Origin of the sequence: Dawidia cretensis (assembly GCF_018598175.1) — a bacterium.
Taxonomy (GTDB): Bacteria; Bacteroidota; Bacteroidia; order Cytophagales; family Cyclobacteriaceae; genus Ohtaekwangia; species Ohtaekwangia cretensis.
The window spans coordinates 115,343-173,013 of sequence record NZ_JAHESE010000002.1; the positions used below are offsets into that span (position 1 = coordinate 115,343).

Here is a 57,671-nt window from a genome sequence, read left to right on the forward strand (position 1 = left end):
GGGGCAGTGTGCTCGAAATGGAAGCGCGTAAAGTTATCGACGGCTTCGCAGTAGAGAATGTTTGGTACAGGGACGATCTCGAACCCTTCCATAGTGGGCAACATAATCTTTTGGGGACCGGTGGCGCGGATGTTGTCCACGAGCACTTTAGCGTGGCGAACCTGGTTATCGGCGTGCTCGGCTTTGATCTTTTCTACGGCTTTGATGAGCTCATCGATATCGATAGGCTTGAGCAGATAGTAGGCGGCGCTTTGATTGAGGGCCTGGATGGCATAATTGTCGAAGGCGGTGACGAAGACAGTTTCGAAGGAGATGTCGCCGGCCTTGTCGAGCAGGTCGAAGCCGTTGCCATAGGGCATCTCGATGTCAAGGAAGACGATGTCGGGGGTATGCTGGCGGATAGCATCGAGGCCCGTGGCGACGGATTCGCCGAAACCGCATACAGTCACGTCGGAGCAATATTTTTTGAGATAGCTGGCCAGAATTAGGCGGCTGTCTTTTTCATCATCTACGATCACGGCTTTCATGGCAGTATCCTATCTGTTTTATGAAGAGGCAGCGCTAGGTGCACAAGCGTGCCTGGGCCGGGCTGCAGGTCCTCGATGGTAACCCGATAGTCGGCTTTATATACTTTGTTGATAATATCGAGGCGCTCCTGAATGTTCTTCAGCCCGGTGGAGTTGTGTTTCTTCTGATTGGAAGTCTTCAACGCTGCCGAGCGCTTGCGTCCAATGCCGTTGTCGCTGATCTCGACCATCAGCGTTGTGTCTTGCTGATAGAAACGCAGGGTGAGCATGCCCCTCTCTTCTTTGTAACGCAATCCGTGCCACACGGCGTTTTCGATATAGGGTTGGATGAGCATGGGGGGAACTTCAATCGCTTCGGCGTTGATGCTCTCGTCGATATCGATGCGATAGTCGAACTTATCGCGGAAGCGGTAGTGTTCCAGTTTGAGGTAGAGCGCCAGGATCTCCTGTTCTTTGAAGAGCGGGATGAAGTCCTCCTGCGAGTTCTCCAGCACGAGGCGCATGAGCTGGGAGAACTCAGAGAGAAATTTATTAGCGGTTCGCTCGTCCTGTTCAGCGATGAAATGATTCACGGAGTTGAGGGCGTTGAAGATGAAATGGGGGTTCATCTGGCTGCGCAGCGACTTGAGGGCCAGGAGCTGGTTGGCCACTTTGCTGGCCTGTGCGTTCTTGTAGATATAGTATGACGTGATAGTCGTGATGAGCAGGATGACCAGCAGGCCATAAATGACGAGTTTCTGGCGCGATACGGTAGCCTGTTCAATCGTTTCTTCACGTTTACCGACAGATACGTTTTTGCTGAGCTCTTCGATGTCGCGTTGCTGGCCGAGGAGCGAAGAGTTAGTAATCTGTCGTTCTTCCTGAATGCGTTGCGACCGGGTCACGGCGTCGCTGTACTTGCGGTAGGCACCGAGGGCCTGGGTGGTCCTGCCGTTCTTTTCATAGATGTCGGCCAGGGTGAGGTAAGCCTTGGCCTGTGCCTTGGGGTTTGCGAGCGTATCGGCGATGCGGGCGGCTTCTTCGATCTCCCGGAGGGCTGCTGCGTCTTCTCCCTTCGCTACGAGGGTTTTGCTGATCTCCACTTTATCGTTGGTAACCTCGTCAAGGTTCCTGCTCTCCAGGTTGAATTCGATGGACTTGTTACGCAGCTCGATCTCGTCGTCGTAGAGGTTCTGCCCGCGAAGCACATCGGCTATCTCTTCCTTGGTCTCCTGCAGCGACTTCACGCCTTCGGCGTCGTTCTTGTTGACGCGCAGCTGGGCGAGAGAATTGTCGTAGAGGTTCTTGGTTTGTGGAATGTCGTTCAACCGCGCGTATATCTTGGCCTTTTGATTTTGAACGCGCATATCCAGGGTATTGCTGCTGATTGCCTTACCACCCTGCGGGGGAAGATTGTCCAATACCCTGAGCGCTTCGGTATAGTTGCTCATCTGATAATAGGTCTCAGAGAGATCGAGGGTACGGTCTATGCGCTGGTTCCGGTCGAGTCTGAGGTCGAGCGCCTGCTGAAAATATTGGAGCGCCACGTTGAAGTCGCCAAGCTTGAGGCTGGTGTTGCCCAGACCACGCAGCGTACGCTGATAATCCATAGTAGTGGTGGGGACGTCTTTGGGATTTTTATGGGCATTTAATATCTGATGGGCTTGCAGGTAGTTTTCGCGGGAGAGCTTCCATTCCTGGATGCCTTCGTTGATCTCGCCGATCAACATATGACTACGGGCTTCGTTGAGCACGTCGCCCGAGGCCAGGCTCAAGCCCAGCGCCTCGCGCACCTTGGTCAGCGCCTCGCCTGGGTTGCTGTCTTTCAACGAAGCCGCTTCTTCCAGCAAATCCGCGGGGTTGGTGCGGCGGGATAATTTCTTAAAGGTTTTATACGACCCCCGGTCCTCAAGTACTTTCTCATCCTTTTCAGCCGCCTTTTGCGATGGCGCCTTCTTGCTGTCCTGCGCGACGGCACTACTGATGCAGAAGAATGCAATGAGGCTCAATGTGAGGGTATGCCGGATCATGGTTGTCAATCGCAGGAAAGTTAGCACTTTAATTCTTACCCGTTTCCGGGCCCGCCTGTCCGTGAGCCGGGGTTCACTCAGCCAGTGGGACGTTTCACCCAGCGGCACGGCACGATCACGAAGTGTAGGTATCCCCGTCACGCTTTTAGCGTAAAATTTACCAAAAACATCCAAGATCATGAAGACGATATACACTTCCATCCAATTTCTGCCGCGTCTGGCCACCGTACTCCTTTTGTTGCTGGTGACAGTACATTGCCAGCCGGTACACTCTGAAAACCGGCGCGGAGACACACCCGCCGCCGAAAAAGACCAGGAGATTATGCTGGCACTTTTGCTCGACACCAGCAACAGCATGGACGGCTTGATCGAGCAGGCCAAATCGCAACTTTGGAAAGTGGTAAACGAGCTGGCCGCCGCGAAGTGCGCCGATGGAGCAAAGCCGAGTATCAAGATTGCGCTCTATGAATATGGCAATGACAATCTTTCTCCCCAGGAGGGCTATGTGCGCCAGGTAAGCGGCTTAACGGACGACCTGGACCTGATCTCTGAAAAGCTCTTTGCGCTGACGACCAATGGTGGCGAAGAATATTGCGGCAAGGTGATCCAGACCTCGTTGCACCAGCTGGTGTGGTCGAAGTCGGCGGCCGACCTGAAGCTCATCTTCATCGCAGGCAATGAACCCTTCACGCAGGGGCCAGTATCTTTCCGGCAGTCCTGTACGCTGGCCAAAGAGAAAGGCGTAGTGATCAACACGATCTTTTGCGGCAGCTTCGACGAAGGCACGAATACCAGCTGGCAAAGTGGCGCGACGATCACCGGCGGTACGTATATAAGCATTGAGCAAAACCAGAAAACGGTATACATTCCTTCGCCGTATGACGAAAAGATCGATGCGCTGAACGATCAGTTGAACGATACCTATATTTATTATGGTTCTTCGGGCAAGACGAAGAAGGCGGCACAGATCGCACAAGACAATAACGCCGAAAGCTACGGACAGTCCAATAAGGCGGAGCGGGCAATCTCGAAAAGTACGCACGTCTACAAAAACTCGACCTGGGATCTGGTGGATGCAACCAAAGACGATTCGAAAGCGATCGAGAAAGCGAAGACCGAAGAGCTCCCCGACGAGATGAAGAGCATGAGCGTGGAGCAACGCAAGAGCTACATCAAAGAGAAATCCACCGAGCGTCAGCAGATTCAAACGGAGATCCAGGAATTGAGCAAAAAGCGTCAGGAGTATATCACCACGCAAGCAAAACAAAACGGCGAGGCGGGCATGCTCGACGCCTCCATGATCCAGGCAATCAAAAAACAAGCGACTGCAAAGAAATTACGTTGGCAGTAAGTGTATTTGGATGAAGAGGGTGTCTCGAAATGGCACCCTTTTTTGATTTATACTTGTTCATCGCTTGCCTTCGTCTCCCCCGATCGGCTTTGGTTTCCGGGGTTCTTAACGGCGTATGTTCTCATAATTTTATTCAGGTCGTGGTTATGGCGTATAACGTCCGAGCGTAACCCACCGCCAGAAAAGACAATATCCAATCGTCAGACATGGCGGTATGAAGACTGACTTATAGCTGACGAAGTACTCTGTGCCGGTAATTCCCGGAGAGACAAATGTAGGGCAGCTCAGATTGCGGTGGCAGAAGAGATCTTTGCAAAATTCAGACATCGGTTACCCGGCTTCGGAACATCGGATTCAGATGGTTAGTATATAATCGGCTCAAATGAAAATCGACGTTAAGACATCTCCCTTTTTCGCGTGGACAATAAATATCATGGGCATCGCGCTGGCGCTTTCGGCTGGGATAGTGATTTTTTTTCATTTTCTGATCGGTCTCGCCTTGTTGATCGTTAGTGCACTGATTTTTACCACACACTACCGACTAATGATCGACCTCGATCAACGGGTCTACCACGACTATGTTTGGATAATGGGAATTAAGCATGGTAAGGCAGCCTCGTTCGAGAAAATCGATTACCTGTTCATTAAAAAGAGCCGGACCGTTCAAAATATGTATGCGCGGGTTTACACAACATCCCTAAGGAAAGACGTGTACGACGCGTATTTGCGTTTTTCGGAAACCAAAAAAATACACCTTGTTACACGGGAGAGCAAACGCCTGCTTGTGAAACAAGTAAAAGCCTGGCCGCGCAGCTGGGGGTAGAGGTTATCGACTACACGAGCGGAGAAGGAAAGACGCTCTGATAGTGAGAAGCTCGTCGTCAACATTCGGTCATGTGAACCTATTTCAACCCCGCCCGCACCGCGCGCACCTCTTCGGCCTTGATGGCAGAGCCTCCATGGGTCATCCGGGTACGCACGTAGCTGAGAATATCGGCCACCTGCTCATCGGAAAGGAAAGCATGTGCAGGCATCACACCATCATACGTCTTGCCCCGTACCTCTATCGGTCCTGTAAGTCCTTTCAGCACAACTTCGATTAGCGTCTTGTTCGGGCCGCTTACCCATTTCGAACCGAACAGCGGCGGATACCGGTTGCCGTCGCCCTGGCCGCCGGGAAGGTGACAGGAAGCACAGTATTGGGTGTAGGCGATAGAGCCCGGCGTATCCTTGAACAGGTTGTCTTTCTTCTCATCGGGTTGCTTAATGTTGGTAGCTGTTTGTTTCCGGTTTGCCATTCCGGCAAGCTGCTGCTCGCCAAACGCTGCCTTGTCGCCTTTAAACATGATCCTCCAGATCTTGCCCTTTACGCTTTCAGTCACATAGAGCGAGCCGTCGGGTCCTTCGGAAAGTCCCATGGGCCGCGCCTTGGCATCGGAAGTATTGACGATCGTATCCCGTTGCGCAAATCCATCGGCAAACACTTCCCACGGGCCGGAGGGTTTCCCGCCTTTCATAGGCACAAACGCTACGAAATATCCGCCTTGCGGATAGGGTGCCCGTATAGTGGAGCCGTGAAAGGCGATGAAGGCGCCATTCTTGTAGCGTGCAGGAAATTGATCGCCACGGTAGAAAAGCAGGTCATTGGGTGAGAAGTGTCCGGGAAAGCCGATGAGCGGCAGGGCTACCGTGTCGGCGCCGTCGGCCTTCTTGCCGTCGCCGCCGTATTCCGGGTTCAGTACTTTCTTGTCCTGCATGTCGTCGAAATAATAATAAGGCCAGCCGCCGTTGGTACCTTCGGTGATCCTGAAGAACTCTTCCGAGGGAAGCAGCGCGCTCTGCCAGGGAGAGTAGAGACCCGGCCATGTCCTGGAAAAATCATCGCGTCCGTGCTGCACGGCGAACAGATTGCCATCTTCGAAATTCCAGGCCATCGCCACCAGGCTTCGCATGCCGGTAGCGTATTTTTTTCCATCACCCTGGATCTGTCCGGGCTTGTTGGCATCGAATTGCCAGACACCGCCGTGAATGTCGAGCTGCGGGCAAGGAAGCATACCGGGAGCGCCGGGCCTTCTGTTCTCCGCCTGGCACACGTCGCCGGGAGCGCCAAAGGGAACATAGATGTGCCCCTTGTCGTCAAAGGTGATCGGCTTTGTAATGTGCTCCGTTCCACGGGGATTGGCCCGGTAAGCATCATCGATTACCATGGGCTCCGCCGTGGTATCGGGCAGGAGCTGACCGGGAATGAGCTTGCTCCGGTATACCACGCCGGTGGACGCATAATAGATATAGCCATTGTATATACGCATACCCGTGCCGTATGAGCTCGGGTCTTTGTACGTACCGAAATATTTCACAATATCGGCTTTGCCGTCGCCTGTCGTATCACGCAGGGCTACCGTCCCACCCGCGGGGGGCACGTTGCGGAGCTTCACATAGATATCGCCGTTGTCGTTCACGGCCAGGTGTCTCGCCCGCCCCACGCTGTCTACCACCACCAAAGCCTCAAAGCCATCAGCCAACGCAAGCTTTCCATTGTCAGGGTCACCCTTGGGAAGCGAGGCTTTTGTATCGCCGGGTGAACACTGGCTGCACAGTAATATCAATAAGCCTAATGGCAAGCCAGCTAAACCCCGAAAGATCAGCTTCTCTCGGGTTCTTGGGGACAGTCGTGGTTCCTTCATATCTTCCAGTAAAAATATTCCATGTGTTGACCGCGACCTCTACACGCACAAATTCTTGTTGGTCCGGTTGTTCCTTCGGTTAATAAATAGTAATATAATATTTTCTAAACATCCGGGGAAGTACAGTTGCCAGGGCCGGTAGCAGGAGGAGATCAACGGGAATTTCTTCTGCATGAGTATTCGGATGACAAATAACACGCTTATGCGATATATTTCTGACGATATCCATCTGGTTGCAACAGATTTGTCCAATCACCTGAGTTGCGAGCATTTGACCCAACTGAACCGACGGGTGGCCGCCAGGGAAATACCGAGGCCTTCCTGGCATGACCCTTCTCTTGAAGTGCTCATAAAACGCGGTGAGGAACATGAAGCGGCATACGTTGAATATTTAAAAACGAAAGGTCTTTCGTGGATATACTTGAAGGGACAACCGTTGGAGGCTACGCTCCAGGCGATGAAGGACGGAAAGGATGTGATTGTTCAGGCTTTTCTGGAGGCAGGAAAGTGGTCGGGGTATTCGGATGTCCTTCTGAAAGTGCCGGGGAGAAGTAAATTCGGGGACTGGTCGTACGAAGTGCAGGATACTAAATTGTCACAAAACACAAGGGCTTCGGCAATTTTGCAATTGTGTTTGTACTCCGATTTGTTATCGCAGCTTCAGGATTACGTCCCCGAGAAGATGCACATTGTAAAACCAGGTGTGCAATTTCCCGCCGAATCCTATCGTTTTGCTGAGTTCCGGGCCCACTATAATTTGATTCGGAAAAATCTTGAATACACGATGACCCGACCGGCGTTGCCAACATACCCCGACATTTCGGAGCATTGTTCGATCTGCAGCTGGTGGCGCACATGCGACCAAAAGCGCCATGATGACGATCATCTTTCACTCGTAGCCGGCATAAGATCGCTTCAGATCGTCGAGCTCGAAAGACAGAAGATCGCTACGTTGGAACAGTTCGCAACGACAGACAAGCTTGCACGTCCGGAACGTGGTAATAAAGAAGCGCTCGATAAAAAGCAGCGTCAGGCCGGTATACAGTTAGACGGCAGAAATCAGGCAAGGCTGCTATATAATATTCAGCCGATAGAGTCGGGACGCGGGTTAAATCGGTTGCCGGAACCTGACGAAGGAGATGTTTACTTTGATATCGAAGGAGATGCTTTTTATGAGGACGGAGGACTTGAATACATTCTTGGATATGTTTATAAGGAGAATGGGGAGCTGGTATATCGGCGAATATGGTCGACGAATCGGAAGGAAGAGGGGCTTGCCTTTGAGCAACTCATGAAGTTTATAATGGCCAGATGGAAGCGCTATCCAAAGATGTATATTTATCACTTTGCACCGTATGAGCCTTCCGCGGTTAAGCGATTGGCACGGGTACATGCGCGGTTCGAGCAGGAGGTAGATAGGCTACTCCGCGCGGAGCGGTTTGTTGACTTGCACGCCGTCTTTAAAGAGTCATTGCTGGCGAGTGTCGAAGTTTATTCGCTGAAAGAGCTCGAGAAGTTCACACCGTATACCCGGAAGGTGGCGCTGCACGATGCCAGCCTAGCAAGAAAGTCGGTCGAGATTGCGTTGGAGCTTCATGATTTTAAATCACTGCCGGATGAAACTGCCCGAACGGTCGAGGCATACAACGAAGATGACTGCTTTGCTACCGAAGCACTACATCAATGGTTGGAGCGTTTACGTTCTGAAAGTGCGCTGGCCGGAACAAAATTTGACCGGCCTGAATTGAAAACAGGCGAGGCCGGTGAGGAAATACAGCAGTTGGATATTCGTTCGCAGGCAATTTATAAAGCATTGGTGGAAAAGTTGCCGGATGACAGGACCACGTGGACCAGCGAGCATCGTGCTAAGTGGCTTTTGGCACACCAGGTTGAATATTTCAGACGGGAGCTGAAAAGCGCATATTGGGAATTCTTTCGTGTTCATGAGTTGGAATATGAGGATCTGTTGGATGAACGGCATGCTATAACGGGTTTGAAACTTGTCGGGGAGCTTCCCAAAGGAAAGAGCGAACGGAGCGTAACACATCGCTATTCCTTCCCACCCCAGGAACTAAGTATTGCGGAGGGTGACAGCCTGGTAGAGGTGAAGGGTGACGACGTCGGCTCCGTTAGAGCTGTTTCGTTGGAGAACTATACCGTTGACATAAAGAAATCCGGTAAAACGGTAGAGGTCCACCCGGTCTCCGTGCATGTTCGGGACATTATCACGCCGCGGTCACTTGAAGTATCATTACTCAACCTGGCGAATGACGTTGTTGAATACGGGCTGGCGCATACATGGCCGGATCATGCGGCAAAGGATATATTGATGAGGCGGGACCCCAAGCTGTTAGATGGAACAACAGGAGCATTTGTGCGGGCAGGCGAAAACACCGTGGATGCTGCTATCCGGATCGCGCTTGGTCTTGACAAGAGCTACCTGGCGATTCAGGGACCGCCGGGATCGGGTAAAACCTATACGGGCGCCAGGACGATTGCTGAATTGGTGAGCTCGGGTAAGAAGGTCGGGATTACCGCCGTCAGCCATAAGGTTATCCGGAATCTTTCACTTGCAACGCTCAAAGAAGTATCAAAAGCTGGTCGTAGTATCAGTTTTGTTCATAAAGTTAGCGGGAAAGGGGCGGCATGCCCAGATGGGATTGTGGAAGTGACAAAAGCCGATGAAGTGATTGCTGCGTTGAACAAAGGCAGTGTCGGATGTGGCACAGCCTGGCTTTGGGCAGAAGAAACTTCACGAGAGACATTAGATTATCTATTTGTCGATGAGGCTGGGCAGATGTCTCTGTCTCACGTACTGGCGGCATCGCGCGCTGCCAGGAACCTCGTTTTACTTGGTGATCCACAACAGCTCGAGCAACCACAGAAAGGGGCCCATCCCGAAGGGAGTGATGTTGCAGCGCTTGCGTATCTGCTGGAGGGGCACTTCACGGTACCCGAGGGGAGGGGGTTATTCCTGGATATCACACGGCGGCTTCATCCCGACATCTGCCGGTTTACATCTGAAATATTCTATGAAAACAAACTGCAATCCCTGCCCGGACTGGAGAAGCAGGTGATCTCCGGAAGTACCCCCTTTGACGGAGCGGGGCTAAATTATGTCCCCGTGCCACACAAAGGAAACCAGAGTAAATCAAAAGAAGAGGTGGATGCCATAACTGCGATTGTGGGTAAGCTTTTGGCAGGCGGGCGTTGGACAAATGAAGAAGGAACGGAGCAGCAGATCACGCGAAAAGATATTCTCATCGTCGCGCCCTTTAATGCACAGGTAAGCGCGCTTCGCGAACGGCTACCCGAAATTGAAATCGGTACAGTGGACAAGTTTCAGGGCCAGGAGGGGGCCGTGGTTATCTACTCCATGACGTCGTCCACGGTTGAAGATGCACCCCGCGGAATGAGTTTTCTTTTTAGTCCGACCGATTGAATGTTGCCACCAGTCGCGCAAGGTGTATTTGTATCCTGGTAGCCAATCCCGGGTTGCTTCAGCCGGATTGTCGGACGATAGATCAGATGCGATGGGCGAATGCCTTGTGCAGATATGTAGAAATGGCTCGGGAGGTTTCAGCTATCGAATTGTCAAAATAGGTATATAATTGACATCGGGCTACTCCTTTTGTAAGATGCAATCTACTGAGCAATTTTATGTATTTTTAGGTCATGCGTCAACTGGCAGCCATTCTATTTGCAGACATTACCGGGTACACAGCCATCATGCAGGAAAACGAACAGCTTGCCCGGTTGAAGCGGAAACGATTTAAAGACATATTGACAGGCGCCGTTCAAACCTTCGAAGGAAAAATACTCCAGAATTATGGCGATGGCTCACTGGTTATTTTCAACAGCGCCCGTCAGGCTGTATCCTGTGGCATAAAAATACAAACGCAATTACAAGAAGAACCTCGTGTTGATGTCCGCATCGGCATACACATCGGCGATGTGAGCGTGGAAGACGAATCCATCTATGGCGATGGCGTGAATATAGCGTCACGCATCGAATCGGCCGCTATACCGGGCAGCGTTCTTATTTCCGGCAAGGTGTATGAGGAAATTAAAAATCAGGACGATATCACTACGTTGGAATTGGGGTTCTTCGAATTCAAAAACGTAAAAGAAGCGATTTGCGTTTTTGCCATTACGAATGATGGGATTGTCGTTCCATCGCGGGCAGCATTAAAAGGAAAAATCAAGACGCCCGTAAACCGTGTTGCCGTTCTTCCTTTTGTCAATATGAGCGCTGACCCCGACAATGAATATTTCAGCGATGGAATTACAGAAGAAATACTGAACACGCTTACGAAAATAGACAATATCCAGGTGACCTCACGGACTTCTGTTTTCGCTTTCAAAGGAAAAAGCATCGACGTGCGGGATATCGGCGTTCAATTGAATGTTGACAAAATACTGGAAGGAAGTGTTCGGAAATCGGGAAATCGCCTGCGTATAACGGCGCAGTTAATTAATGCTGCCGATGGCTATCATATTTGGAGTGAGAACTATGATCGCAATCTCACAGATGTTTTTGAAATACAGGATGAGATCAGCAGCATCATTGCCAACAGGCTCAGGGAGAATTTATCACCGGATCACGCTGAAAGCCCGTCCAGGACCGGCATTAAAAATATTGAAGCGTATACCCTCTATCTTAAAGGTCTTCATGCTTTCAATAAACTAACTCCGGCGGATACCCGCCAGGCCATTGTATATTTTGAAAATGCCATAACGCTTGAGCCTTCTTATGCGCAAGCACACGCGATGATTGCCCGTGCCTATACCCACTTGGGTTCTACGGGACAGATGTTGCCCCAAAAGGCATTTGAGCTTGTTCATAAACATGCAGATATGGCCTTGCACCTGGACGCTACTATTGCCGAGGGTTACATTGCGAAGGCTGCAGCGTATTTGTATTATGAATGGAGATGGGAAAAAGCACACGATGCCTTGCAAAAAGCCATACACCTTAATCCTACGGCTACAAACGCGTATCAATCGCTGGCTTACTACTATGTTATTGTAGGCAAGAAAGAGAAAGCCATCGTAGTGATGGAAGAAGCCACCAAGCTTGATCCACTCTCACCGTTTATTACGCACCACCTGGGAAATATCTACGTTATGAATGAACGATATGATGATGCGATTCATCAGGCCGATAAACTCCTGACCATGGACCCTGCCATGCGCATCAGTATCGAATTAAAAGCATGGAGCACCGGCCTGAAAGGCGAATGGGCAAAAGCGCTACCGCTGTTTTTAGAAACACATCGTCTCACAAACCACCCATTAAAAGGATTGATGGGTGTAGGTTACGCATACGGGAAATTGGGGGAACGTGAAAAAGCATTGGAATGCATTCGCAAAATAGAACAACGTCAACGGGAAGAACCCGGCGTAGTGTTAGATAACGATCTTGCAGGAATTTGGTACGGCCTGGGTGACTTTGATAAGACCTTTTACTATATCGAGGAAAGTTTAAAGAAAAGAACCTCGACACCAGCGTTATACCTGGAGTACCCCGCTTTCAAGGAATTGAGAGTCGATCCACGGTATGAAGCATTGATGAAGAGGGTACGTGGGTGAAGCCTGCCCAGGCACCTAAAGGAGAACTTCGGTCGGTTCGCGGGCAGTGTTAGGCCACAATGAAGGCATTTAGCGTTTGCGGGCTTCGGGTCTTAACATCTTTTCAGCGCGGCCTGAATGGGTACTGCTTTACGAGGACAAGGTAATTGATTTCGCCTTTGGCGTCGCAGATCTTTACCTCTTACCTTGCTCAATGAACGGCTGTAATACGGCCCGAATCAACGGCTCTGCCGCCGCAAGACCATACGGTTTAATCAGGTAGTTTTCCGCTCCCAGCTGCAGGCATTGCTCTCTATCCCTTTCGTTTGAAGAAGTTGTGTAGATAATAACCGGAATTGATTTAAGCCGAGGATCAGTCTTAATTGATTTTAAACACGACTTCCCATCCATCGTTGGCATGTTGATGTCCAGAAAAATGAGATCTGGGAGGATCGCAGACGCATCCAGAATATCTAATACCTCACGCCCATTTCGAGCATTCATGCACGTGGCAACGGGATACACCCGTGCAAGTGTTTCTTCGAAGAAGCCATAGTCGTCTACGTCGTCTTCTGCGTATAATATTAACATACCAGCATTTTCGCTCTAAACATAGCAAATAGAAGGAAGAAATAGTAGCCGGCCGGCGTCAGTTTGCGTGTGAATTTCAAGGAAAAGAGATAAAAAGCCATCAGGCAATGAAAAGATTATCGACCAAGCCCAGGGTCAGGCGTTTCATCATGGCTGCGCACATTGGTGATTTCTAACGATATTGCTGTAGTGTTCAGGATTACCACTTCAAAATAATAGAACATTAAACCTTAGCATTGATGTATAGAAGAATACTACTGTTGTTGTCTTTGTGCTTTTCCGTGTTGGCTCAGGCACAGCAAGCTGTCCGGCTGGAAAGCCCTGACAAGTTGCTGCAGTTGAAATTATCGCTTTCGGAGTCGGGCGAAATACAGTATAACCTGATGAAATCGGGGGTAAGGGTGCTTGAACCATCCACGCTGGGGATTGTGATGAAAGGGCATAATTTCTCGCAAGGGATGAAATTGCTCTCCGCATCGGAGCCCATGCTCGTAATGGACGACTATCGAATGGCAAATGCAAAAAAAAGCAACATTCACTATGAGGCGAAGCAGTTGACAGCTTCATTTGCCAATACGGAGGGGAAACAGATGGATATTATCTTCCGGCTGTCGGACGACGGTCTTGCCTTCAGATATTATTTCCCCTGGGTCAATCAGGAACAGGTCATCGAGCGCGAAGCCACATCCTTTCACTTCAGCACAGCGGCCAGGGCATGGCTGCAGCCCATGAGCAAGGCCAAGGAGGGATGGAATCACACCTATCCGAGTTACGAGGAGCATTACAAACAAGATATACCGGCAGGCACCATGCCTTCTTTTCATTCCGGATGGGTCTTCCCGGCGCTTTTCAAAACAAACACCATCTGGGCATTGATAACCGAAGCCGGTGTAGATGAACACTACTGCGGTAGCAGGTTGCTGAACGACTCCCTGAGCACTATCTATCGCATCGGCATGCCCGATCCCAAAGAGGTGTATACGGGCGGCGGTTATCTGCCGGTGAACGATCAGCCCTGGTATACGCCCTGGAGAATTATTGCGGTGGGTAGTCTTAAAACTATCATGGAATCTACTCTCGGTACAGACCTCGCACCGGCAAACGTGCTAAAAGATATATCGTTTGTAAAACCAGGGAAAGCCAGCTGGAGCTGGATCAACAGCAAGGATGAAAATATTACTTTTCAGGAACAAAGAAAATATATCGATTATGCCGCGGAGATGTATTGGCAGTATTGCCTGATCGACGTCGACTGGGATACAAAGATCGGATATGATAGCATAAAAGTTTTAAGCGATTACGCCGCAAGAAAGAATGTTGGGCTTATACTGTGGTATAACTCTGCCGGAGACTGGAATACAGTGGAGTATCATCCCAAAAACCTTCTCCTGTCTCATGAGGACCGGGTAAAGGAGTTTTCGCGGATTCATGGTATGGGTATCAAAGGTATAAAAGTGGACTTCTTCGGTGGCGATGGGCAAAGTGTGATGAAGTATTATTTGGATATTTTAAAAGATGCGGCGGCGTATCATTTAATGGTGAATTTTCACGGCGCTACGCTTCCAAGAGGCTGGCATCGCACCTATCCTAATTTGGTCTCGGCAGAAGCAGTATTGGGCATGGAGATGGTCACGTTCAGCCAGCATCACGCCGACTTGCAAGCGAATCATTGCGCCATGCTACCGTTCACACGCAATGTCTATGATCCCATGGACTTCACGCCCATGAACTTGTATAAGCTCACCCATAGTCAATGTACAAGAAAAACTTCGGCAGCATTCGAGCTCGCATTGTCGGTTTTATTTTTGTCTGGAATTCAACACTATGCGGAGTCGCCGGAGGGTATGGCAAAAGTACCGGATGATGTAAAGAATTTCCTGCGAACCCTGCCTGACCATTGGGATGACGTAACGTTCATGGACGGCTATCCCGGAAAGTATGTCGTGGCTGCCAGAAGAAGCGGTAATCGCTGGTACATTGCGGGCATTAATGGAGATACCACCGGGCAGAAGATAAATCTCGAACTGGGTTCATTCAAAAAAAGCAAGGCCACACTTTACACCGAGGGGCGAAATGGCGCCCTGTTTTCAAAGGAAGAATTTAAAGTTTCGAAGGAGACAAAGCGTGCTCTTGCGCTTCCGGTAAATGGCGGGTTTGTCATAGTTCTCGAATGATCGTAAACGAGGCATAGCCGGTCCTGCCCGTCGTCTTTATTGCGGTGCCGTGTTATTGCAAGTGTTGTGACTGCTGCGCGTACTACGTGGTTCTATTTGTTCCGGAAAAAATATCCTCCATGCAAAATTGTGGCTCGGAGCGGGGTGATTTTACTAGATCTTTGATTTACGACCTTTCCACGTTTGTCGCTCATTATCTGACGTTACAGATGCTATTATTGGTTGGTGCCTTTTCGTCTCCATCCAGTGCATTTGGTGATTATTTTTGCAATCTTCTTTATACTTATATTAGCTACTTAAAACAAAATCAAATTGCTAAGAAAGTTGCTGATAAGATTTGCATACGTAATGGGTGGACTGCTTGTCCTTTTTATGATTTTACTCGCCTTCAACTACTACCGAGTAGATAACCGTGTGGCGCTGGAACCCATAACGGAATTCGAAAACCGACGTGCGATTTTGCGTCTTGATTCTGTTTTGATTCAACCTGATTCCATCACGCAACTGGTTAATGCCTTGATGCAACATGCCCACGTTCACGGTCTTGCCGTTTCAGTGGTGAACAACCATCACCTCGTATACCAGCAATATTTTGGCTGGAGAAACAAGAAAGAGAACCAGCGATTCACACGGGGCACCATTATGTATGGTGCTTCACTGAGCAAGACAATCTTTGCAGACATCGTCTTGCAACTGGTCGAAGAGAAAGTACTTACCCTTGACACCCCTCTGTATCGCTATCTCAGACATCCTTTGCCAGACTACACGACAAATACCTTTCAACAATTATTGGGCGATCATTTTATCGACTATACGGATCTAAAGGGTGACGACCGCTACAAGAAGATTACGGCAAGAATGTGCCTCTCTCACACGAGCGGCTTACCCAACTGGCGATGGCTCGAGCCCGATGAAAAGCTGACAATCAAATTTGACCCCGGGACGAGGTATAGCTATTCGGGCGAAGGCATGTTTCTTCTGCAAATGGTCATCGAGCAACTGACCGGGAAAGGTTTTGAGACGCTCGCGGTAGAAAAGATTTTCGATCCGCTCGATATGCGGCGAAGCAGCTACGTATGGCAACGGGCCTATGAAGGAAACTATGCCGGGGGACACGACAGTAACGCGAATGATTTGAATATTCCGAAACGTCATGTTCCCAATGCCGCCGGGTCATTATCAACCACCCTGGAAGATTACACACGCTATTTCACGCACGTATTGGAACAGAAAGATCCGAGGTATGCCCGGCTGGTGGCCCCCCAGATCCGAATAAAATCGAGACAGCAATTTGGGCCGAGTGCTTTGATCGATACCGACGAAAATGACGACATCCACCTTAGCTACGGTATGGGCTTTGGCGTTTATGAGACGCCTTTTGGCAAAGCCTTCTTTAAGGAGGGGCACCTTGACGGATGGCAACACTATGCCGTTGGCTTCCCGGAAAGAGGGACTGCACTCATTCTGATGTCGAATAGTGAAAATGCGGAATCTATCTTCAAGTCACTTATCGAAGAACTTACCGGCAACACGTATACACCGTCGTTTTGGGAAGGGTATATTCCCTATGATTCAAATATGTAGCAGGCCACAAGTGCGGTCGTCTTAGTGTTTGGGAAAATGATCGGGCTGATGTCGATCCGGGAATCCTTTCAGTCATGTCGTTTTTTGCAGCGGATTCGGTAGAGCGTCGGGGAACAATTCATTGACGCGTTTCTCCGTGGCACTTGTTTCAAGAACTTCATCTGAATGGCCCGCTTTGGCCAAGAAAACAGGTGTTCCGTGGCTTATTTATCCGAGAATACAGACGCCTGGCAGTTTGGCTTGGTATGGGTACCAATGCAACCGATTACAGCTTCTTAATTGAAAAAAAGATTTTCTCCAGGTATTCTTCCTTGTTACGCGTGATGCGTATCTGTGTTCCATCCGTCATTTCTACAGTGCCGCCATCGGCCTTTAGTATTTTTGTAACAAAACGTGGGTGTATGACGTGGGAATGATGGACGCGTAGAAAATCGTGATCAATCAGGACACTCTCCACTTCTTTCAGCGTCCTACATACGGTGTGTGACTGCCGGTTTTGCATGACAATATGCGTATAGTTCCGGTCGGCGGCACAGCGGACAATCTCTTCAAATAAAACGATCTCATAACCCTCCAGCGTTGGAATTGCCATGCGATCGGGCACTGTTTCCGCCCGGTTGAGGTAGTGGCTTAACTGTCCCCATTGTACGGGATGGAGCTGTTTGTGTTTTTTCTGCATCCACCGGTTTACAGTATTGCGCAGCTCATCTTCCAGCAGGGGTTTTAAGAGATAGTCCAACGCATTATAACGGAACGCCTTTATGGCATATTGATCATAGGCAGTAAGAAAGATCACATCAAACGGCAACGGCGTGACAGATCGCTCCTGGAGGATCTCAAGTAAACGGAAACCCGAATAAGGCGACATTTCCACATCGAGGAATAAGAGATCCGGCAGCGATCCTTCGTGCAAATGTTTGAGCATCGCTTCGGGTCTTGTATAGGCAGCTATTACTTGCAGGTCAGGGTGCGCCATACCGGCAATTTTTATGAAGCTGTCGATGGCATGCTGCTCGTCATCAACAATAATAGCGTTTATGCTCATTGTTTTATATTTGTTTCACCGCTTGTCGACATTCCGTTACGATATGTCCTTCTTTACGTCATGTTCCTCTAGGATGTATATGGATACACAGGTGCCTTCGACCAGCTGCTCCGCAGTGAGTATTTCTTTAATGTCCATAGTGATATGCGTACCGTGCTGCTGATTAAAAACGTCCAGGCGTTCTTTCATGAGCTTTAGGCCAAGGTGTGTTCCTTCCAGCGCGTTGCGGGCGTTGATGATCTGCGAGGCCCGTAGCCCAATGCCATTATCTTCAACCCGTACTAAAATACGTTTCGCGTCGGTGGATATAATGATGGTTATACGTTTTTCATTTTTTAAACTATGACGCAAACCATGCTTCACCGCGTTTTCGGCAACCGGCTGCAGCAACTTGGGAGGAACTTCAATGTCTGTGAGATCGAGCTGCCCCTCGATTTTGATCGCATACCTAAAATCATCGCCAAAACGCAACTTTTCTATCTGAAGATAGTGAGTGGTTGCTTCAAGCTCTTCCTGCAAGGTAATACTCGGTTTCCGGTTATTGATCAGGCTTGTTCGCAGCAGCAAGGCAAATGTATTGATATATTGCATCGCTTCATCGTTCTTGTTTTTTAATACCAGATCGCGTACCGCACTTAATCCGTTGAACAGGAAGTGGGGATTCATTTGTGCCTCCAGCGATTGTAGGGTAAGTTCCTGAATACGCCCGTCAAATTCAGCTTGCAGCTGCTTCACCTTGCGGGCTTCTATTTGTTGTTGCTGCGCTAGGATCTCCTGGCGCGCAGTGGCCACCCGCTGTGCGAGCACTTGCCGCTCATTTTCGATGAGCCGGTTATTTTCCTGTAGTTGTTCGATATACTGTTTGCGGTGCTCATCACGTTGCCGGTGAATGAGGATATTATTATATCCCAGTGCCAGCGAAAATAATATCGTTTCTCCGATGATGCCTGCCTGAAGCAGCGCGCCAGGGTGGACATCACTTCCACGCACATGCCAAACGCCATCCTGGTAATCGATTATGATGGAGGAAACTACACCGGCCAGTAAAAAGATATTAGCGATGAGAAAAAAGATTTTTAAAGGACTACGGATACGGAATAGGATGAAAAGAATGATAAAGATATAGAAGGGCATGAAGATCACCCGAAAGTAGAAATAGCTTTGCATTATAAAGAATGCGCCGTGCGCACCGGCCGCCTTCACAACCAGGTGTATAACGCCATATACAAACAGGAGGACTACTTCTGTTTGTAGGAAATATCCGAACCAACGACTTTGGGATGACATATTCAGCAACTTGTCGGCGAAAAGGATATACACGGCAAACATCCACGCTACGGCGGTTTCATTGAGAAGATATCGCAATCCGAAAATCGAATACATAAAAGCCTGAGCATGATAGGGAAGCTCGTTCCACATTGTGAGGCAGAACGCCAGCGCCATCAGCAAATAAAGTGAGTATAACGTGTATAAGGTTTGTTTAACGGCGATGGCGTAAAAGAGAAAGAACAAAAACATGAATGCCAAAAAACCAAGTGAAAGCGTATTGATCAACGTCTGGATGCCTCGCCGGAACTGATATTGATAGAAGTATTGATAGATAGAAGCTTTATCATACAACCGGATTTGCAGACGGGGTGATGAGGGTACCATCGGCTCATTTTGAATATACACTAGTACGTCACTGTTTGCCGGTAGTGGCAGAATACCGACGGTAGGATCGTCGCTGAAAAATGGTTGGCTAGGTTCTGGCCAGATACCGATGGTATCTGCAAATAGTAAAGTTCCGTCCCGGGTGAACACATAAAAGCCTGTATGAAGGTCGGCGGTAGCTTCTATGAACAATGTGTCCGGGTAGGGTCGTGTATTCTTCAGGGGAAATCTGAGCCACACCCGTTCCCTGGAAGAAAGATTGGTAAAAATCGGGTGAGAAGAAGCCGGATGTTCCCATAGCTCCGCGGGATGCTTACAGATACACTGCTGAAGCGCAGGGATACTGTCGGCCAGGATATGCGTCGCACGGTCGGAGGAAAGAGTGTCGGGCGCCGAGGCGAAGCTTTGATAAGGCCCTGAGAATAGCCAAATCAGACAGACTATCCACCAAAGGGCAGGTTTAACGATTTTCGGCATCGCCACAAGTTACATATTATGATGTCCCTGGAAAAGGCATGTGCTAAGTCAGGTAGGTAGTCCGCACAGTGAAGTGACTGAACGGCACAGTTTGAAAAGTAGGTGAATTGAAAATTGATAATTTGCCTTCCTATCGCTGGCGTTGGCTTATTGTCAGGATGCCACGATTACATTCAACGATGTTTCACTTAAACGTTATTTTCATGCGTCATCTTATCATAGTACTCCTGTTATGCGGTATATGGTCTGTCTCTCTGGCACAGGCTTTAAAAGATTTTGATAAACGTTTTTCCAATAAGGTAAACCGTAAGATTGATCAGAAAGTAGACCGGAATATTGATAAAGTATTAAACAAGGCCGACCAGAGAACGGACAAGCCCATCGACGACGTCTTAACCCCTAAACCCGATGGGAAGAAGGCAGTAGAAAAGAAAGAATCTGCCGAAGGTACACAGCAGGAGAATAATGAGGACATCAAACTGCATGCCGCGGGCGATTTTGATTTCGTGCCGGGCAGCGAACTAATTTTTGCAGATAATTTTGAAAAAGACGCAGTTGGTGATTTCCCGGCTTCGTGGAACACCTCTGGCTCGGGTGAAGTCCTTATCCTAAGTGGAATGCCCGGCAAATGGTTATCCATACCCCACAATACGCTCACTCTTCCCGAAAAACTTCCGGCGTTGCCGGAAAATTTCACGGTGGAGTTTAATCTTATCTATCCGGGTGATAACCGCCCGCCGATTACGTTCGGATTCACGGATAGTAAAAACCCCGTGAAAGAAAACATTCAATATAAAAAACTGTTTTACTTTCGCATTCAGCACACACAGGATCTTATTGGCAGCACAGACCGGTTTTACTCCGGCGGCGAGAACAATCAATCCTACGCTTTCAAAAGTTTGGCTGGTAAGGTAATGCGTGTCAGTATCAGCGTGAACAAAACGCGTATCCGGCTTTATCTAAACCGGGATAAGGTTTTTGATCTGCCCCGCGCCTTTGAGCCTTTTACACTTCGTAACAATTTTTTCCTGAAGTCTGCGGCGGTCACAAGCAAACCCCAGCCGTTTTATATTGCTGACGTACGCATCGCGGCAGCCGGTACAGATGCGCGAAGCGGTATTTTGAAAGAATTTATGGACAAGGGTAGCGTATCGACGAACGCGATTCAATTCGACTTTAACAGCGATAAAATAACCCCGTCTTCGTATCAGATCATCGACGAGTTCGGCGAAGCGCTGAAGCGAAGTGACGATTGGCGTATCAACATTATTGGGCACACGGATAACATTGGCAAAGATTCGTATAATCAACAGCTGTCCGCAAAACGTGCTGCCGCTGTAAAAGCGTATCTGGTGAGCAAATATGACATCGACACGGATCGAATACAAACGGAAGGAAAAGGTGCGGCCATATCCCTGAAGCCCAATGATACAGCCGAAGGACGCGCCGCGAACAGACGCGTAGAATTTGTGAGACTTACTATTCAGAAATAAACAATTACTATGTTAACTTCTTATTATTCGGGTATTCTTTTTATTATTTGTCTTTTTACCGTCTCCTGTAAAGACGATAATGATGCGCCTCCTGTGCCTGTGCCTGAGCTTAGGAATAAAATTGTTTTTGCAAGCGATAGGGACGGCTCCGTCATGCTGTATAGCATGAACCTGAACGGTTCTGATCCCGACGATCTGACCGAAGGATCCAACGGCTCGATATCACCCGACGGCAGAGCGCTTGCATACGTTAAAGAAAATAACATCTATACAGCAAAGGCAGATGGGTCCGATGTTTTACAGTTAACTATCACCGGAACAGACAAGCAACCCCGGTGGTCGCCCGACGGATCAAGGACCGCCTTTTATAGTTTCCGGCAAGGGGGTAAGGCGCAGCTCCATACCATGAAGAAGGATGGAAGCGACGTGATGCAGATGACTGACATTAGCGGCCGGGGATTTATTGACGCGGTATGGTCACCCGACGGGTCCAGGGTAGTATGTATTGGTAGTGTCGATATTTCTAACACCGATGTTTACCTGGCTGACGGGAACCAAACTTTAAACCTAACCAATGATAGCTTTGAGGATATGCACGCCGGCTGGTCGCCGGATGGAAGTAAAATTCTCTTTGTCAGCAACCGCGGTGGTGAATACAATATTTATAGCATGAATGCCAATGGTACAGCTGTAATTCGCCTCACAAGCCATGTGGGTGTACACTTAAACCCGCGGTGGTCGCCAGACGGCAGCGAAATATTATTTTTGGGCGACTACAGCATATATAAGATGAACGTTGATGGAACCGGTCTTATGCAGCTTACTTTTCAGACGGAAGCGCATTTTGACGAATCTCCCCAATGGTCGTCTGATAGCAAAAAAATCATCTTCACCCGTAATACCAAAATCGGAGCAGCCTACCAGTCGGATATATTTTCGGTCAACCGGGATGGTTCGGGCCTGGTAAATCTCACCGCAAATCCGGCAGACGATTTCCAACCCATCTGGGGCCCTGCGGGAAATTAGCGCATGATGTGTAAGCGGAAGTCAGCTTGCTGCTAAATAAGATGCCTTGGAGTAAGCAGCTCGGCCTCGATGGTGATACGCCGCTTTAAAAAACAGAGAACGCTCTTCACGTCTGGCTAGCATTCACCATCATGCCACTATTTGCACTGCCAAATGCTCGTCTTCACCTAGATGCAGGCATCTTCGATGCCGTCAAGACGCCGGTCAATACAGGCGTTTTGTCAGGACTTGTACCGGGTAAGTGCGTTGGCTTTTTTGGCTTCACCAGGATGGTGATTCGGCTTGGGATAGCCACGCTTCCGGTTGGGGGACGGGAAGTTTATATTTTTGGGGTTGCGTTACTGGCGGGTATTGGGTTACAATGTCTTTGTTCAATACAGCGCTAGCGTTTTCGACTCCAGAGCTAATTTCGCAGTCCAATACGGTATCTTGTTAGCTTCCCCGGTGTCCGATGTTTTTTGGGTGTTTCTTTTAAAAACTTTCGTAAGCCCACCGGAGCACTTGTAAGCGGTTCGATGGCAGTCAGTAAATGATCGCTGCTCCAGTATTCGATACAAATTAATTTTTCAATACATCTACATATTTGGCCATAAAAATTCTATTTAAACAGTAAATGCATAGTACGATCACCCCAACTGATCCAACCGTAATTATTGCGAGGTTTATGAGCCCACCATACATATCCAGTAAGGAGTAATTTATTATTGATTTGTGGTCAGCGAATGTTCGAATGAGATAGCCACACAAGTTAGTTGTTGAGTGAATCACTATAGGGTACACCATATTCCTCGTTTTATAGAATACCCATCCCGCGAACAGGCCTACTAAAAAGGCGGCCACAAATTGCCATGGATTTAAATGAACAATTCCGAACAGGAAGCTGGAAATTATTATCGCTTTGGATGGAGAATATGCTTGTTTCAGTAGGCCATCTAAAATAACTCCTCTAAAGATCAATTCTTCTAATACCGGCGCGGCAATCACCATCAAAACAAAAGTAAATAGACTCGTTTGGTTGACCATTTCGATCAGTGACGCTCGAACACTTTCCGGCATGGGTATCAACATTGATACCGGCGATATAATCCCGAAGAGAAGGGAAATTGAAATTGCAATAACCAAGTAAATAACGTGGGAATTGTCGAATTTGAACGTGTAAGTAGCGGTTTTGACTTTTATTTTTCTGATTTTTTGTACTACTAAAAATGAAACGCCCATTGCGCACAAATAATACAAAAGATTAGAAGCTTCTCTGCTAATGATGGTAATTGGCAAGGTTGTCAAAGGCGCAAATATCAACAGCGCCAGGATTATGATGCCAGCAATCGAAAAACTTTGCATTATATTCGGATAGATAACTGATTGTTGCGTTTTCATCGTTTTATCGCTGTTTAAATAGTGTATATTATTTTATTACTTCGCGAAGAAGTTCATCAATTTGATTGATTTGTTTATTGTAATATTTTACATGCACTAATGTCAGAATGGTATAAAAAAAACCTCCGGCGCCAATGTAAAGTAAAATCGTCGCTAGTGGAACCGCTGTGAAAACATCTGTATTATTGGTTAGTTTAAATACGACCGGGCAAACAGATGCCAATAGGGCGAATCCTAATGGTAGATAGAACTTCTTGTTTATATGGTATGCCTTCTGGCATGCCGCAAAGTCAAGAATTGTTTGTTTGTAGCTTTTTCGGACAATATCTATTGTGCTGGCTTTTATAATAAAATTGGCCGACATCACTATTGCAATGAGAGAAATTATCATACTTAAGATACCGCTAAACAGCAGTGGAGTTGTATCCAGAGTTTCAAGCTTAAATAGGATATAGCAAATGAAGGCGAACAGCCATGTGTTGCCGCCTATTTCAAGCATGAATACTTTGCTTAGTCTATTTTTTGATCTCGTTTGGGCCATCCGTAGAATAACCTCATTGGTTAATTTTTCCTGCTTTTCAACGCGGTCACTGATTTGGCGCCACAGTTCTTTCGTTTCGTCAATATCCATATCTTAGATTGGTGTAATTTGGGATTTTAGCTTTTGCTTAATGCGCGATAGTCTTGTAGCAACATTCGTTAGGGTAAGGCCGGTAACACGTGCTATCTCCTCATATGGCTTATCTTCGAGATAAAGAAAAATGATGCCCTTGTCAAGATCATTGAGGCTCTGAATTTCTTTATACAACACTTTCACTCTTTCTTCCCAATAGAGATCAGTGTGCTCGGCATAATTCAAAACGACGTCATCGATCGGTATCTGCGGTATTTGTTTTTTGTTTTTTCGAAACTGTGTAATGGCTGTATTTAACGCAATGCGGTAGATCCACGTTGATATTTTTGAATCACTTCTGAATGCGTCAATGGACTTCCATAATTGTATCACGATTTCCTGAAACAAGTCCTTTCGGTCATCCTCGCTCTTCGTGTATAAGATTGATACCCTGAAAATCATGGACTGATTCTCCTTTATGATTTTTGTAAAATCTTCGTCCCGGTTCAACTATTTTGCGGTTTTACTATTTGTCGTCAAATCTTCAAAAAAGTCACAGTTTGATCTGGGACTCGATAGGCAATGCATGCTTAATTAAAAGCTGTCGGTCTGTAGGGCAGAACGGCCGGCAAATGGTGGCGGGATATCGCCGGTGGCCGATTGGTCGACAATGGATAATGCAATCTGAAGGGGCTCGACCTTCGGGCTCGCTGGGGCCTCGATGGCTAATTGATGCATTTTTGGGTCTTTTGATGTGGCCAGTCCTATTCCCATCCCTTTCTTGTGAAGAATGGTTAACGGTTAGGAACAGCGCAGAAAACGTAAGCAATGGCCCGCCTCTATCATTGTAAGAATTAATGGTTAATGTGGTAGTGCTTTTAGGCATTGTTTTTTCATGCTGGTTATTGGTGAATAATTACATTGTTATTCTTGCTATAGTTGGTACCGCGGCGCTTGCTATGGCCTGGATGCCCGCAATAACTCAAAAATTAAAGATTTCGTATGCCGTGCTGTACGTTATCGTGGGCTTTACGCTTTACGCTTTTGTCCGAACGCTGCCTGAGCCAAATCCTACCAAGCAGGTTGACATCACTTTGAGACTCACTGAACTGGTTGTGCTAGTTTCGCTGATGGGGACCGGCTTGAAGATTGATGAACGATTTTCCATTAAGGAATGGTCTATTCCGCTACGTCTGGTCAGCATAACGATGTTGTTGAGTATTGCCATTACTGCCTTGCTCGGCTACTTTTGGTTGGGGTTCAGCATTCCGTCGGCGATACTTCTTGGAGCTGCTTTGGCCCCGACAGACCCCGTGCTTGCCTCGGATGTTCAAGTTGGCCCGCCATTAGAAAAAACGAGAAGTAATGTTCGCTTTGCGCTGACTGCTGAAGGCGGCCTAAACGATAGCATGGCGTTTCCATTCACCTGGCTGGCGATAGGATTGTCCGCTTCTACCTTTGATGCTGGAAAAATCGCTAATTGGGTCATTGATGATGTAGTTTTTAAAATTGGCATCGGTCTGGTAACCGGTTTTCTGATCGGGAAAGCGCTGGCGTATTTACTATTCCATTTGCCGAAGAAAACAACACTTGATACGCCAGCCGATGGATTTGTCGCCCTATCTGCGACGTTACTTGTATACGGGGTTACGGAGCTGATCCATGGCTATGGATTTTTAGCGGTCTTCGTTTGCGCAGTGACGCTTCGGAACTCTGAAATGGATCATGAATATCATAAGAAGCTTCATGCTTTTTCGGATCAGATCGAGAGGATACTGGTGGCAATCGTTTTGATTTTATTTGGAGGCAGCATTTCGTATGGTATTTTATCCATTCTTAATTGGCCGTTAGTGTTATTTGGGCTAGTGTCCATCGTTGTAGTAAGACCATTGTGCGCGTATTTCGCTGTTATGCGTGCCAGGCTGCCTGGGAGGGAGAAGGCGATAATAAGCTTCTTTGGAATTAAGGGTGTTGGCTCATTGTTTTATCTTGCATTTGCATTAAACGAAGCGCCTTTTGAAAATGCCGCGGAACTGTGGTGTGTCGTGTCATTTATAGTGCTCTGCTCTATTGTAATACACGGATTTTCAGCTGCGAAAACCATAGCTAGTGTTGAGAAACATCCCTGACATCACCTATTTATATGTATAGTCAGAGCCAAGTCGGATAATGCTTCGATGTTTGCCGCGGGCGTCCCGGCGTGCGGCGTTATGATTACGGGGGCCGCCGGGCGTGACTCCAAAAGAGAAGTTTACGAAATGATCAACGGAAAAGATGCGGAAGAAAAGACTTGGTGCTGTTAGCGGTAGTAGCTCTTAAAAATCGCCATTGATTTACTGCCGGGATTGGGCGCCTTGTGACACATTGGCCCAATGTTTTCCAGCGTTTTCCTGCTGGTATAGTTGGGCCAACCGAATACGCTGACGATTTGAACGTTATCAGCAGTATTGGGTTTCGGCTTGTGATCCGACAGGGACTCGAACCCCGAACCGTCAGCTTAGAAGGCTGATGCTCTATCCAGTTGAGCTATCGGACCTGGATATACCTTGTTGTCTTACTCGGTGTGACTTCTGTACATGCCGAGCAGCATCTTGGAGACTTTCTCGTAGCGCTCGTACAAGTCTTGCGCTTGTGCCAGGGGAATCATCCCCAGTTCGCCCAGTACTTGCAGAATGGCCACGCATTCAAAAACGGCACTGCGGGATATGGTGATATAATGCTTTTTGTCGGCCGTTGTCATCCGGCCGGTGCCTTCGGCCAGGTTGAGAAGAATATCCATGCAGGCTTTTCTCCACTGATCCTTGATGTAAGGATCCATCTTCTCACTTGAGAAAACGATCTTTAGTGAATCCGTCACCAGTGTTTTGGCGATTTGGTAGACCTCTAATTTCTCAAAATCAAACATGGCGCTGGCTTAATCATTATCCCAACCACGAGCGGAGAGGGGGGGATTCGAACCCCCGGTACCGGTTGCCCAGTACGACAGTTTAGCAAACTGTTGGTTTCAGCCACTCACCCACCTCTCCGTGTTATGTGTCCTCTTTGCGCTTACAGGGCCTGCAGTCTTTTAAGATTGCCTTTTGGCCTCAAAAACGGGCTTTTTCAAAAAGGAAGTGCAAATATAGAAGTTGCCCGTAAACTATCGCAAGCGGATGCCAAATAGTTTATCGTTTCTCATACCATTTCTTCTTGGCCGGTCGCAACAACGCGCCCGACAAGGCGGCAAATCCACCCACCAGTCCACCCACCAATGCCGTGATGACAAACAGCAATGTGTTGTCTTGCAGGGTAAAGATACGCGCCACGCGTGTGCTCAAATCCGTCGATGCTTCACCGTCGATCATCCAGGCCTTCCACACCCACAGTCCGGCAATGGCCAGGAACCCGGCGAGGAAATTTGCCCGCGAGCGCACAACATACCCGGCAAAGAAAGCGGCCACGACGATGACGTACCACGGGAAGAATAACTCGAGTACGTAGGCCAGTACAAAAATGACAATCAGCTGCAGCAGGAATTTCATTGTTCAGAAGGTGTTAGCACAATAGAGGAAAACTTGTCGGCCGACTGGCCGGCAGTTTGTAAGAAATGTAGCGCGGGATATTTCCCATTGGTCCACGTGTCGATCATGTCGGCGTAGTGCGGACTGCCCGGGTTGCCCGATTGGCCACCGGGGTATACACCCCAGGCTTTGACGCCGCTTTTCTCCAGGCTCACGATCATTCTCCACGAAGGACCATGCGTTTTGGAAAATGCATTGACGATGTCGTGATTACCACCGGCGTTGACGGCCACGCTAAGCGGCTCCAGGCGCAGCAAGTGATTGATGCGGCTGTCCTTGTAGGCGCCCCACGGCACCTTGGTGCTGCCGGCATGTTCTTTTTTCCACTGCTCGACACTTTGCACGCTTTTGGCAAACGCCAGGCGAATGATGTCGGTGACGGTTTCTTTTTGCGGTGTCTGCTGAATATCAAAGAAAGCCAGGTCCGGCTTTTCCCGCATCAGCTTGAGGGTGGTATAGGTAGTCGGATACTCCAGCAAGGTATCGCCTTTGCTCAGCTCGTCCCAGATCAGGCTGGGATACATGCTGTCCCACCAGGCTTCGTAATACGCGGCGCCTTCGGCGTCGGCCGTGTTGGTATAGTTCCAGGCTTTTAGAATATCGAAGGCCGTCATCTCGGCAGGGGAGAGGCGGGTGGAGTCCAGTTGTTTGAGCCAGGTCGGCAGGCTTTCGGCGGCTTTGAGATTGTAGTTGTCGGTCTGCAGGGCCATCATGTCGGACACGGTAATGCTCGTGTCCTGGGTCAATACGCTGTTGATGCGGCGATTGCGATACGCTTCCCAGGAAGGCGCGGTAATGTAATACGGGTAAGTGTTGTCAACCGGATATTGGTTGGCCGAGCTTACAAAGCCACGCGGTGGATTGCGATAAGCTATGTTTTGCTCCACGGGTATAAAGGCTTGCCAGCCGTTGGTGTGGAGGCTGCCGTCGAGTACAAAGCGACCTTCGTTCTTACGGCGCGCCGGGAATTTACCCTGTATGCGCATGGCCACATCGCCCTGCACGGAGGCGAAGACAAAGTTCTGGGCCGGCGCCTGGTAGGTGTTGAGTGCTTTTTTATAATCGTCGAAGCTGCGCGCGCGGTTTAGCTTGTAAAAGGTCAACAGCTCCAGCGACGGATCGTGGGCAATCCAACGGAAGGCATAGTCGGCGTGGTCGTTGTTGGCCTTGAACGTGTGGTCGTAGGTGATGGGGCCCCAGTGGGTATAATACACAGTGTCGGATACCGGGTCTTCACCGCGGACGTGGATGGTCTCCACAACGGCACGGGTATCGGCCCAACGTTCGTCGAGGCGGTATTTCTGGCGGCTGCTGTCTTTATAGGTAATGCGGAACCAATCGATGAGGTCGCGCTGTGCATTGGTCACGCCCCACGCCACGGAGTCGGTAAAGCCGATGATGATGCCCGGGGTACCGGGCAGCGAAGCACCCATGCAGTTGGTGCCCGGGCCATGAAGCTGTACAACGTACCACAGTGACGGCAGCGACAGGTTCAGGTGCGGGTCGTTGCAAAGCATGGGCGAACCGGTGGCCGTCTTGCTGCCGTGCACGGCCCAGTTGTTGCTGCCCGTCGTCGGGTCGGCGCCGGGTTTCTTTTTTACCTGGATCAGTTCCTTTGGCAAGGCCAGGGGGATCGAGTCGGACAGTACGTTGGTAAATTTCCAACTGCCGGGCTGGTCGACGATGGGCTCGCCTGCGGCTTCCTGGTCGGGATATAGCAGGTCCACTACCTCGGGGCCGAAGAGCTGTAGGGCATTGGTCATTTCGAGATCCTTGTCACGCATGCAGAGGCTATAGGCCATGTTCTTGAGCAGCAGCGCTGACTTCAGGGGTGTCCACGGTTCCGGCCGATAGTCCAGGAGTTTGTATTCGAAGGCCAGGTCGCTGTAGTGCAGCGATTGGATATAGGCGTTGATGCCTTCGGCATATTTTTCGATCATCCTCCGGGTCGTGTCATTCTTCATCATCGTTTCGTAGGCATGCTGCGCGCCAAAGGTCATGCCGAGGCGGCGCATGTAGCGATCATTTTCAAGGGCTACCGGGCCGGCGATCTCGGACACGCGGCCCGCGGCGGCATGCGTCTGAATTTCCATTTGCCAAAGGCGGTGCATGGCGGTGACATAGCCCTGCGCCAGGTACAGGTCGGCCTCGTTCGAGGCGAAGATGTGGGGTATGGCCAGGCTGTCGAAGACGAGGGTGACTTTGTCCTGTAAGCCGGGTATATGCAACTCGGTGGGCGGCTTGGCGCCCGTGGGCTCGATGTTTTGCCAGAAGCCGTGGAAGGGGTCGAGTAGCTTCCCCAGCGGTGGGAGGGGAGCTTTGCCAATCACCCAGCGGTTGTCCAGGAAATACACGAGTGCCAGGGTAATGGCAAAGGAGACGGAGAACTTAATTAAGCGCATGTAAGGGCGGTTCCGGAATAATAATGTCGCGTTTAAAGCCGTGAGCGGGGCCGGCTCAAACTTTTCCGTTCAAAATAGAAAGCTTTTCCTAATTTTCGGGTGAATTTTCCACGAAAAAATTTAGCTAAATCGTTTGAAACAGATTTTATCCAAATACACCAAGGAACAGGTCCACCGGGCGGGCCTGATCAAGGCGATCTTCTTTGATGTGGACGGCGTACTGACCGACAGTAAGATCATTTACGACGAGAACGGCCGGGAGATCAAAAACTTCAATGTCAAGGACGGGCAGATCATTTCACATCTGAAGCGGGCGGGTATCCTGACCGGGGCAATCTCCGGCCGCGATTCGGGCGCTACGGCCAGGCGTTGTGCCGAGCTCAAGGTAGATTTCTGCCACCAGGGTATTATGGATAAGGCCTCTACGTTTGAGAAGCTCGCCAAGCACTATAAGTTGAAGTTAAAGGAAATTGCATTTATCGGCGACGATATCAACGACCTGACCACACTCAGCCGGGCAGGCTTGAGCGTATGTCCGGCGGATACGTTCGACTATATCAAAGACCGTGTGCACCTGGTAACGTTCGCCAAAGGCGGCCGCGGCGTGCTGCGCGAAGTAGGCGACCTGGTGCTGTCGGCACGCGGGGAGTTTGATAAGATCCTGGAAGTGTAGACTAACGAAGAAAATAACCTATGGATAAGTTTAAAGATACTGTACAGATCGCTGACCGGATCACTCTGGGGGGCGAACGCATGGTGCTGTTCGGCGGCCCGTGCGCGGCCGAGAGCTACGACATTTGTATGGAGACCGGCACACAGGTAAAAGCCTTGTGCGAGAAGCTCGACATTTCATATGTATTCAAGTCGTCGTTTGACAAAGCCAACCGCACCTCGTCGGGTTCCTACCGTGGACCGAGTGTAGAGGGTGGGTTGGATATTCTGCGTCGCGTGAAGAAAGACCTGCAAGTGCCGATCGTCACAGACGTGCACGAGTCGTACCAGTGCGCGGAAGCTGCCGAGGTAGCCGACGTGCTGCAGATCCCGGCGTTCCTGTGCCGGCAGACGGACCTGCTGAAAGCTGCCGCCCGTACCGGCAAAGCTGTGAAGATCAAGAAGGGCCAGTTCATGGCGCCCGAAGACATGAAATACGCCGTGGACAAAGTGCGCGGCGAAGGCAACAACAATGTATTCTTAACGGAACGTGGTGCCAGCTTTGGCTACCACACGCTGGTGGTGGATATGCGCTCGCTGCCGATCATGCGCCAGTACACCCCGGTGATTTTTGACGTCACCCACTCCGTGCAACAGCCGGGAGGCATGGGAGGCTCATCCGGTGGCCAACGTGAGTTTGCGCCGTTCCTGGCCCGCGCCGCGGCCGCTGCAGGCGTCGACGGTTTCTTCATTGAAACACACCCGAATCCTGAAAAGGCCTTGAGCGATGGCCCCAACATGATCCCGCTGCACCAGATGGAGGACTTCCTGGTGATGCTGAAACGGTATTGGGAGTTGCATACGCTGCATCACTAAGCCACTCCCAGGCCTGTTGATCAGGGCCTAGGTTCTAGCCTTAGAGGAAGAGCGAGAAAGCCAGACAGTTATGTTGTCTGGTTTTTCTTTTTGTAGCCATTTATGGCTTGGGTATTATGGAAGCAGCGGGCAGAGCTATGCTGTTTTAGTGCAGCGATTTTTCAACCTTGCCGTTAAAGCCAACTTCTTGCCGTGGGACAAAATAGCCCTTGATACAATTCGGATTCCGGATGCAGATTTGAATGTGATTTTTGTCCTTGAAGCCCGCCTCCGGATAAACATGATCTCCTTCCCAAAACACGGAACGTACCGAGTCGAAAGGGCGCATGCCACCTTCCCTGTTGATGTCATGAACCGCTTCAAGAACGGCGCAGTCAAGCGCCCGATAGATAAAATCATCAGGATTTGAATTCGGAGCGGACTTATTTGTTGGTATTCCAGCTTTGGAGTGGGTACCGAGCACCGTTTTGTAGGCTTCTCGCAGAAAGGAGAAATTGTTATAGTCGAGTAAGTCTAAGCAATGGCTCAAGTCAATGACAGCGCCAATAACCGCCGGCTTCTGAATTTTCGACTTAGGATTGACCAATTTTGCATTTTTTGCAAATTCCAGGGCGCGCTCCTGACTGTGTTCCCAAAAGTAAATGCCGTAACCTAGCCAATCCCATTTATTAACACTGGGTTTTAGGCCTTCCTTACCTGCGGCTACTTTGTCTACGATTGATTGATCCGTGCCGTGAAATCCAAGTACTAAGCCTGGACGACTGTTGTACATGAGTTAGGCTGACTGCCTGGCCCGTTTGCGGATATTACCTGCAGGTGTCAACACACCGATGGTAATTAGAAATTTCTTTGAAGAAGCAGCTGTGGCTGTAACCTTTTTCCTGTGTGCAACCGCCTTTTTGGCAAACTCTTCTCTTTCTTTCTGGCTCATTGGGCTATCATTTATTGTAACGAATAGATCAAAAATAGGCATTTTGCGTCCAAGTGCCAGTAAAAAATACACTTTTGCCAAATTTCTAGATTACCTCCGTTTTTCATAAAAGGGGAAATTCAGTACTACCGAGTGTTTGTACGATTGAATTTCCCCTAACCTTTCCATTTTTTTCCTTGCAGACTAAGGCATTCGTTTTACCTTTGTAATATCTACCAGATTAGTGGTTTTTATGAAAGAGGTGCATATTCATTGTTGTTGTTATCTGTGTTGAGCCTCCCGGCTCATCCCCGCACCGTATTTGTCCACCACCAACTTTCTGCATCATCGTGAATCATATTTATCCCATACAAACTAAGGTCAGCCCTGTTCAGCGTGAGGCATTGCTGCAGCAGCGCCCGGTTGTCCTTTGGTTCACCGGCCTCTCCGGGTCGGGCAAGTCCACGCTGGCCGTGCAGCTCGAAGCGCACCTGCACCAGCAGGGCTTTAAAACGTATTTGCTGGACGGCGACAACATCCGGAATGGTTTGAACAAAGACCTGTCGTTTACAGACGAAGGCCGCGTGGAGAACATCCGCCGCATTGGCGAAGTGTCGCGGTTGTTTGTGGACGCAGGCATTATCGTACTGTCGGCTTTTATCTCGCCGTTTGCCGCAGACCGCGAGCAAGTACGGTCGATTGTGGGAGCAGAGAATTTCGTAGAAGTGTTTGTCGATGCGCCGCTGGAGGTATGCGAGCAGCGCGACGTGAAGGGGCTGTATAAAAAGGCACGTGCCGGCGAAGTCAAAAACTTTACCGGTATCGACTCACCCTATGAGCCGCCCGTGCAGCCTGATGTACATATTCCCACGCATTTGCAGAATGTGGAAGAATCAATGGAAATGTTGCTTTCGTTTATCCGCAGCCGGATCAGCCTGAAGGCGATTGTGTAGATGTTATAGATGTGAATGACCTGAATTTTAGAACATGAGTAATCCATATTACCTGAGTCACTTAAAAGAGCTGGAAGCTGAAGCGATCTTTGTGATCCGTGAAGTTGTCGCCCAGTTTGAAAAACCTGCACTGCTGTTTTCGGGCGGAAAGGATTCTATAGTCTTAGCCTATTTATCACGCAAGGCGTTCGCGCCGGCACGTATTCCATTTCCGCTGGTGCACATCGATACCGGGCATAACTTTCCCGAGACGATGGAGTACCGCGACTGGCTGGTAAATGAGCTCGGGGTAAAGCTTATCGTAGGCTCCGTGCAAGAAAGCATTGACAAGGGCCGCGCACGCGAAGAGACCGGTATCAACGCCAGTCGCAATGCCCTGCAAACCGTCACACTGCTCGATACCATCGAGCAACATAAATTCGATGCGGCCATGGGTGGCGCCCGCCGTGACGAAGAGAAGGCCCGTGCCAAAGAACGTTTCTTCTCACACCGCGATGAGTTCGGTCAGTGGGATCCTAAGAACCAGCGCCCCGAGCTGTGGAACCTGTTTAATGGCCGCAAACACATTGGCGAGCACTTCCGTGTGTTCCCGATCTCGAACTGGACGGAGATGGACGTGTGGCAATACATCTATAGCGAGAACATTCCGATCCCAACGCTTTACCTGTCGCACGAGCGCGAGGTGATCGAACGCGACGGCGCCTTACTGTCGACGTCGCCGTGGCTGAAGCTGAAGCCAGGGGAAATTCCGGTGAAGCGTATCGTGCGCTTCCGTACGTGCGGTGACATGCCGATCACGGGCGCAGTAGAATCGTATGCCGACACGGTCGAAAAAATTATTGAAGAAGTAGCCTCTTCGCGGAAGACGGAGCGGGGCACGCGCGCCGATGACAAGCGCTCGGAGACCGCCATGGAAGACCGGAAAAAATCAGGATACTTCTAAACCACACACTACTACCACCACCATGAGCAATATCAATAATCAGCTTCTGCGTTTTACAACAGCCGGCAGTGTAGACGACGGCAAGAGCACCCTGATCGGTCGCCTGTTGTACGACAGCAAGTCCATTTTTGAAGACCAGCTTGCCGCCGTGGAAGCTTCCAGCGCCAGGAAAGGATTCGACTATGTAGACTTGTCGCTGCTGACCGATGGCTTGAAGTCCGAGCGTGAGCAGGGCATCACCATCGATGTGGCCTATCGCTACTTTGCCACCCCCAAACGTAAATTCATCATTGCCGATACACCGGGTCATATTCAATATACCCGCAACATGGTGACGGGGGCTTCTACCGCCAACCTCGCGTTGATCCTGATCGATGCGCGTAAAGGGTTGGTCGAGCAGACCTATCGCCACTCGTTTATCGCTTCGCTGCTGAAGATCCCGCACATCATTGTATGCGTGAATAAAATGGACCTGGTGGAATACGACCAGTCTGTATATGATCGTATCGTGGCGGAGTACAAAGCTTTCTCCGCGAAGCTCGAGGTATCCGACATACAGTTTGTGCCCATCAGCGCGCTGGCGGGCGACAACGTCGTAAACCGCTCGGAGGCCATGAGCTGGTACCAGGGTGCGACGCTGCTGCACATGCTTGAATCCGTACATATTGAAAGCGATCATAACCATATCGACAGCCGCTTCCCCGTGCAATACGTGGTACGTCCGCAGTCGAAAGAGCATCACGACTTTCGTGGCTATGCAGGCCGCGTAGCCGGCGGTATCTTCCGTCCCGGCGACGATGTAACGGTGCTGCCTTCGGGTTTTCAATCCAGGGTAAAGGCGATCCATTTGGGCAACGAGTTGCTCGAAGAGGCCTTTGCGCCGATGTCGGTTACGCTGACGCTGGAAGACGAGATCGACATCAGCCGTGGCGATATCATTGCCAAGCCCAACAACCAACCGCAAGCCGAGCAAGATGTTGACCTGATGTTGTGCTGGATGAACCAGCGACCCGTCAACCTGAATGCCAAGCTTTATATACGCCACACCTCGCGGGAAGTCCGCGGTGTGCTGAAAGAGATTCAATACAAGCTCGACATCAACTCGCTGCACCGCCTGGAGAACATCGAACAACTGGTGATGAACGATATTGCCCGCGTAAAAATCCGCACGGCGCAGCCGCTGCTGATCGACAGCTATCGCAAGAACCGCATTACGGGCAGTGTGATCCTGGTAGACGAAAGTACCAACGAAACCGTCGCGGCGGGCATGATCGTTTGATGGATCTGCACGCATTGTTGCCCATTGCACTTCGCGCCGCCCGCGAAGCCTGCCAGGTAATTCTGGACGTATATACCTCCGGCGATTTTCAGGCAGAAGCCAAAGGCGACCAATCGCCCGTCACCCGTGCGGACAAGCTGGCGCACGCGGTCATTGCGGAGCATCTGGCGCCCGCCGGCCTTTTTGTGTTGAGCGAAGAAGGCAAAGAGATGCCCTATGATACGCGCAAAGACCTGCCATACTTCTGGATGGTCGACCCCCTGGATGGCACAAAAGAGTTTTTAAAACGCAATGGTGAGTTTACGGTAAACATCGCCATTATCCATCAGCAACGCCCCGTGCTGGGCGTGGTGGCTGTGCCCGTTTCAGGAGATGTATATTACGCCGTGGAGGGTCACGGCGCGTTTCGCATGCGCGCAGAGAAGGTGGAGGCGCTGACGCGTCGCACGTCGGTTACATTGGATCAACCGCGCTTGCGCGTAGTGGCCTCGCGTTCGTACATGAATGCCGAAACGAAAGACTTTGTGGATGCGCTGGAGGCGCCGTCGCTGTTGTCCAAAGGCAGTAGCTTGAAATTTTTGCTGTTGGCGGAGGGTGCCGCGGATGTGTACCCCCGTTATGCGCCCACGATGGAGTGGGACACTGCGGCTCCGCATGTCATTTTGCATGAGACCGGTCTGCGCATCCTGGAGGCAGGACTGGAGGAGGAGCTGGTGTATAACAAACCTTCCTTATTAAATCCTTCGTTTTTAGTGATATAGCTTTAGTATGTATCAGGAAAAAAACGCACAGGCACTCCCTGTGCGTTTTTTTTGTTGGTGAATTGAGGGTGTAGAAATTTAGCTACAGCTTTTTTTGTAATGTTATTGAAATATTTAGTTGAGTTCAAGATGCCTGATTCTGTGTTGTACAAACGATATAAGCGGGTATATACCCGACGCGCGGTAGAATCTTTTGTTTAAGTGTACGCTAAACTATTTATCTTCGTCAATGCCCGTCAATCAATGATTTATACAGTAATCGTTTGTATGCGCAATGTTATCGCAATGTCAATAAATCATGGAAAGATTTAAACGTCGAGTAAACTTATTCTCTGACGGGTCGGGTATTTTTACGCCTGCAACTTAAACTTAACCTAAATAAAAGTTATGGGGAAAATTTTACGTTTCGCCTGTGTGAGCATCGGCCTGATGCTGCTTACGGCGACTGTATCACTCGCACAAAGCGGTTCCGTTCGAGGAGCCGTGGTCGACAATGAGACGGATGAAACCGTTGTTGGTGCCAGCGTTTTGCTGAAGGGGACGTCGACTGGTGTTACCACGGATGCCGATGGTAAATTCACACTCGAAGGCGTTCCTGTCGGATCGGCAACCATTACGATTTCATTTATTGGCTATACCTCGAAAGAAGTAACCGTAACGGTTACAGCGGACAAGGCAGTCAATGCCGGAACGATCCGACTGGCGAGCGAAGCGATCGGTCTGGACGAGATCAGCATCGTAGCCTCGATCGGTATCGACCGGAAAACCCCGGTGGCGCTGTCGACTGTACGCGCGGAAGCGATTGAAACCAAACTGGGCAACCAGGAATTTCCGGAAATCTTACAGACCACACCCGGTGTGTATGTAAACAAAGCGGGGGGTGGTTATGGCGACTCGCAAATCACCATTCGTGGTTTTGAAAGCACAAACGTCGGTGTACTGATCAACGGTATCCCGGTAAACGATATGGAGAACGGTACGGTGTATTGGTCTAACTGGGTAGGTCTGGCCAATGCGGCGGGTACTGTACAGGTGCAACGCGGTTTGGGTGCCTCGAAAGTGGCCATCCCTTCAGTAGGTGGTACCATCAACGTAATCTCGAAGGCTTCCGCTGCGCAGCGCGGTGGTAGCATTTTCTATGGCGTAGGGAACAACAACTATCAGAAACAAACGCTGGCCCTAAATACAGGCTTGTCGGAAAAAGGCTTTGCGTTGTCGCTGTCCTTGGGTCAGACAAAAGGCGATGGCTATGCGGACGGCACACAATTCAGCGGCTACGAATACTATGTGAACATCGCGAAGAAATTCAACACGCAGCACGAGATCACGTTCACGGCACTGGGTGCGCAGCAGCGTCACGGTCAGCGTCAGAACCGCTCGTTGATCTCGACAATTCAAGATAACAAGCGTGGTATCCGCTACAACCCGGACTGGGGCTATAAGAATGGCGAAGTGGTATGGGCAGAAGATAACTTCTATACCAAGCCGTTGTTCTCGCTGAACCATTACTGGACAATCAACGAAACGACAGAATTGTCCACGGTAGCGTACGCATCATTCGGCACAGGTGGTGGTGGTGGTACCACAGGCGAGACGGCCTTGTTCAACTCGCAACGCACGGATGGCGCGATCGACTTCGACGCCATCATGGACCTGAACGAAGCTGCCGGTGCTGCCGGTTCACGCGCCATTCTGCGTGCTTCGCGTAACGACCACAAATGGTATGGTGTACTCTCGACGCTGAATAAACAAGTAAGCTCTAATTTAAACGTCCTCGGGGGGCTTGATTTTCGCTACTACTACGGCGAGCATTTTACGGAGCTGACCGACCTGCTTAATGGCCAGCATTACCTGGATAAAACGAACAAGAACAATCCGATGAGCTATGCCAAAGAAGGCGACAAGATCCTGTACAACAACGATAACGTTGTACTGTGGGAAGGTGCCTTCATTCAAGGTGAATATTCCATGGACAAGCTGACGACCTTCGTTACGCTGCAAGGTTCGAACACCAGCTACAAGCGCAAAGATTACTTCAACTACCTGGACACTGATCCGAACCAGGAAACTCCGTACTACAACTTCTTTGGCTGGGGTGCAAAAGGTGGTGCTAACTACAACCTGACCGACAACCACAACGTGTTTGCCAACATCGGCTACTTCGAGCGCGCTCCTTTTGTGGATGCTGTATTCCGTAACTTCAGGAACGACGTGAATAAAGATGCAGAACCCGAAAAGATCACCAGCTTCGAGCTCGGCTACGGCTATCGCAGTGGCATCCTGACGGCAAATGCCAACGTATACTACACCCGCTGGGCGGACAAGTTCTTTGCGCAGAACGTTGCACCGGCCGTGCCGGGAAGCCCGGCCCTAACGGCAAACATCCTGGGCGTAAACGCCGTTCACAAAGGCGTGGAGATCGACCTGAAGGCAACGCCTACCAGCAATCTGACCCTGAACGGTATGCTGTCGATAGGTGACTGGAGATGGCAGAACAACCTGACGGACGTGCCGGTATTCAACGACCAACAGGTACAGGTTGCTACCGTAAACCTCTACATTAAAGATACCCACGTGGGCGGATCGGCGCAGACCACCGCTGCGCTGGGTGCGCGCTATGAGCTTTTCAACGACTTCAACCTGGCCTTTGACTATACGTATTTTGCAAATAACTACGCATACTACGACGCGTTGACGCGCAGCAACGAAAGCTACAGCGGCAAAGACCCCTGGAAGATGCCTGACTTCGGCCTGGTGGACCTGAACGCTACGTACAAGTTTGCGATCTCGGAAGGCGTTAACGGTACGCTGTCGGGCAACGTGTATAACCTGTTCGATACCGACAACATCAAGAACGCCAACGACGGTTCTAACAGCGACTGGAATACGGCACTGGTGTACTACGGCTTTGGCCGTACCTGGAGCCTGGGCTTGAAAATTAATTTCTAATCCGAAAACACTGTTGACATGAAGAATTATTTCAAATATATGGCGGGCATTGCCTCGCTGCTGGCTGTCTTCGCGTGCGATCCTTATGAAGACTATTATGACGAGCTGGATGCCGAAAAAGCAGGAGAGGTTCCGTTCGATACAAAGGAGTTTGACTATACGCTGGCCGACGCCGACTACGAGCTGCTGGCGACGGTAGACGGCGGTGCGGACATCGCGGAAAACAAAGACTTCAGCTCGCCTGAAGAGGCCGGCCGGTTTATTCCGCAAATCCTGTCTACGCGGTTTCCGTTGTTGGGTGATGGCTCGCAGGCGTTGGTGACATACAAGCTGTATGCACCGGTTCGGATTCAAAAGAAAAAGAACTATACGATGAGCATCGCGGGCTATGACTCCATCAGGGAGTCCGCGCACACCCTGCAAAACGAAGCCGATGTTCTGAAGGCGGCCGCATACGCATGGCCGACCGCCACTGATCTGGATATGCTGTTGCTGAAGTATAATGCCCCAACTAAAGTCGACTCGGTCAGCAAGGTGGTTAACTACAACAAAGCCTGGTACCTGCCGTACATCGTTACGAAAGCAGACTACCGCTTTATGGGACAGTCGTTCGACAATTTCGACAACCGCACCACGGCGATCACACGCATCGCAGTGATGTTTAACCAGAAATATCCGTTTGCCGCTGTGGGTGATGCCCGCATGGGGTTGTATCAGTATACCTATGTGCCCGAAGGTGGCACGCGCGTGACAGAAGACGCCATAGCCCTGACTATTTACGACGGCACGAAATGGGTAGGTCAAACAGATGTGATCCCGGTGACTCTGCAATTCGGTCATGACGGTACCGCCTGGGCTCCGGACAATACCAAGACCTATACGCTCGCTGTTGCTGACTACAAGTCAATTGCCGCCAACAAAGGCCTCGACAACTCCGATGCTCAGAACGCCAACCAATATGGTAACTTCGACCGCCGCAGGGGCGCTGCCAACGAGTGGACTGACGCCGAGGTAGAGGCAGGGTTGGATTTCTTGCTAAACAGCCTTTTCCCGGATGCTGACGAAGGACAGAAGTATGCTGTGACCTTCGCGGTGTATACCGGCACTGCAGGGACGGAGACGTTTGTGATGATTAAGAAAGATGGTAAATACATTCGCTTTGTGAAGTAATTACCAATCGTATTAGGATAATAAAGAGGGTACCTGTCGGGTGCCCTCTTTTGCTTTATATGGGCCGGCCCGACAATCAAGAGGTCAGCAACAAGGGTAGTCGCAAGTTCACCGGGCAAGTCGGGATTAAACTTGCCCCTGCTACGTACCACAGGCCGCGGCATAACAGCGGTATTTGTGCTCGTATCTGCCGTACAGTCTACATCTTCAGTTGATATAGTATAACGATAAACCCTGCTCTCCGATATTTCCGCCACAGGGGCCTTCATCGCATATACATATCCTTCCGGCCCCTGCTCGACTTCCACTACCGGCACATCCCCAATCACCACCTCACTCACCGACTGCACCGCTTCCTTCCCAATCCCATCACCCCCAACTCCACCACCAGACGCAGTATCTTTCCCGCGCAATGCCAGGATCTTCGCCGCACCAACCCTTGCCACTGCTTTGATCTCCCCATATTCCCGGAATGCACCATATTCAATGCCAATCGACAACATCAACGTCCACCGGTCATCGGGCGGAAGCGCATCCATAGCCACGTCCAGTATTGTACTTTCCATTCCTTCCAACGAAGGGTTCCACATTGTCGAAATACTTTTGGAATAATAGGCTCTGTCGTACCAGGTAGGGGGCAGATACTCTTTGGCGGAGACATCAAACGCCACATCCGGTACAATGCCAAGCGTAACCGTCAGGCGAAACATCGCGTGGTTATTCTGTGGGAAATAGTTGATGTCGCGCATCAGCTCGGGAATTTCAATACGGGCGGAACGATTGGTGCGATCCATGGTATAGTATACCGGCGTGCGCACAATGGAGTCGAAGCTGGGCGCCTTTCGCATCGTTGAAAATCCTTCGAGCATGCGTGTGTGTTCGGAGAGCGTGATCCGGCGGCGACCCCATTCGCCGGTGCCGTCACGCAATTGTACCTGGCGCAGGATGCTGTTGATGTCACTGCCAAAATTATAGTCCGACAGGTGGCGGATCTGCAGCATTGCCATCCGCACATAGCTGCCGTGGCGCGAGCACCCGCCGAACTCCGACATGGTGTGACGGGTATTTTTAAAGCTGGGGCTCGTTTTTACTTTTTCGGCACTGGGCCCGCCCTTGCGCCGAACGACAATCTTGTCGACGCCGCGCATGCGGTAAGCGCTGAACTGGTCTAACGTGCCGGTAAAGGCAAAGGGTCCTTCGAGAAAAGGCATAGTCGATTGGTTTTAGGGTAACGAGAGGGATTTTCGACAACATTCAAACTTTTAACGGTGTCTGAATCGAATGTACGGAATGATAGGCAATTGTCGATATACTATATAAATTAAATTTTAAAAAAAAGTAGTTGAAAAGGGGATGTTCAATAGCTATATAATACTTGAATATCTGTTAAATAATACTTAATAATATATTGGATATCTATTCTATATCCTGGCTATTAGTGAGCTTTATACCGGATTTTTCAGGGCTTCTTACGTAGCGAACAACGAATCCTTTAAAAAATGTCCTATGAAGGGACGCCAGGTCTCGGGAAAATCACCCCGGCATCGTAAAAAATACCACAAAATAATAGCGACTTCTGTGTCGGGGAAAAGGATCGATCGATTTGGCGAGCGCTATGTCGCCCCAGATGCTTGGGAGCATAAAAGAGGACGCCCGTGTGGAGCGCCCTCAGATGATTGATCGTGATATCGTTTCCCCGGCGGTTTACAGACCCAGCGACTGGTTCTCGATCGAGGCGAGCTCCAGTACCTTCTCGTATTCAGCGGCCGTGAGGTCGTTGTAAAAATAGTGTACCGGGTCTACGTGGTCGCCATTGATCAGCACTTCGTAGTGCAGGTGGGGGGCGGTGGAGAGGCCGGTGTTGCCGACGTAACCAATGAGGTCGCCGCGTTTTATGGTTTGGCCGGAGCGCACGGCAAACTCGTGCATGTGCGCGTAGCGCGTGCGGTAGCCGAAGCCGTGGTTGACTTCTACCATTTTGCCATAGCCACTAAACTTGACGCTGACTTCGGCTACAGTGCCGTCGGCGGTGGCGTAAATCGGCGTGCCGATGGAGGCGGCGAAGTCGATGCCGGTGTGGAGCTTTTTCACTTTGTAAATGGGGTGTGTACGCCAGCCAAAGCCAGAGGCCAGGGCCACCAGCTGTTTGTTGGAGATGGGCTGTATGGCGGGGATGGCCGCGTAGAGCTTCTCTTTCTTTTCAGCCATCTTCACCACTTCGTCCTGTGACTTAGACTCGATGTAGATCTTACGGCGAAGCAGGTCGACCTTCTCGTTGAGGTCCAGGACAACTTCTTCGTGATCGATGTTTTTTTCGCGGATGTCTTTATAACGGTCTACGCCACCCACGCCGGCATCGCGGATGGATTTGTCGATGGGCTCGGCGCCCAATACCACGCGGTAAATGTTGTCGTCGCGGTGCTCGATGGCGCCCAGGATGTTGTTCATATTCTGAACGTCCTGGCTGAGGTTGTCGTAATAATATTCCAGCTCTTTGATCTCGTTTTTGAGAATGAGCTCTTTGGGCGATTCGAAATAATTGGTAAACAGGATCATCAGGCCGACGGCCATGATCATGGTGAGGGAAAGGATGCCCAGCGCATTCATGACCACATCGCTGGTCTTCGTTTTTACACGTTCGTACTTACAGGTTTCTGTATCGTAGTAATACTTGATTCTGGCCATGGTAACTACAAGTAGGTCTGCAAATTAACTAGATTGCGGCCGGAAAACCGGCATAATAGCGCTGTTACACTCGATAAACGGTCCTTCCAGCAGGTCAATGCAATATGGTATCGCTGGGAAGACGGCATCCAGGCACTGCCGGATGGCCTTTGGTTTCCCAGGTAAATTTACGATTAATGTCTGGTTTCTGATACCGGCAGTCTGGCGCGAAAGAATGGCTGTGGGTACGTATGTAAGACTTTTTGCCCGCATCAACTCTCCGAAGCCCGGCAGCATCTTTTGGCAAACCGCTTCGGTGGCCTCCGGCGTAACATCGCGCAAGGCAGGGCCGGTGCCACCCGAGGTAATGATCAGGCAGCAGCCGCGATTGTCGGCCATGTCGATCATCGTCTGCTCGATCAGGTGCTGCTCATCCGGAATCACGGCATATTCCTGTTCCCAGGGGCTGGTCAGGTATTCTTGTAAAGTCTGGGCGATGGCCTTGCCGGGGATATCTTCATAGATTCCCTGGCTGGCGCGATCTGAAACATTAATAATGCCTATGCGAATGGTCATGTCGGGCGATTTGACATGGCAACATTAATGATTGCTGCGTTCTGGTTCAAGTCTTCCGACCGAAGGGAGGGCGACTTGGACCTACCCCAAATGCCAGTCTTCAGACTGGCGGAGAACCTCGACGGATGCCAATCTAATGACCACCGGTTACATGTGACCTCGATGGCAGTCTGAAGACTGCCATTAGACAGGCACAAGTCGCCCTCCCTTCGGTCGGAAGACTGCGCCAGCAAAATCTTCGCTCTCACACTGTTTTCTTGCGGCCCTTTTTGAACACTTGCCGCTCTTTGGTAATGCCGCGGCGCAGTTCTTTTTGAACTTCTTCCGGCAAGGCTACAATGTCCTTGCACTCCGGCGAGCAGCAGTTATTGAATTCTTTTTTACAATCATTACATTGAATGAAGAGTAAATGACAACCATCGTTTATACAGTTAGTATGATCGTCGCAGGGTTTGCCGCATTGGTGACATACGGCGATGATGTCCTCGGTGATGCGCTCGCCTAAGCGCTCGTCGAAGACGAAGTTCTTTCCAATGAACTTGCTCTCGATTCCTTTGTCCTTGATTTCCTGTGCGTATTTGATGATGCCGCCGTTGAGCTGAAATACATTCTTAAATCCGATGTGCTTCATCCAGGCGCTGGCTTTTTCGCAGCGGATGCCGCCGGTGCAATACATCAGCAGATTTTTGTCTTTTTGGTCGCGCATCAGGTCTTCGGCTACCTGCAGCTCTTCGCGGAAAGTGTCTACGTTGGGAAGGATCGCGCCTTTGAAGTGGCCAACCTCGCTTTCATAGTGATTGCGCATGTCGATGATGATGGTGTTCGGGTCATCCGCGAGCTTATGGAATGCCTCGGCATCTACGTGGGTGCCGGTATTCGTTACATCGAAGGTGCTATCGTCGAGGCCGTCGGCCACGATCTTTTTGCGCACCAGGATCTTGAGCTTGAAGAAGGACTTGCCGTTGTCTTCGACGGCAACGTTCAGGCGCAGGCCATTCATCCAGTCGATGGCGTACAGGTGGTCGCGGAAGATCTCGAATTGGTGTGCGGGAATGCTGACCTGCGCATTGATGCCTTCGGACGCTATATAGATCCGGCCGAATACACCCAGGGCTTCGAAGTCGCTGTATAGCTGGTCGCGGAAGGCGACAGGGTCGGCCAGGTGGTGATATTTGTAGAAGGAAATCGTGACCCGTTTTTCCGGGGTGGCCAGCATCTTCTCCTTGAGAACGCGGCCGTCAATGCGGTTGTACAATGCCATGCGATTAATTGCAGGTTAATCGGCGGCAAAGATACGTGAAAAGTATGAGTCGCGGCGCTGACAAATGTCAGCCGGGTCAGTTCTTGGGTTTTAGCTGCCCGCGGATCAGCAGGTTGTACTCCTCGCACGTCAGAATGCCCTGCTCGTTGCAATACACGCAGGTTTTGTATTCATCGCCGAAGGCCCCTTTTTTGATGGTGACGTGGTCGCCTTTGCACACGGGGCAGATCACCTTGCCGGTGGGGCCACAGTCGATGTCGTAGTCGGCAGAGAGTACGTCGGCCACGTTTTGGGACGCCTTTGACTTCTCTTTGAGGTATTCTGCTTCGGCTAGTTTTTTCCATTGGATGGCGTCCGAGGAATATTGTCCATTGGTGCCTTTCAGCTGGATGTATTTATTAAGCCAGTCGATGCTTTGTTTGTATTGGGCCTGGTAGAAGGAGTTCTTACCGAAATAGTAGGTCAGGTCGGAGGGAACGCTCTTGATGTTCTCCAGCACATACCGGAATTTTTTATCGGCGGCAGCATACTGGCCATTGTCCATAAAATATACCCCCGAGTCCAGCTCGCGCATGAGCATGGCTTTTTTTGCTTGTTCCTGTTGCTGGATGTATTCCTGCTGCCGCATTTTGTCAGTGCTTTGGGCGTGCGTGGTGCGGGCGGTTGCCAGGAGCAGTAACAGGAAGGTGGCCAGCGTTGTGACCGGGTGCTTGTCGAAGTATGCCGTCATTTAATCAAACCGTTCTTTTCGTATGTCCAGCCACGCGAGCGTGGCCCGGTGAAAGATGTCTTCTTTCACGCTTGTATCCAAATTCATTTTTTCAATAAAAGTGCCGATCTCCAGGTCGCCCAGCGGAAAAGGATAGTCCGATCCGAGGGTGATGCGCTGTGAGCCCTGCACCTTGAGCACGTATTCCAGCAGCAGCGGGTCGTGCGTAACGCTGTCTACCCAGAAGCGGCCCAGGTAGTCGCGTGGAGGCACCGCGTTGTCGATCGCCACCAGGTCGGGGCGGCAATCAAACCCATGCTGGATGCGCCCGATCGAGGTCAGGAACGATCCGCCCGCGTGGGCGAAGTTAACGCGCAGCTGCGGAAGTCTTTCAAATACCCCGCCAAAGATCAGCGAGCACGCGGCCCGCGTCGTCTCCGCCGGCATGCCTACCAGCCACGGCAACCAATAGCGCTGCATGCTTTTTTCCCCCATCATTTCCCACGGATGGATCAGCACTGCCAGGTTGAGCCGTTGGCAGGCTTCGAAGATCGGGAAGAAACGTTCCTCGTTGAGGTTCAAGTCGTTGACGTTCGAGCCGATCTGGATACCGTGTAAGCCCAGCTGCCGGCAGCGTTCCAGCTCGCCGATGGCCAGCGCGGTGTCCTGCATAGGGATGGTGCCCAGGCCCAGATAGTTTTTGGGATACGCTTGTATTAAGTCGGAAATGTGATCGTTCAGAAACCGCGCGATGTCGAGGCCATCCTGGGGTTTGGCCCAATAGGCAAACATGACGGGGATGGTGCACACCACTTGTACCTGGGTGCCAAACCGGGCGTATTCTTCGATGCGCAATTGTGGGTTCCAGCAGTTCTCGCCGATCTCGCGGAAGAACCGGTTGCCACGCATCATGCGGGCGAAGCCGGGGCGGTGGTGTTCCAGGTGAATAAAATCGCCGTAGCCGAACTTGTCTGTCCAGCGGGGCAATGTCTCCGGCAAAATGTGCGTGTGCGAATCGATTTTTAGCATAGCAGGGGCGGCCTTCCGGTAAAGATAAAAGAACCGACGCTAACTGCGCGGCTTCTTCCTGCGTGGCCCCGGCCAGGGATTTTTGCCGTTTTTTCGCTTGGGTGTGCCCTTGGTTTGTTTGCGACCGTTGTTTGCGTGATCCGCAATGGAGAAGTAGCGGGAGACGCCAAAACCGACCAGCGCGTAGGTGTCGTGGCGGCGCCCGGGCAGGTCATAGAGGGTCTCGTACCGATTCAGCTTCTCCAGGTACGCCGGCGAGCGTGGATCCAGGATGCCATAGTTGACGCGAATGTCTGCCGAAATGCGCCAGGCGTCGGATACATTCCAGTCCGCGCGAAAGCCAAGCAAGGCAAAGACTTGATAAGAGCGGAAGTCGCTTTTTTGCAGCAGCGTGTAGTCGTCTACCGGGGGCGTGGCAACGCCGTCATATTCAATCGAATAGTCGGAGGGGAGGAGGGGATATACTTGCGAGGGGAAGCGCAACCGCGTCGCGTCGTGCTCGATCTTTTCGCTGCCGTCCAGCAGGAAGGCCATGCTGCCGCCGCCCACGAGGCTTAACCGGAAAAAGTCGAGGTCTATCAAATGCAGGCGTACGGCGAGCGGAATGTTGAGATACTGCTGGTGCACCTTGCGCGTGCCGACGTAGCCGCCGGAGGTATTCACCACCTGAAAGTTCTGCCCGATGTTGACCAGCCCGGGGTTGATAAAGAATCCAAAGCCTTCGTAGTCAAGGGAGTAATTAATGGAAATGGGGGCGAAGCGCAAATTGTGCATCGCGCTGTAGCGGGCGTCGCGGTCAATGCCGGTGTCCCAGGTATGGGTGGCCGTGATGCCGGTGAACAGGCCGATGGAAACGGACTGATCTTGTGCAAAAAGTGCGCAGAGGGGGGAAGACAGGCAAAAAATAAAGAGGTAAAGTCGGGTCATTGGCGCTGTCTTCGAGACGGTGCAATAGAGATTGCAAAGCTACAAATTTATGGCTGAAGTGCCATACCCGGGACGATGTAGTAGAATAGGACGCTGTATGTACGGTGTCAGTTTAGCCTTTTCTCCATCGTTACTCAGTCTTACAGAGAGTAACGGTTTTTTTCTTAATATCTTAAAGTATGAAACAACGACAACCACCACGCAGGAAATTTCTACAGTTTGGGCTTATGGGAATTTTTACTGCATTCTTTGCCAAACTACCTAAAGTCGGTTTAGCTCAATCCTCCGAAGACAAGGATGTGGGGATCGTTGTGCATGAAGATGAGGGAATCCATATTCTGACCAGACGCAAGGTGCCAATTTCCATAAAAATTTCTAAAGCCAGGCATGGTATAAAGGGTATCTCCTTTTGCAGGGAGACAATGAAACCCGGAGCGAAAATGCGTGTCCACAAGCATTTAAATAACGATGAGCTGATTTTTATTCACAGGGGGCAAGGCACCCTTATTTTAGGAGACCAGCTTATTGAAGTAAAGACGGGCGCTGTCGCATTTGTTCCGAGGGGAACGTGGCATGGATTAGATAATACCGGCAGCGAGGAGCTGCAAATGATTTTTCAGTATTCACCAGCCGGTTTTGAAGAATTTTTTATAGAGAATGGTACGCCGGTCGGAATGCCCGCCAAGGAAAGAACTGAAGAAGAATACTCACTCACTGCGGAAAAGTATGGGATGGTTTACAAATAGAGCTCGAATCGCCTCCTTTTATCTGGATTTCCCGAAAAATGCCTAAATCGCAAGGTCATTTGCCCCGGTAACACATGAATTTGAAGGTGAGAGAACTCCTGGTACGCACCAATATCTGGTGGGTGCTTTTTTTACGGCTTTTGCTGGCCATGTTTCTGTTTTCACTTTGCCGGGTGGGTTTCTACCTGTACAACCGCGACTACTTTGCGGACCTGACGACCGGCACTTTTTTCGAGATCCTGGTCGGCGGCCTTCGGTTTGACCTGACGGCCGTGCTGTATACCAACATGCTGGTGCTGGTGCTGATGATCGTGCCGCTGGAGATCCGTTTCCGGGCGGGATATCAGGCGGTGGTGAAATGGATCTTCTTTGTTTTCAACGGCATTGCGCTGGCGGCCAACGTATCGGATTTCATTTATTTCAAGTTTACCGGACGGCGTACCACGGCGGATATCTTCCAGCAGTTTGAGCATGAGCAAAATATGGGCGGGCTGTTGGGCCGCTTTCTGCTCGACTACTGGCATGCTACCCTGTGGTGGATCGGACTGATCGTATTGATGGTGTGGCTGTATAACAGGACGCGTGTACAGGGGCCGTTGATGCGAAATAAGTGGCTGTTTTATATCTCCGGTCTGGCGGCGATGCTGGGCGTGGCGTATTTAACGATCGGCGGTATTCGTGGAGGCTTTCAGCACAGCACGCGGCCCATTACCCTGAACGACGCCGGCAAATATGTGCGCGACCCCAAGGATGTGCCGTTGGTACTGAATACGCCGTTTGCGTTATACCGCACCCTGGGTAAGACGAAGATCAAGAAGGTGCACTACTTTGCCGACGAGGCGGAGCTGGACTCCGTGTTCTCGCCGGTGCGCCACGGGGCGGACTCCGGTGCTATGCGTAAGCTGAATGTGGTGGTGCTGGTGTTGGAAAGCTTCTCAAAAGAGTTTGTTGGTTTCTTTAACCACGACCGCGAGAACGGCACCTATAAAGGCTATACACCTTTCCTGGATTCTTTGCTGCAACACAGTCGGTCGTATACGTATTCACTGGCGAGTGGGCGTAAATCCATCGATGCGTTGCCGTCGGTTATTGCCAGTGTGCCTTCGATGGGCGTGCCGTATGTGTTGTCGCCTTTCTCGGGCAACAAGATCAACAGCCTCGGTACGATTCTGCGGGGTGAAGGGTATCACAACTCCTTCTTTCATGGGGCGCCGAATGGCTCCATGGGCTTTCAGGCGTTTATGAATATTGCGGGCATCGAGCATTACTACGGCATGACCGAGTATGGCAACGATGCAGACTTTGATGGCTGGTGGGGAATCTGGGATGACAAATTTTTACAATTCATGGCGCATACCCAGCGCGATTTTCACGAGCCATTTTTCTCAGCCTTCTTCTCTGTATCGTCGCACCATCCCTTTAATGTGCCTGACGAATATAAGGCCCGTTTTACGGGAGGACGTGAGCCGATCCTGAAGTGTATTCAATATACGGACGAGTCGCTGCGCCAATACTTCCATACGGTATCGAAGTACCCCTGGTTTAAGAATACGCTGTTTGTGATCACGGCCGATCATACCTCGTCTAACATTATGTTCGACGATAGCCGTACAGCCCGCGGGTTGTTTTCGATCCCGATCTTCTTTTACCGGCCTGACAATAGCCTGGTGGGTCTGGAGCCGGGGCTGGTGCAACAGTCGGATATTATGCCGACGGTGTTGGGCTATCTGGGCTATCCGCATGATTACATTGCCTTTGGCCGTGACGCCTTTCATTCGACGGATGAGGTCGCCTGGAATTATAAAGACGATGTATACCAGCTTTACCAGGGCGATTATCTCATGCAATTCGATGGCCGCCGGGCGTTGTCGTTGTATAACTATAAAACCGATCGCATGTTGCAGGAGAATGTTGTTAAGCAATTTCCGGATGTAGTGCAGGGGATGGAGAAGAAGATGCGGGCTATTATTCAGCAGTATAATAATCGCATGGTGGATAATAAGCTGACGCTGTCGGCAGCAGCCAGGCAATAAAAAAAGCGTCACCGATGGGGCAACGCTTTTGATGTTGTATGCGCCTTCGCGTTATGCCAGGTTATGGTATACACTCTGTACGTCGTCGTCGGCTTCGAGGGTTTCTACCAGTTTTAGGACTTCGTCCGTTTCTTCCTCGCTGAGCTCTTTTGTTGTTGTCGGAATGTAGTGCAGCTCGGAGCTTTTGGGTTCGAGGTGTTTCGATTCGAGGAACTTGGCCATGTGGCCGAACTCGGTGAACTTGGTGTAGATGATGACTTCCTCTTCCTGCTGGTCGATGTCGTCGGCGCCGGCGTCGATCAGGTCGAGCTCAAGCTCGTCTACGTTGATCTTGGCGGGATCGAATTTGAAGACGCCTTTGCGCTCGAACATAAAGCCTACCGAGCCGGAGTTACCCATGCTGCCATGCCCTTTGGAAAAGTGCAGGCGGACATTGGCTACGGTGCGGGTGGGGTTGTCGGTGGCGCATTCTACCATGATCGGCACACCGTGCGGTGCGTATCCTTCGTAGGTTACTTCCTGGAAATCTTTTTCCTCTTTCGAAGAGGCACGTTTGATGGCCGCATCGACCTTTTCTTTGGGCATGTTCACACCCTTGGCGTTTTGCATCGCCATACGGAGCTTGGGATTGTTCTCCGGAAGCGGACCACCGTGCTTTACGGCAATGGCGATATCCTTGCCGATACGGGTAAACGCTTTGGCCATCTTGTCAAAGCGGGCAAACATTTTATGTTTTCGTTTTTCGAATATGCGTCCCATAGGTTCTAACGATTTAAGGGCTACAAAAATAGTGAGATTGTGGATGGATCAAAATGGAAAGTTGCTGCTTATGCTTCTGCACGTTTAGCTTTTTCCCATACTACGGATTGCCGTCCGCGCAGCAGGCGCACCAGGCCCGCATAAACCGACAGGTTCATCACGACAAAATAATAGGGTACAAAAAAGCCTTTGATGCCAATCTTCCGGTCGCGCAGGGCATACCCCAGGGCGGCCAGCAGGTAGAATGCCACCTGGGCAACAAACATCATCTGGTAGAAGCCAAAGCCCTGCATAGCCAGGTATAAACTGCTTAACAAGATTAACGGCAGGAAGAGCGGCGCCAATGTCCAGCGCAAGACGCGGTGCGATACATATTGAAAGGTGAGGATGCCATACCGGAAGGGGTTGAGGAGATAGGAGAGCTTGTACATGGCCTGGAAGCCGCCGGCGGAGATCCGCACTTTGCGTTTCCATTCTTCACCTACGGAGGCGGACGCCGTCTCGCTGGCGAAGGCATCGGGCTCGTACGCGAAGCGATAGCCGTTTGCGGCAATGCGCAGCGACAGGTAGAAGTCTTCGATCAGCATGTTCTCGGCGGGCTCTTCAAACAGCCCGGTGCGAATGGAGAACAGCTCGCCCGCGGCTCCCACGATGGAGTGGACCTCGGCATCTTTCTTTTTCAGGAAAGATTCATATTTCCAGTAGAGGCCTTCGCCTGATCCGGAGGCATTGTCCTTGTCTTTGGAGAGGATACGTTTTTCACCGGCCACACCGCCGACGGTCGGATCCTGATAGTGGCGTACAATCAGCTTGAGCGCTTCGGGGTTGAGGGCGGTGTTGGCATCGCAAAACACGACGATGGGTGTTGAAACATGCTTCATGACACGGTTTACGGCATGAATCTTTCCGCGGCGCTCCGGTGAGTGGAACACTTCAATCTCCGGAAAATTCCGGATTATTTCAGGGGTTCGGTCGTTCGAGCCATCGGTAACAAAAAAGAGCTTCAGCTTATTTTTTGGATAATCCAGGGCGAGGGTGTTGTGGATTTTATCGAGGATGTAGGCCTCTTCGTTATAGGCTGCGACCAGCAGCGTGACTACGGGTAACTCGCTGTCATTCTGTATAGTTACAGGAGAAGCGCGGCGCTTGAGCTTGCTCAAAATGTAAATAATCATGCCGTATCCTACATATGTATAGCCAACAGTCAACATGCCAAGCCAAAAAATCACGAGAAGCGTACGAATCATTGTTTTTAAAGCGATTAAACCACGAAACTAAGAGTTACAAATAGAATTTTGTCGGAATACAGTACCGATATATTTGTTATTTTTGTCGGTCTTTAGTTGGAATATGCGTTTTTTGCCAAAAACATTACCTTTACTGCTCTCCCTCGTGACCTCGGCCGTATTTGGCCAGCTGATCGCGCCGGGTGACAATGCTTCTACGCCCGTGGGCGTGGCAGTGACGTTCAATATCGCTACGAACGATATCGAAGCCAATAATAATGCAGATCCTGCCACGATCGATCTCGATCCAAGTATATTTTCTCCCGGTGCACAAAAAACCGTCTCTAATAATGATGGTGAATATTCCGTAACAGACACGGGCGACCTGACCTTTACACCGGCGGCCGGTTTCTCTGGCACGGCAACCCTTAGTTATAGCATCAGCGGCTTTCTGCTGCCCGGGCAAATCACGATCACCGTGATCAACAGCGGTCCCGTGGCAAACGATGACACGGGGGTGGTGGCCGAAGGCGGGCAGGTAACGATCCTCATTCTTGAAAACGATACAGACGATGCAATAGGCATCGACCCCGGCACGGTCGACCTCGATCCGGGTCGCCCGGGTCGCCAGAATGATAACAGCACGGATGCCGGCGAGTGGAGTGTAGACAATCAGGGTGAACTGACGTTCGAGCCCAACGATGATTTTTCGGGTGCGGCGTCGATAACCTATACCGTACGCGACACCGAAGAAGAGCTCTCGAATATCGCGACGGTTACGATTACGGTAAACGCCGTGAACGATCCTCCGGTAGCGAACGACGATGCCGGGCAAACGGCAGAGGAGAGCAACGTGACGATCAACGTTGTCCAAAATGATACGGATAACGAAGGACCGGTAGATGCCGGCACGGTCGACCTGATCGTATCCACAGATGCCATCGATCAAAGCACGACGACGGATGCGGGGGCATGGAGCGTCGATAATAATGGAGTAGTATCCTTTACGCCGGTCTTAAACTTTGTCGGCCCGGCCACGCTGGCGTATACGGTGCGCGATGCGGGCGGCGCTACTTCTAATCAGGCTACTATTACGATTACGGTAAACAACGTCAACGATGCGCCGGAGGCAAAAGACGATGCGGCGAGCACCAATGAAGAGACTACGGGTACGGTAGACGTTATTGCCAACGATACGGACCTTGATGGGAATGGTACTATTAATAAAGGCTCGGTCGACTTAAATACGGGCACCGTCGCCATCGAGAGCTCCCATACAACCGATCAGGGGAACTGGTCGGTGAACGGCAACGGCGTGGTTTCTTTTACACCCGTAGCAGGTTTTGTGGGACAGGCTCCTCTTCCATATCGCGTAAGCGATAACAGCGGCGCGGCGTCGAACATTGCCACGATTACTTTTACGGTGATCGGCGTAAACGATGCACCGCAGGCTCGCGGCGACAACGGCGCTACACAGGAAGAGACCGCGGTAACGATCAACGTTCTCGAGAATGATACAGACGATGGCACCATCAACGCCAATTCCGTCGATCTGAATACCGGCTCGCCGGGCATTCAAAAATCCAACAACACGGACCAGGGTAACTGGAGTGTCGACACGAACGGCGTGGTGACGTTCACGCCGGCGAAAGATTTTATCGGTACCGCTTCCATCACCTACACGGTAAACGACAACGACGGGGAAACCTCTAACGCGGCGACGATCTCCATTACTGTCTCGAACGTGAACGATCTGCCGGTGGCGACCAACGATGCGTTCTCTACGGACGAGGACCAGGAGGCAACATTTAACATTCTGACGAACGACCGCGATGTCGATGGTTCCCTGCAACCTTCTACGGTGGACCTCGATCCGTCATCGGCCGGTATCCAAAATACGGTGGATGTCGCCGGGGGTACGATCAACACGGTGAACTCGACGGGCACGATCCGGTATGTGCCTGCTAAAAACTTTTTTGGTACGGTCACGGCGCGGTATACGGTAGCGGACAATGAAGGTGGTGTCTCCAACGCGGCGACGATCACCATTACCGTCAACTCTGTAAACGACCCGCCCGTGGCAAACAACGATCTGGCGGCTGCCGAAGAGAACGAAACCGTAACGGTCAATGTGCTGGAGAACGACATCGATATTGACGGTTCGCTGAATATCGGCACGGTCGACCTGAATACATCACAGACCGGCATCCAAACGTCTATCACGACGAGCGCGGGTATCTTTACGGTTAACAGCAGTGGTGTGGTTACGTTCGACCCAAATGAAAACTACAATGGCATTGCCACGACCACCTATACGGTGCGGGACAACGCGGGGGCGACTTCGAACGCCGCGACGATCAGCATCAACGTTAATTCCGTGAACAGTGTGCCCATCGCCGCCGACGACGCTGTTACTACACCGGAGGATACACCGGTGCAGCTCAACGTGGTGCAGAACGATCGTGACCCCGACGGTACGATCAACGCCGCTACTGTCGACCTGGACACCGGTACTCCGGGCATTCAGAACTCCTTTACCACCGACAACGGTACGTTTACCATTCCCACATCGGGCACGGTTCGGTTTACACCCGCGCAGGATGTCTTTGGGGTAACGACGATTACCTATGCTGTCGACGACAATGTTGGCGCGACTTCGAACGCTGCCAAGATCACGGTTACAGTAACGTCGGTAAACGACAAGCCCGTGGCGGTGGCCGATGCAGCCACTACGCCTGAGAATACAGCGGTTACGATCACGATTCTGGCGAACGACAAAGATGTTGACGGCACCCTCGATGCTACGAAGGTGGACTTGAATACGGCCGCGGCGGGTATTCAAAACCCGGTGACCGTTACCGGCGGTACCTTTGCGGCGAATAGCGCGGGGGTGGTAACCTTTACGCCGACGACTGGTTATAGCGGCAAGGCCACGACGAACTATCGCGTGCCGGACAACGAAGGTGCAGAGTCTAATGCGGTGGCGATTACCGTTACGGTCAATTCCGTGAACGATGCCCCGGTGGCCAACGACGATGCCGCTACTACGAAAGAGGATGTTACGGTGACGATCCGGGTGCTCGACAATGATGATGATGACGACGGATTGAACACCGGCTCGGTCGATCTGAATCCGTCGACCGCCGGCATTCAAAATACATTTACGACAGCCGGCCCCGGCGGTACGTTTACAGTCAACGGCAGTGGGGTGGTGAGTTTTAAACCCAGCGAGAATTATACCGGTACGGCTGCTGCAAGCTATACAGTAAACGACAATCAGAGTGTGGTGTCGAACGCGGCCACCATCACAGTAACGATCGAGCCTCAGAACGATGCCCCGGTGGCTAAGGAAGATGCCGCGACGACCAGCGAAAACACCGCTGTTACCTTTAGCGTCATTGCCAACGATACAGACGCGGACGGCACAATCGATCCGGCCACGGTCGACCTGAACACTTCACAGGCCGGTATACAGGGAAGCTTTACAAATACAGGGGGGACCTTTACGGCCAATACCAACGGGTCTGTGACGTTTACGCCGGCGACCAACTTCAGCGGCTCGACCACTGCCAACTACCGGGTGAACGACAACTCGGGCGCAACCTCTAATACGGCGACCATCACCGTTTCCGTGGATGGTATCAACGACCCGCCGGCCTTCGACCCAATATCCGATCAGGTTGTGTTGGAAAATTCCGGCGCGCAAACAATCACGATTACAGGCGTAACCAAGGGTGCCGGTGAAGATGCGCAGCAGCTGACATGGTTTGTCTCTTCGGGTAATACCAACATCGTCTCATCGCCTACCATTACTTATAATGGTACGGGCAAACAAGCGACGCTTAAATACAATGTTGAGCCGGATGCTACGGGCACGGTGGTTGTTACCGTCAACGTGGTTGACAATGGCTCGAATGTGTCGCCGAACCGGAATTCATATACGCAGACCTTTACGGTCAATGTCGTCGAAGTGAACTTCACGTCAACGCCTGTGACAGTGGCGGTCCGCCAGACGCCGTATGTATACGATATTACCATTACCGACGTAGATCCGACGTTGACGATCGCGGCAGCACAAAAGCCGGCCTGGGCAACGCTGACCTCGACCGGTAAAAATAGGGCGCGTTTAAGTGGTACGCCGGGTGCCGATGTTCCCGCCAGCAGTGTCGTGACGCTGCAGATCAAACAAGGCAGCAAGGTATTGGCTACGCAGGAGTTTACCCTGAAGGTAAACCGCCGGCCGGTGGTACAGCCCGTGGTTATGACGTTAGAGGAGGACCAATCTAAAGCTTTTGAAGAAGCTGCTTATACGGGCGCGTTCTCCGACCCGGATCAGGGCGATGTGCTGGCCGAAGTGCAGTTCCCGGTCATGCCGCGGCATGGAGATTTGTTGTTGAACGGAACGGCTATTACGCCGGCTACCCGTATTGCGGCTTCGTCACTTCCCAACATTGTATACCGTCCGGCGCAAGACTTCGTCGGTCAGGATACGCTGTATTGGAAGGCCAGTGACGGCATGAGCTATAGCGTTGACAGCGCCCGGGTGGAGCTGACGGTTACACCGGTGAACGATGCTCCGGTCATCACTGAACTCGAAACAGAACCCCTCGAGCACGAGATAGCGGAAGAAACGCCGCAGCCGATTACAAAGACCTTTACCATTACCGACCCCGATAACACCACGTTGGCCAGCGCCGAGATTGGCTTCCGTCTGCAGACCTTCGATTTGGAAAAGGACCGGCTGGTGTTCACCAACACGGGTAAGATCACGGGGAACTACAATCAGCAGGCCGGGACGTTGTTGCTGGCGGGCGAAGCCACGATCCAGGAGTATATTGACGCGATTCGCAGCATTCAGTACGTCTACGTCAACTTTGATGAAATTGAAGACGCGACGAAGAATGTATACATCAACGTCTTTGACGGCAACCTTTCCAGTGAAACGAAGGAGCGGCCGATCAAATTGGTCTACACTTTCCAGGACATCGACATTCCGAACACCTTTACACCCAATGGCGACGGCAGCAACGACGTGTGGAAGATCGTTGACGCCGACAACAGCAACCCGGCGCAGTACGAACAGTCCAAGACTCGCGTGTACGACAAACGCGG

42 protein-coding genes, 2 tRNA genes and 1 pseudogene (2 of these 45 running past the window's edge) are annotated in these 57,671 nt (G+C 50.7%); 20 read left to right on the top strand and 25 right to left on the bottom strand.

The genetic code is table 11. From position 1 onward, the window contains the following. Positions 1-527 carry the 5' portion of a LytR/AlgR family response regulator transcription factor gene (locus KK062_RS04050; RefSeq protein WP_254082969.1) on the bottom strand. It extends 208 nt beyond the left edge of the window, so the window shows 527 of its 735 coding nt (coding positions 1-527); the start codon lies at positions 525-527; its stop codon lies beyond the left edge, outside the window. Continuing rightward, on the bottom strand, positions 524-2,716 hold the full coding sequence (locus KK062_RS04055) for a tetratricopeptide repeat-containing sensor histidine kinase (RefSeq protein WP_254082970.1): 2,193 nt from the start codon (positions 2,714-2,716) through the stop codon (positions 524-526). Before KK062_RS04055 ends, KK062_RS04050 begins: the two co-directional genes overlap by 4 nt. On the opposite strand from KK062_RS04055, the gene KK062_RS04060 reads away from it, so the two are divergent. Together KK062_RS04060 and KK062_RS04065 are read left to right on the top strand one after the other, a co-directional pair. Continuing rightward, positions 2,715-3,887: a vWA domain-containing protein gene (locus tag KK062_RS04060; RefSeq protein ID WP_254082971.1), complete on the top strand. Its 1,173-nt coding sequence runs from the start codon at positions 2,715-2,717 to the stop codon at positions 3,885-3,887. The genes KK062_RS04055 and KK062_RS04060 overlap by 2 nt on opposite strands. A 433-nt stretch (positions 3,888-4,320) precedes the next feature. Next, the gene (locus KK062_RS04065) at positions 4,321-4,710 is read left to right on the top strand and encodes a hypothetical protein (protein WP_254082972.1); all 390 of its coding nucleotides are present in this window, start codon (positions 4,321-4,323) and stop codon (positions 4,708-4,710) included. 79 nt (positions 4,711-4,789) lie between these two features. On the opposite strand, the gene KK062_RS04070 is transcribed toward KK062_RS04065, so the two are convergent. Then, entirely contained in the window at positions 4,790-6,571 is a 1,782-nt protein-coding gene (locus KK062_RS04070) for a PQQ-dependent sugar dehydrogenase (RefSeq protein ID WP_254082973.1), read from the bottom strand. A 202-nt stretch (positions 6,572-6,773) separates the two neighbouring features. Between KK062_RS04070 and KK062_RS04075 the strand changes: the two genes are divergently transcribed. Continuing rightward, the gene (locus tag KK062_RS04075; RefSeq protein WP_254082974.1) at positions 6,774-10,013 is read left to right on the top strand and encodes a TM0106 family RecB-like putative nuclease; all 3,240 of its coding nucleotides are present in this window, start codon (positions 6,774-6,776) and stop codon (positions 10,011-10,013) included. Positions 10,014-10,246: 233 nt separating this feature from the next. Further along, positions 10,247-12,163: an adenylate/guanylate cyclase domain-containing protein gene (locus KK062_RS04080; protein ID WP_254082975.1), complete on the top strand. Its 1,917-nt coding sequence runs from the start codon at positions 10,247-10,249 to the stop codon at positions 12,161-12,163. 174 nt (positions 12,164-12,337) lie between these two features. Here the strand turns inward: KK062_RS04080 and KK062_RS04085 are convergent, their stop codons facing one another. Further along, positions 12,338-12,733 (bottom strand): response regulator, encoded by a 396-nt coding sequence (locus tag KK062_RS04085; RefSeq protein WP_254082976.1) that lies wholly within the window; start codon positions 12,731-12,733, stop codon positions 12,338-12,340. A 239-nt stretch (positions 12,734-12,972) separates the two neighbouring features. Between KK062_RS04085 and KK062_RS04090 the strand changes: the two genes are divergently transcribed. Together KK062_RS04090 and KK062_RS04095 are read left to right on the top strand one after the other, a co-directional pair. Beyond that, complete coding sequence (locus KK062_RS04090) at positions 12,973-14,907, top strand: glycoside hydrolase family 97 protein (RefSeq protein ID WP_254082977.1); 1,935 nt, start codon at positions 12,973-12,975, stop codon at positions 14,905-14,907. Between the two features lie 372 nt (positions 14,908-15,279). Continuing rightward, positions 15,280-16,491: a serine hydrolase domain-containing protein gene (locus KK062_RS04095; RefSeq protein ID WP_254082978.1), complete on the top strand. Its 1,212-nt coding sequence runs from the start codon at positions 15,280-15,282 to the stop codon at positions 16,489-16,491. A 265-nt stretch (positions 16,492-16,756) separates the two neighbouring features. Here the strand turns inward: KK062_RS04095 and KK062_RS04100 are convergent, their stop codons facing one another. Beyond that, a complete protein-coding gene (locus KK062_RS04100) occupies positions 16,757-17,536 on the bottom strand; it encodes a LytR/AlgR family response regulator transcription factor (RefSeq protein ID WP_254082979.1) in 780 nt (259 codons plus the stop codon). A gap of 36 nt (positions 17,537-17,572) precedes the next feature. Beyond that, entirely contained in the window at positions 17,573-19,189 is a 1,617-nt protein-coding gene (locus tag KK062_RS04105; RefSeq protein ID WP_254082980.1) for a sensor histidine kinase, read from the bottom strand. 680 nt (positions 19,190-19,869) lie between these two features. Between KK062_RS04105 and KK062_RS04110 the strand changes: the two genes are divergently transcribed. The 3 genes and pseudogenes from KK062_RS04110 to KK062_RS31035 form a co-directional block, all read left to right on the top strand. Further along, positions 19,870-21,159 carry an OmpA family protein gene (locus KK062_RS04110; RefSeq protein WP_254082981.1) on the top strand — a complete coding sequence of 430 codons (1,290 nt, stop codon included), beginning with the start codon at positions 19,870-19,872 and terminating at the stop codon, positions 21,157-21,159. 9 nt (positions 21,160-21,168) lie between these two features. Beyond that, entirely contained in the window at positions 21,169-22,185 is a 1,017-nt protein-coding gene (locus KK062_RS04115) for a DPP IV N-terminal domain-containing protein (RefSeq protein WP_254082982.1), read from the top strand. Positions 22,186-22,289: 104 nt separating this feature from the next. Continuing rightward, a pseudogene (locus KK062_RS31035) lies at positions 22,290-22,571 on the top strand (Na+/H+ antiporter NhaA); the annotation flags it as partial. Between the two features lie 172 nt (positions 22,572-22,743). Here KK062_RS31035 and KK062_RS04120 read toward each other — a convergent pair. The 3 genes from KK062_RS04120 to KK062_RS04130 are packed head-to-tail and all read right to left on the bottom strand — an operon-like array spanning position 22,744 to position 24,685. Beyond that, a complete protein-coding gene (locus tag KK062_RS04120; protein ID WP_254082983.1) occupies positions 22,744-23,562 on the bottom strand; it encodes a CPBP family intramembrane glutamic endopeptidase in 819 nt (272 codons plus the stop codon). Between the two features lie 28 nt (positions 23,563-23,590). After that, positions 23,591-24,193, bottom strand: a complete 603-nt coding sequence (locus KK062_RS04125; protein WP_254082984.1) for a hypothetical protein — start codon at positions 24,191-24,193, stop codon at positions 23,591-23,593. A gap of 3 nt (positions 24,194-24,196) precedes the next feature. Further along, on the bottom strand, positions 24,197-24,685 hold the full coding sequence (locus KK062_RS04130) for an RNA polymerase sigma factor (protein ID WP_254082985.1): 489 nt from the start codon (positions 24,683-24,685) through the stop codon (positions 24,197-24,199). 347 nt (positions 24,686-25,032) lie between these two features. On the opposite strand from KK062_RS04130, the gene KK062_RS04135 reads away from it, so the two are divergent. Beyond that, positions 25,033-26,304 carry a cation:proton antiporter gene (locus tag KK062_RS04135; RefSeq protein WP_254082986.1) on the top strand — a complete coding sequence of 424 codons (1,272 nt, stop codon included), beginning with the start codon at positions 25,033-25,035 and terminating at the stop codon, positions 26,302-26,304. Positions 26,305-26,637: 333 nt separating this feature from the next. Here the strand turns inward: KK062_RS04135 and KK062_RS04140 are convergent. From KK062_RS04140 to KK062_RS04160, 5 genes are all read right to left on the bottom strand, one after another. Then, positions 26,638-26,711, bottom strand: a tRNA-Arg gene (locus KK062_RS04140). Positions 26,712-26,729: 18 nt separating this feature from the next. Further along, a complete protein-coding gene (locus tag KK062_RS04145) occupies positions 26,730-27,080 on the bottom strand; it encodes a four helix bundle protein (protein WP_254082987.1) in 351 nt (116 codons plus the stop codon). A 32-nt stretch (positions 27,081-27,112) separates the two neighbouring features. Next, positions 27,113-27,201: transfer RNA gene (locus tag KK062_RS04150), tRNA-Ser, on the bottom strand. Positions 27,202-27,339: 138 nt separating this feature from the next. Continuing rightward, on the bottom strand, positions 27,340-27,696 hold the full coding sequence (locus KK062_RS04155) for a hypothetical protein (RefSeq protein WP_254082988.1): 357 nt from the start codon (positions 27,694-27,696) through the stop codon (positions 27,340-27,342). After that, the gene (locus KK062_RS04160) at positions 27,693-30,137 is read right to left on the bottom strand and encodes a penicillin acylase family protein (RefSeq protein ID WP_254082989.1); all 2,445 of its coding nucleotides are present in this window, start codon (positions 30,135-30,137) and stop codon (positions 27,693-27,695) included. The genes KK062_RS04155 and KK062_RS04160 overlap by 4 nt, the downstream gene beginning before the upstream one ends. A gap of 133 nt (positions 30,138-30,270) precedes the next feature. Between KK062_RS04160 and KK062_RS04165 the strand changes: the two genes are divergently transcribed. Together KK062_RS04165 and kdsA are read left to right on the top strand one after the other, a co-directional pair. Continuing rightward, positions 30,271-30,810 carry a KdsC family phosphatase gene (locus KK062_RS04165; RefSeq protein ID WP_254082990.1) on the top strand — a complete coding sequence of 180 codons (540 nt, stop codon included), beginning with the start codon at positions 30,271-30,273 and terminating at the stop codon, positions 30,808-30,810. Between the two features lie 20 nt (positions 30,811-30,830). After that, positions 30,831-31,664: a 3-deoxy-8-phosphooctulonate synthase gene (kdsA, locus tag KK062_RS04170; protein ID WP_254082991.1), complete on the top strand. Its 834-nt coding sequence runs from the start codon at positions 30,831-30,833 to the stop codon at positions 31,662-31,664. A 145-nt stretch (positions 31,665-31,809) separates the two neighbouring features. Here the strand turns inward: kdsA and KK062_RS04175 are convergent, their stop codons facing one another. Next, entirely contained in the window at positions 31,810-32,436 is a 627-nt protein-coding gene (locus tag KK062_RS04175; RefSeq protein ID WP_254082992.1) for a hypothetical protein, read from the bottom strand. A gap of 3 nt (positions 32,437-32,439) precedes the next feature. Then, positions 32,440-32,676 carry a hypothetical protein gene (locus KK062_RS04180; protein ID WP_254082993.1) on the bottom strand — a complete coding sequence of 79 codons (237 nt, stop codon included), beginning with the start codon at positions 32,674-32,676 and terminating at the stop codon, positions 32,440-32,442. Between the two features lie 248 nt (positions 32,677-32,924). Here KK062_RS04180 and cysC point away from each other — a divergent pair, with 248 nt between their 5' ends. From cysC to KK062_RS04205, 5 genes are all read left to right on the top strand, one after another. Beyond that, a complete protein-coding gene (gene cysC, locus KK062_RS04185) occupies positions 32,925-33,527 on the top strand; it encodes an adenylyl-sulfate kinase (RefSeq protein ID WP_254082994.1) in 603 nt (200 codons plus the stop codon). 34 nt (positions 33,528-33,561) lie between these two features. Next, the gene (cysD, locus tag KK062_RS04190; RefSeq protein ID WP_254082995.1) at positions 33,562-34,470 is read left to right on the top strand and encodes a sulfate adenylyltransferase subunit CysD; all 909 of its coding nucleotides are present in this window, start codon (positions 33,562-33,564) and stop codon (positions 34,468-34,470) included. A 22-nt stretch (positions 34,471-34,492) separates the two neighbouring features. Beyond that, positions 34,493-35,749, top strand: a complete 1,257-nt coding sequence (gene cysN / locus KK062_RS04195; RefSeq protein WP_254082996.1) for a sulfate adenylyltransferase subunit CysN — start codon at positions 34,493-34,495, stop codon at positions 35,747-35,749. Next, positions 35,749-36,510 carry a 3'(2'),5'-bisphosphate nucleotidase CysQ gene (cysQ, locus tag KK062_RS04200; protein WP_254082997.1) on the top strand — a complete coding sequence of 254 codons (762 nt, stop codon included), beginning with the start codon at positions 35,749-35,751 and terminating at the stop codon, positions 36,508-36,510. The genes cysN and cysQ overlap by 1 nt, the downstream gene beginning before the upstream one ends. 387 nt (positions 36,511-36,897) lie before the next feature. Further along, positions 36,898-39,459 carry a TonB-dependent receptor gene (locus tag KK062_RS04205; RefSeq protein WP_254082998.1) on the top strand — a complete coding sequence of 854 codons (2,562 nt, stop codon included), beginning with the start codon at positions 36,898-36,900 and terminating at the stop codon, positions 39,457-39,459. Between the two features lie 941 nt (positions 39,460-40,400). Here KK062_RS04205 and KK062_RS04210 read toward each other — a convergent pair. From KK062_RS04210 to KK062_RS04240, 7 genes are all read right to left on the bottom strand, one after another. Then, on the bottom strand, positions 40,401-41,840 hold the full coding sequence (locus tag KK062_RS04210; RefSeq protein WP_254082999.1) for a hypothetical protein: 1,440 nt from the start codon (positions 41,838-41,840) through the stop codon (positions 40,401-40,403). Between the two features lie 493 nt (positions 41,841-42,333). After that, positions 42,334-43,314 carry a M23 family metallopeptidase gene (locus tag KK062_RS04215; protein ID WP_254083000.1) on the bottom strand — a complete coding sequence of 327 codons (981 nt, stop codon included), beginning with the start codon at positions 43,312-43,314 and terminating at the stop codon, positions 42,334-42,336. A gap of 24 nt (positions 43,315-43,338) precedes the next feature. Continuing rightward, positions 43,339-43,869 carry a molybdopterin adenylyltransferase gene (mog, locus tag KK062_RS04220; RefSeq protein ID WP_254083001.1) on the bottom strand — a complete coding sequence of 177 codons (531 nt, stop codon included), beginning with the start codon at positions 43,867-43,869 and terminating at the stop codon, positions 43,339-43,341. 244 nt (positions 43,870-44,113) lie between these two features. Further along, entirely contained in the window at positions 44,114-45,130 is a 1,017-nt protein-coding gene (gene trhO / locus KK062_RS04225; protein WP_254083002.1) for an oxygen-dependent tRNA uridine(34) hydroxylase TrhO, read from the bottom strand. A gap of 76 nt (positions 45,131-45,206) precedes the next feature. Beyond that, positions 45,207-45,860 carry a thioredoxin domain-containing protein gene (locus KK062_RS04230; RefSeq protein WP_254083003.1) on the bottom strand — a complete coding sequence of 218 codons (654 nt, stop codon included), beginning with the start codon at positions 45,858-45,860 and terminating at the stop codon, positions 45,207-45,209. Continuing rightward, a complete protein-coding gene (locus KK062_RS04235; protein WP_254083004.1) occupies positions 45,861-46,868 on the bottom strand; it encodes an amidohydrolase family protein in 1,008 nt (335 codons plus the stop codon). A gap of 39 nt (positions 46,869-46,907) precedes the next feature. Then, positions 46,908-47,795: an outer membrane beta-barrel protein gene (locus KK062_RS04240; RefSeq protein ID WP_254083005.1), complete on the bottom strand. Its 888-nt coding sequence runs from the start codon at positions 47,793-47,795 to the stop codon at positions 46,908-46,910. A 179-nt stretch (positions 47,796-47,974) separates the two neighbouring features. Here KK062_RS04240 and KK062_RS04245 point away from each other — a divergent pair, with 179 nt between their 5' ends. Both KK062_RS04245 and KK062_RS30890 read left to right on the top strand, forming a co-directional pair. Then, on the top strand, positions 47,975-48,541 hold the full coding sequence (locus tag KK062_RS04245; protein ID WP_254083006.1) for a cupin domain-containing protein: 567 nt from the start codon (positions 47,975-47,977) through the stop codon (positions 48,539-48,541). An 86-nt stretch (positions 48,542-48,627) separates the two neighbouring features. Beyond that, a complete protein-coding gene (locus KK062_RS30890) occupies positions 48,628-50,574 on the top strand; it encodes an LTA synthase family protein (RefSeq protein ID WP_254083007.1) in 1,947 nt (648 codons plus the stop codon). A gap of 51 nt (positions 50,575-50,625) precedes the next feature. Here the strand turns inward: KK062_RS30890 and KK062_RS04255 are convergent, their stop codons facing one another. Further along, the gene (locus KK062_RS04255; protein ID WP_254083008.1) at positions 50,626-51,333 is read right to left on the bottom strand and encodes a YebC/PmpR family DNA-binding transcriptional regulator; all 708 of its coding nucleotides are present in this window, start codon (positions 51,331-51,333) and stop codon (positions 50,626-50,628) included. 68 nt (positions 51,334-51,401) lie between these two features. Beyond that, positions 51,402-52,508, bottom strand: coding sequence for a glycosyltransferase family 2 protein (locus tag KK062_RS04260; RefSeq protein ID WP_254083009.1), 1,107 nt, complete (start codon positions 52,506-52,508; stop codon positions 51,402-51,404). 184 nt (positions 52,509-52,692) lie between these two features. Between KK062_RS04260 and KK062_RS04265 the strand changes: the two genes are divergently transcribed. Further along, positions 52,693-57,671: the 5' portion of a tandem-95 repeat protein gene (locus KK062_RS04265; protein WP_254083010.1), read on the top strand. 148 nt of this gene lie beyond the right edge of the window; only the first 4,979 of its 5,127 coding nucleotides appear in the window; the start codon lies at positions 52,693-52,695; its stop codon lies beyond the right edge, outside the window.

Bases quoted from the DNA above. Each gene is read 5' to 3' on its own strand.
- KK062_RS04060 (WP_254082971.1), top strand. From the start codon at position 2,715: ATGAAGACGATATACACTTCCATCCAATTTCTGCCGCGTCTGGCCACC.
- KK062_RS04055 (WP_254082970.1), bottom strand. From the start codon at position 2,716: ATGATCTTGGATGTTTTTGGTAAATTTTACGCTAAAAGCGTGACGGGG.
- KK062_RS04065 (WP_254082972.1), top strand. From the start codon at position 4,321: ATGGGCATCGCGCTGGCGCTTTCGGCTGGGATAGTGATTTTTTTTCAT.
- KK062_RS04070 (WP_254082973.1), bottom strand. From the start codon at position 6,571: ATGAAGGAACCACGACTGTCCCCAAGAACCCGAGAGAAGCTGATCTTT.
- KK062_RS04075 (WP_254082974.1), top strand. From the start codon at position 6,774: ATGCGATATATTTCTGACGATATCCATCTGGTTGCAACAGATTTGTCC.
- KK062_RS04080 (WP_254082975.1), top strand. From the start codon at position 10,247: ATGCGTCAACTGGCAGCCATTCTATTTGCAGACATTACCGGGTACACA.
- KK062_RS04085 (WP_254082976.1), bottom strand. From the start codon at position 12,733: ATGTTAATATTATACGCAGAAGACGACGTAGACGACTATGGCTTCTTC.
- KK062_RS04090 (WP_254082977.1), top strand. From the start codon at position 12,973: ATGTATAGAAGAATACTACTGTTGTTGTCTTTGTGCTTTTCCGTGTTG.
- KK062_RS04095 (WP_254082978.1), top strand. From the start codon at position 15,280: ATGATTTTACTCGCCTTCAACTACTACCGAGTAGATAACCGTGTGGCG.
- KK062_RS04100 (WP_254082979.1), bottom strand. From the start codon at position 17,536: ATGAGCATAAACGCTATTATTGTTGATGACGAGCAGCATGCCATCGAC.
- KK062_RS04105 (WP_254082980.1), bottom strand. From the start codon at position 19,189: ATGGTACCCTCATCACCCCGTCTGCAAATCCGGTTGTATGATAAAGCT.
- KK062_RS04110 (WP_254082981.1), top strand. From the start codon at position 19,870: ATGCGTCATCTTATCATAGTACTCCTGTTATGCGGTATATGGTCTGTC.
- KK062_RS04115 (WP_254082982.1), top strand. From the start codon at position 21,169: ATGTTAACTTCTTATTATTCGGGTATTCTTTTTATTATTTGTCTTTTT.
- KK062_RS04120 (WP_254082983.1), bottom strand. From the start codon at position 23,562: ATGAAAACGCAACAATCAGTTATCTATCCGAATATAATGCAAAGTTTT.
- KK062_RS04125 (WP_254082984.1), bottom strand. From the start codon at position 24,193: ATGGATATTGACGAAACGAAAGAACTGTGGCGCCAAATCAGTGACCGC.
- KK062_RS04135 (WP_254082986.1), top strand. From the start codon at position 25,033: ATGGTTAATGTGGTAGTGCTTTTAGGCATTGTTTTTTCATGCTGGTTA.
- KK062_RS04145 (WP_254082987.1), bottom strand. From the start codon at position 27,080: ATGTTTGATTTTGAGAAATTAGAGGTCTACCAAATCGCCAAAACACTG.
- KK062_RS04155 (WP_254082988.1), bottom strand. From the start codon at position 27,696: ATGAAATTCCTGCTGCAGCTGATTGTCATTTTTGTACTGGCCTACGTA.
- KK062_RS04160 (WP_254082989.1), bottom strand. From the start codon at position 30,137: ATGCGCTTAATTAAGTTCTCCGTCTCCTTTGCCATTACCCTGGCACTC.
- kdsA (WP_254082991.1), top strand. From the start codon at position 30,831: ATGGATAAGTTTAAAGATACTGTACAGATCGCTGACCGGATCACTCTG.
- KK062_RS04175 (WP_254082992.1), bottom strand. From the start codon at position 32,436: ATGTACAACAGTCGTCCAGGCTTAGTACTTGGATTTCACGGCACGGAT.
- cysD (WP_254082995.1), top strand. From the start codon at position 33,562: ATGAGTAATCCATATTACCTGAGTCACTTAAAAGAGCTGGAAGCTGAA.
- cysN (WP_254082996.1), top strand. From the start codon at position 34,493: ATGAGCAATATCAATAATCAGCTTCTGCGTTTTACAACAGCCGGCAGT.
- cysQ (WP_254082997.1), top strand. From the start codon at position 35,749: ATGGATCTGCACGCATTGTTGCCCATTGCACTTCGCGCCGCCCGCGAA.
- KK062_RS04205 (WP_254082998.1), top strand. From the start codon at position 36,898: ATGGGGAAAATTTTACGTTTCGCCTGTGTGAGCATCGGCCTGATGCTG.
- KK062_RS04210 (WP_254082999.1), bottom strand. From the start codon at position 41,840: ATGCCTTTTCTCGAAGGACCCTTTGCCTTTACCGGCACGTTAGACCAG.
- KK062_RS04215 (WP_254083000.1), bottom strand. From the start codon at position 43,314: ATGGCCAGAATCAAGTATTACTACGATACAGAAACCTGTAAGTACGAA.
- mog (WP_254083001.1), bottom strand. From the start codon at position 43,869: ATGACCATTCGCATAGGCATTATTAATGTTTCAGATCGCGCCAGCCAG.
- trhO (WP_254083002.1), bottom strand. From the start codon at position 45,130: ATGGCATTGTACAACCGCATTGACGGCCGCGTTCTCAAGGAGAAGATG.
- KK062_RS04230 (WP_254083003.1), bottom strand. From the start codon at position 45,860: ATGACGGCATACTTCGACAAGCACCCGGTCACAACGCTGGCCACCTTC.
- KK062_RS04235 (WP_254083004.1), bottom strand. From the start codon at position 46,868: ATGCTAAAAATCGATTCGCACACGCACATTTTGCCGGAGACATTGCCC.
- KK062_RS04240 (WP_254083005.1), bottom strand. From the start codon at position 47,795: ATGACCCGACTTTACCTCTTTATTTTTTGCCTGTCTTCCCCCCTCTGC.
- KK062_RS04245 (WP_254083006.1), top strand. From the start codon at position 47,975: ATGAAACAACGACAACCACCACGCAGGAAATTTCTACAGTTTGGGCTT.
- KK062_RS04255 (WP_254083008.1), bottom strand. From the start codon at position 51,333: ATGGGACGCATATTCGAAAAACGAAAACATAAAATGTTTGCCCGCTTT.
- KK062_RS04260 (WP_254083009.1), bottom strand. From the start codon at position 52,508: ATGATTATTTACATTTTGAGCAAGCTCAAGCGCCGCGCTTCTCCTGTA.